Origin of the sequence: Mesorhizobium sp. KR2-14 (assembly GCF_040049255.1) — a bacterium.
Lineage (GTDB): Bacteria > Pseudomonadota > Alphaproteobacteria > Rhizobiales > Rhizobiaceae > Pseudaminobacter.
In genome coordinates this window covers 222,012-262,601 of the sequence record NZ_JBDZDR010000007.1, presented here as the reverse complement: position 1 = coordinate 262,601, position 40,590 = coordinate 222,012, and the positions used below count along the sequence as shown (strand labels likewise).

The following is a 40,590-nucleotide window of genomic DNA, read 5'->3' as shown; positions in this document are numbered from 1 at the left end:
GTCCGCCAAAGTCTCGTTCGGCCCCATCACTGCGAAGACTTTAGTCTCCGCTCCGGGACCAGCAGAACTCTGCCGCCCACGTTTCTCTTTCTTCAATCTTCAATTTTCAAAGAACAGACATCGTCAGACACGATGTCGTGGGCCCGTTTCGCTTTCGGCTCCGGGGCCCGTCGAGGTCGCTATAAGCGGCTCGCTTGATTTCGTCAACCAGGGCGTTTCTTAGAAGCGAACTTCTTCGTCGCCAGCGGCGCGCCGCCCTCGTTGTTGAGGCGTATATAGGCCCCACCCTCGCAGACTGTCAACGACCTTTTTCGCCTTTTTTGAATTTTTTGCGACAATAACCAGACAACCCAACAAAACCCTGCGTAAGGTCGTGTGAAAGGCATTCCCGCCGGTAGGGGCGGCCCCGTTGGAGCCCTATTGCGGCCCAAATCCCCGTGAATGTCTTGCCTTGGGCATGGCGTTTTCATGCCTTCGCGCGCGTGCCTATATAGGGGGCGTCGATCCTGCCGGCCGGCGCGAAAAGGAGCTTTCGTTGACTTCATCAGTCCCGGCAGGCAATTGTCGGGGCTTCACGTGAAAATACCGGCGACGTTCGGGGACAGGAAAAGCCGCCGCTTTCAATGCAGGATGTCGATCAAACCATAGCCGAACTCGGCAACGAGCCGCCGCTGATCGCGGACGGGCGCAGCGGCCCGCCCGATCGGCGCGAGGTTTCCGCACGCTGGCTGTCGGGCACGTTCCTGACCGGCGTCACCTCGAGCGTGCTCATGGGCGTGGCCCTGTTTGCCGCGCTCGACGGCCGCGAGCAGCTGGCAACGCCGCCCGAGATCGCCGAACTGGCCACGATTGCGCAGAAGGATGATGGCGGGCAAAGCGCCAAGACCGGCCGACTCGTACAGTCGCGCCAGATCGCCAGGGCCAAGGACCGGCGGCGAATCGAGGTCTCCATGTCCAGCCGCGTCGGCGATCGCGACGTGGTGCGCACCGTGCCTTTCGTCCAGGTAAAGATGGCCCTGGCCGCGGGCTACAAGACTTCCCGCAGCTATCCGCCCTTCGATCCGCTCGACGTCTTTGCCGAGGACGGCGCCAAACAGACGCCCACCGCCCCGGCTGGCCAGGTCTACGGGGTCAAGGTCGAAAGCGAGATGAGCCTGAAGACGGTGGATTTCCCCATGGATACCGCCGCCTTTGACGAAAGGAGCGACCTTTCCGGCGACGAGGTGGAGCAGGTCGTCAAGGTCACCGGTGCGATTCTGACCGACGGCGACGTCCAGGTCGCCGCGCTGCACTATGTCGATCCGGAGCGATTCGGCGATTCGCTCGCCTCCCAGACGCTGGCCGGCTCCTATGGCGTGCGAATCGTTCCGGAAAACGTCTCCGTCGCCTCCCGGAGCGCAACAGATGATTCGGCGCTGGCTTATGCGGAGGAAATCATCCCCTTCGCGATCGAGCGTGAGGTGGCCGAGGCCCTGGCCGATTCCGGCTATACGGGAGACGATGCCGCCGCAATGGCCGAAGCCATCGGCAAGATGTTCAATGGCAAGACCCTCAAGGCCGGCGCGGTGCTGCGCGTCGGGCTCGAGGTGCGCGGGGACGAAGCCCGAATCGTCCGCACCAGCGTCTACAACCGAACCCAGCACCTGCTGACCATCGCGCTCAACGACCACAACCAATATGTGACCACGGACGAGCCCGAGCCCAACCCGGAGCTTCTGACGGCATTCGACGGTTCGCTTCCTGCGACCGCGCGCGGCAACCTGCCCACCGTCTATGACGGCATCTACCGGGCGGCCTATTCCTATGACATGTCGAGGGACATGACGAAGCAGCTCATCAAGCTGCTGGCCTCGGAGGTCGACTTCCAGTCGCGCCTCAATCCCTCCGACCGGCTCGAGGTGCTGTTCTCCGAGCCCGACGGCGAAGACCAGGAATCGCAGCTCCTCTACGTCTCGGCGATGTTCGGCGGCGCCACCCGCAATTTCTACCGCTTCCAGATGCGCGACGGCAGCATCGACTATTTCGACGGCGAAGGCCGCAGCGCCAAGCAGTTCCTGCTGCGCAACCCGCTGCCCAACGGCGTGTTCCGCTCCGGCTTCGGCGCGCGCCGGCACCCGGTGCTCGGCTATACCCGCATGCACACCGGCGTCGACTGGGCAGCCCCCACCGGAACGCCGATCATCGCCGCGGGCAATGGCGTGGTGGAAAAGGCCGCCTGGGCCGGCGGCTACGGCAAGCAGACCATCATCCGCCACGCCAATGGCTACCAGACCTCATACAACCACCAGAGCGGCTTCGCGTCGGGCATCGTGCCGGGCGCCAAGGTGCGCCAGGGCCAGGTGATCGGCTATCTCGGCTCTACCGGCCTCTCGACCGGGCCGCACCTTCACTATGAACTGATGGTCAACGGCGCCAAGGTCGACCCGATGCGCGTGCGCCTGCCCGTGGGGAAGGTGCTGCAGGGCGACGACCTCGTTTCCTTCAAGCGCGAGCGCGAGCGAATCGACGCCCTGCTGAAGGACGGCGCCGGCGGCTCGCTCAAGGTGGCCAGCAGCGCCAAGGCGAGCGGCTAACGCTCGCACTTTCGGCACGCCGCCTCAGGCGGACAGCGCCCAGATCTCCAACACTGATTCGTCCTCAAGCATCGGCCCGCGAATCGATTCGGATTCGCGGGCCGATATGCGGGACAGTTTGATTCGCGGCCGCAGGCGGTCGCCTGTCCGCGGGCAAGGATCTAATCGACGAACTCGACCGGCACGCCGGGGCTGACCAGCTTGGCAAGCTGCTCTGCGTCCCAGTTGGTTAGGCGCACGCAGCCATGGCTTTCGGTCTTGCCGATCTTGGAGGGTTCGGGCGTGCCGTGAATGCCGTAGGTCGGCTTGTCGAGCGCGATCCAGACCGTGCCGACCGGGCCGTTCGGGCCCGGCGGAATGGTGAGGATCCTGTCATTGTCGCCCTGCTTGAAGTTGAGCTTGGGATTGTAGGTGTAATTGGGGTTGAGCGCGACCCGCGACACGGCATGCGTGCCGGTGGGCGAAGGCGTGTCGGCCGAGCCGATCGTTGCCGGATAAGCAACCACCAGCCTGCCCGATTCGTCATAGGCGCGAACCTGCTTGCGGCTCTTGTCGGCAATGATTTGCGTCACCTTGCCAGCGGGCTTCCGGTTGACATTCGCCACCCGGATGATGGTGCCGGGGCGATTGAAGTTCGCCTCCGGATTGAGCGCCTTCAGATAGGCTTGGTCCATGTGGAAGCGCTCGGCCAGCATTTCGACCACCGAGGTGAAGCTCATATGTTCGAGCTGCGCCTTCTGGCCGTAATCGGCCGGAACCGATGCCACGAAGGGCCCGGCGGCATCCTCCGGCGTGATCGTGTAGTTGATGAACGGATCGCCGCCGCTCGCGGCAAGAGCTGCCCTGATGTCGGCCGTGTCGGTCGACTTCAGGTTGGTGCCGGTGATGTCGCGATAGGCAAGCAGGGCCTTGTCGACATTGCTGCCGAACTTGCCGTCGATGACGCCGGGCGAAGCGCCGGCACGGTCCAGCAGGATCTGAAGCGAGGCGACGTCCTCGCGCGCGGTGAAGCTAGTCGGCGGCTGCAACGCTCCGCCGTCGAACTCCGGCGCCTCGATGATGGTGGTGGTGTCCGACTCCGGCGCGCGTGCGACCGGATCGCCCAGCGGGCTGCGCGTCACCGGCTCGCGCCGGACCACCCGCGGTTCGGGCCCCAGGCCCTCGTCGGGATAGGTCCCGTCGTCCGGATACACATGTTGGGGCGCCGGTGGAAACTCGTCCAGGCCCCAATCGCCATAATTGTCGGGCGGCGGCGCCTGGTAGCGCTCCAGCGGACGCCGGCGCGGGCTCGGATAGGGCTCCGGCTCGGCCGGCTCGACCCTGTAGTAGCCGCCGCGTCGACGCGGCTCGTCCAGGCCGTTGCGCGTCCCCGTCACCCGGCGCGGCGGCTGGATGGCGATGATCTCGCCCGTATAGGCATCGACGATGACCCGGTTGCCATTGCCGTCGAAATAGATTTCCACCTCGCCTGACTGTGCAAGGAGGACGCCACTCTCCGCGTCGCGCGTGATTCGACCCTTCGCGGGTGATTCGCGGGCGTCCACAAACTCTGTTGCCTGCGCGCCGCAAGCCCAAAGCGCGGCCGCAACCGCTGACAGAAGACTGATTCTGCTGACCATATTCGCCAAAAATTCCCCCGACTGCCGCCGCCTGCAGAGGGCAGCGTGCAGCGTCCTGTTCGAGAGCTTCAATCGCAATTGCATTGTCGGCCTAGTGGTTCACACATGAACCGGGCATGAAAATGGCCGCCCTAAGGCGGCCATCCAATGTTCGCGAACTGGTCAGGCGGCCTTTTCCGCCGCCGCGGGCTCGGATGCCTTGACCCGGAAGTTCAGCCTGTCCGACCCAGCGGTGATCTTCACCGTCGAGCCGTCGAGAACCTCGCCCAGCAGGATCTTCTCGGCCAGCGGGTCCTGCAGCTCCTTCTGCATCACCCGCTTCAGCGGCCGTGCGCCATAGGCCGGATCGTAGCCCTTGTTGGCCAGCCACTCGATCGCCTCGTGGTCGAGATCGAGCGTGATCTTGCGATCGGTCAGCAGTGCCTCCAGGCGCTTGAGCTGGATCTTGACGATCTTGTCCATGTCCTGGCGCCGCAGGCGATGGAACAGAATCACCTCATCGACGCGGTTGAGGAATTCCGGCCGGAACGAAGCCTTGACCACCGCCATGACCTCGTCGCGAACCTTGTCGACATCCTCGTGCTCGCCGAGGCCAACCAGATATTCGGCGCCGAGATTCGACGTCATGATGATCAGCGTGTTGCGGAAGTCGACCGTGCGGCCCTGGCCGTCGGTCAGGCGACCGTCGTCCAGCACCTGCAACAGCACGTTGAAGACATCCGGGTGCGCCTTCTCGATCTCGTCGAACAGCACGACCTGGTAGGGCCGGCGCCGCACCGCCTCGGTCAGCGCTCCGCCCTCCTCATAGCCGACATAGCCGGGAGGCGCGCCGATCAGCCGGGCAACCGAGTGCTTCTCCATGAACTCCGACATGTCGATGCGCACCATCGCGGTTTCGTCGTCGAACAGGAAGGCGGCCAGCGCCTTGGTCAGCTCGGTCTTGCCGACGCCGGTCGGGCCGAGGAACATGAACGATCCGATCGGCCGGTTGGGGTCCTGCAGCCCGGCGCGGGCGCGCCGCACCGCCTTCGAGACGGCCTGCACCGCCTCGCCCTGGCCCACCACGCGCTTGGCCAGCTCATCTTCCATCCTGAGCAGCTTTTCGCGCTCGCCTTCCAGCATCTTGTCAACCGGAATGCCGGTCCAGCGGGAAACGATATGCGCGATGTTGTCCGGCGTCACGGTCTCCTGGACCATGCCGCGCTTGTCATCCTCCTGCGCTTCGGCCTCCTTGAGCTTGCGCTCAAGCTCGGGGATCCTGCCATAGGCAAGCTCGCCGGCGCGCTGGAACTCGCCCTTGCGCTGTGCGATCGCCAGTTCGTTGCGGGCGTCGTCGATCTGCTTCTTCAGGTCGGCGGCAAGGCCAAGCTTCTGCTTCTCGGCCTGCCACTTCGCCGTCAGCTCGGCCGATTCTTCCTCCAGCGAAGCCAGCTCGGTCTCGAGCTTCGCCAGCCGGTCCTTCGAGGCCTCGTCCTTCTCGACCCGCAGCGCTTCGCGCTCGATCTTTAGCTGCATGATGCGGCGGTCGACCTCGTCCAGTGCCTCCGGCTTCGAGTCGACCTGCATGCGCAGCCGCGAAGCGGCTTCGTCCACCAGGTCGATTGCCTTGTCGGGCAGGAAGCGGTCGGAAATGTAGCGGTTGGACAGCGTCGCCGCGGCGACCAGCGCCGAATCGGAGATGCGCACCTTGTGGTGCTGTTCGTACTTCTCCTTCAGGCCGCGCAGGATCGAGATCGTGTCTTCCACCGTCGGCTCATCGATGAAGACCGGCTGGAAGCGGCGGGCAAGGGCGGCATCCTTCTCGATATATTTGCGGTACTCGTCCAGCGTGGTGGCGCCTACGCAATGCAGTTCCCCGCGCGCCAGCGCGGGCTTCAAGAGATTCGACGCATCCATCGCGCCGTCGGCCTTGCCAGCGCCGACCAGCGTGTGCATCTCGTCGATGAACAGGATGATGCCGCCGGCAGCCGACGTGACTTCCGAAAGCACCGCCTTCAGGCGCTCCTCGAACTCGCCGCGATATTTCGCGCCGGCAATCAGCGCGCCCATGTCGAGCGCCATCAGCTGCTTGTCCTTCAGCGATTCGGGCACGTCGCCATTGACGATGCGCAGCGCCAGGCCCTCGGCGATGGCCGTCTTGCCTACGCCGGGCTCGCCGATCAGCACGGGGTTGTTCTTGGTGCGCCGCGACAGCACCTGGATGGTGCGGCGGATTTCGTCGTCGCGGCCGATGACCGGGTCGAGCTTGCCCGCGCGCGCATCTGCGGTCAGGTCGCGCGCATATTTCTTCAGCGCGTCATAGCCCTGTTCGGCGCTGGCCGAATCGGCCGTGCGGCCCTTGCGAATCTCGTTGATCGCCTGGTTCAGCGCCTGCGGGGTCACCCCGGCCTTGGCGAGGATTTCGGAAGTCTTGGCAGACTTTTCCATCGCCAGCGCCTGCAAGAGCCGCTCGACCGTGACGAAACTGTCGCCGGCCTTCTGCGCCAGCTCCTCGGCTGTCGAAAAAACCTTTGCCAGCGGCTGGGCCAGATAGAGCTGGCCGTTTCCGCCTTCGACGCGCGGCATCGCTTCAAGCGCGGCCTCGACGCCGAGCTTGACGTCGCGGGCGCTGCCGCCGGCGCGCTCGATCAGCGAGGCGGCAAGGCCCTCGTCGTCGTCGACGAGAACCTTCAAAATGTGTTCGGGAGAAAACTGCTGATGGTTTCTTGAAAGGGCCAGCGTCTGGGCTGACTGAATGAAGCCGCGAACGCGCTCGGAATATTTTTCCAAATTCATGATCGTCTCCATGCGTCACCGGCCCGCTTTGCGGCACCGGATCGGTTTTCGGCGACAGACCCCCTCCATCGAGCCGGGTCCATGTCGAGCCTGATATGGGTATGGCCGGAATTTCCTCAAGATGTCCCTGTGGTGCCGACAAAGAAAAACGGCGCAGACCGAAGTCTGCGCCGTTTTCGTAACACGATGCCAGGCCCTTAGCCGTTTACAGCTGCCAGGACACCATCGCCGTCGGCCGGTTCGGCAGCGGGAGCGACCTGTTCGGAACCGGCCGCGCCGTCTTCTGCCGTCGGGCTCTCGCGGCGCGGGCGGCGGCCGCGACGCGGCGCTGCTGCCTTGTCCTCGGCCTTGGCATCTTCATTTTCCGCCGAAGCCTCGACCTTCTCGGTCGGCTGCTCCTGGTTGCGCATCGGGCGGCGGCCGCGTCCGCGCCCGCGGCCTTCCGTCGTTTCGACCGCCGTCTCCGCGGTCAGCGCGACTTCCGCCGGCGTGCCTTCGATGACGGGCTGCGGACCGGAGCCGTGGATTTCGGCCGAAGCGGCTGCAAGCTCAGGCTCCTGCTCCTGCCCACCGGCCGCGGCGGTCGCGGGCTGCACATTGCCCTGGTTCTCGAACTCTTCGCGATCCTGATCCGAATCGTCGTCGACTTCGTCGCGGCTGTGGTGAACATGCTGGTGCTGCATCTGCCCCTGGGCGGCTGCAATGATGCGGTTGTAGTGCTCGGCATGCTGCAGGTAGTTTTCCGCCATTACGCGGTCGCCGGCGCTCTGGGCGTCGCGAGCCAAGGTTGCGTATTTCTCGGCGATCTGCTGCGCGGAGCCGCGAATCTTCACGTCCGGGCCGTTGCTTTCGTAGTTGCGCGTAAGCGGGTTCGGCCCCTTGCGACCGTTGCCGTTGTTTCCGCCGCCGTTGTTGCGGCCGCGCATACGCCTGTTCTGCTGTTGTGGCCTCATCAGACTCTCTTCATTTTGAAAACATCTCGCGAACGGAGCGCGCCAACGGCCAGCCGTTTAATGTAGTTCCGACGGTGTTCGCCCGCATCATTTGCGTTGGCGTCACGTACCATTCCGTTCCGGTCTCATGTCACTTGCCGGGTGATCCCCGCACGAAGCAGACGCGTTGTCCACGCAAGAAGGCAGTCTGTTTCAAAGGGAACCGAACCGATTACAGCACTGCCTGCTTCGTCTCATCCGGTATTTCGAACCTAGCGGCATTCCCGAGACTTGCCAAGTATTTTTTCGTTCCATGGCAAGGCTTTGATTCAACGACCGAAAACCAACACGCGATCGTTCCCGGCCAGATCAAATGCATCGGCCGTGAGTTGATACCCGGCCGCGCCGAAAATCCCGCTCACATCTGCTTTTTGATCGAAACCGATTTCTAGGGCGACCCTTCCGCCAGCCTCGAGATACGCCGCCGCGCCGGCAGCTATGGTGCGATAGGCGTCGAGACCATCTTCGCCTCCATCCAGCGCCAGTAGCGGGTCGAACCGCTTCACTTCGGGCTGGAGAGCACCAATATCCGTGCTCCTTATATAAGGGGGGTTTGAGACAATTAAATGGAAGCGACCGGAAATTTTTGTGAACCAGTCGCTTTGCAGCGCGGTAAAGCACGCCGCCAATCCCAGCGCTTCGGCGTTCAGGCGCGCGGTGGCAAGCGCATCGACTGAAATGTCGACGCCGACGGCGACGGCTTGCGGCACCTCATTAAGCAGCGCAAGCGGTATGGCTCCGGTGCCGGTGCCCAGGTCCAGGATGCGGCAGGCGCCTTCCCTTTCCGCCATCTCGCGCACGAATGGCAGAACCAGATCGACAAGGGTTTCGGTGTCGGGCCGGGGCTCCAGCGTTTCGGGCGAAAGCATCAGCTTGAGGCCGTAGAACTCGCGAAAGCCGAGAATCCGGTGAACCGGCTCGCCGTTGATCCGACGCTCCAGCGCGGCATCGATGGCCGTAACAGCCGTCGCGTCCAGCTCCCGTTCGGGCGAGCTGATGGCATCGCTGCGGGTGGTGCCGGAGAAATGTTCGACGATCAGCCTTGCGTCGATGTCGGGGGTTGCCACGCCGGCCGCCACAAGCCGCGACCGCGCCGCGCGCAACGTGGGGCCCAGCGCGTGTTCGGCCACGTCAGGCATCGAGGCCCATATCGGCCAGCAGCCTGGATTGATGATCCGAGATCAGCGGCGCGATGATGTCTTCCAGTTCGCCCATCATAACCCGGTCGAGCTTGTAGAGGGTCAGATTGATGCGATGGTCGGTCACCCGCCCTTGCGGGAAATTGTAGGTGCGGATGCGTTCCGAGCGGTCGCCGGAGCCCACCTGCGCCTTGCGCGATTCGGAGCGTTCGGCGTCGGCCTTGGTGCGTTCCATGTCGAACAGCCGCGAACGCAGGATCTGCATGGCCCGCGCCCGGTTCTGGTGCTGCGACTTCTCGGCCTGGACGACCATGATGCCGGTCGGGATATGGGTGATGCGCACCGCCGAATCGGTGGTGTTGACGTGCTGGCCGCCCGAGCCGGAGGCCCGCATCGTGTCGATGCGAATGTCTTCCGACCGGATTTCGATGTCCACCTCCTCGGCCTCGGGCAAAACCGCCACGGTCGCGGCGGAAGTGTGGATGCGTCCGCTGCCTTCGGTTTCAGGCACGCGCTGCACGCGGTGCACGCCGGACTCATATTTCAGCTTGGCGAAGACGCCCTTGCCCGAAACCGTGGCGATGATTTCCTTGAAGCCGCCCACGTCGCCTTCGCTGGTGGAAACGACTTCCATGCGCCAGCCCTGTTCGGCCGCATAGCGCTCGTACATGCGAAACAGGTCGCCCGCAAACAGCGCCGCCTCGTCGCCGCCGGTGCCAGCGCGGATTTCCAGGATCGCGTTCTTGTCGTCGGCCGCATCCTTGGGCAGCAGCAGGATCTGGATGTCCTTCTGCAGGGCCTCGATCCTGTCTTCCACCGCCGGCAGTTCGCCTTCGGCCAGCGCACGCATCTCGGCGTCGGTGGCCTTGTCGTCCAGCATCGCATCCAGGTCGGCCAGTTCCTGCTCCGCGGCGCGCAGTTCCCGGATCTTGGCCACCATCTCCTGGATGTCGGCATATTCCGAGGCCATCTTCACATATGCGTCCGGATCGGGGCCAGCCGCCATCTGCGCCTCGAGCATGTCGAAGCGCTTAACTACCTGGTCCATGCGATCGCGGGGCAGATTGGTCATTGTCATTGATACTCGACGGGATTCACGTCAGGCGCGCCGGCCATCGGCGCTGATATACGCGACCTACATATAGGGACGAAACACCGCAACCGCAGAAATTCTTCATTCGCAGGCCGCCATCGCTCAGGTGTCAAAGAGGAATCGAGCGGTCATCCGCGAAGGTCTGCAACAGCGCCCGCATCGGCAAGCTCACGCTGGGGCCTTCAAGGTTGTCCTCCAGGAACGCCTTCAGCTCGGACACCGGCAGCTCCGCCAGCATCGCCTTGACCGGGCCGATGGAGGCGGGCGACATCGAGATCGAGCGGTAACCGAGCCCGATCAGCGCCATGGCCGAGATCGGCTTTCCGGCCAGTTCCCCGCACAGCGTCACCGGCGTGTGGTTGCGCCGGCCGGCATCTGCAATGTGCTTGAGCACGCGCAGGAAAGGCACCGACAGCGGGTCGAAGCGGTCGGAGAGCTGGGTGTTGCCGCGATCGGCGGCCATCACGAACTGGAACAGATCGTTGGAGCCGACGGACACGAAATCGACCATCTCCATCAGCTCGTCGAGCTGCCACAGCAGCGACGGCACCTCGATCATGGCGCCAAGCTTCAGGCTGGTGGGCAACAGATGCGCGAAGCGCGACAGATGCCGAACCTCGCGGTCGACCATCTCGCGCGCCTGCGCGATCTCGCCCAGTTCCGTCACCATCGGCAGCATGATCCTGAGCTCGCGCCCGCCGGCCGCCTTGAGCAGCGCCCGCACCTGCGAGCGTAGCAGCCCCGGCCGGTCCAGCGTCAGGCGGATCGCTCGCCAACCCAGTGCCGGGTTTTCCTCGTGCACCATGCCCTTGAAGTAGGGAAGCACCTTGTCGCCGCCGATATCGATGGTGCGGAACGTCACCGGCTTGCCCTGCGCGGCATCCAGCACGTCGCGATAGAGAGCTTCCTGCGCCTCCGCGCGCGGCAAGGTCGAAGCCACCATGAATTGCAGTTCGGTGCGGAACAGCCCGATGCCGCCCGCACCCGACTCGGCAAGCTGCGGCAGGTCCACCGCAAGCCCGGCATTGATCAGCAGATCGATATGAACGCCGTCCTTGCTCCGGGAAGGCTTGTTGCGCAGCTCGCGGTAAAGCTCCTGCCGCCTGGCGCGGAAGCGCACCTTCTCGGCATAGACCTTCTCCAGGTCGCCCTGCGGGCGCAGGTGGATGGTCCCGTCCTCGCCATCGACGATGATGGCGTCGCCGTTCTCGGCGAGCGAAACCGCGCCCTTGGCCTGCCCCACCACGGGGATGCCCATGGCGCGGGCCACGATCACCACATGGCTCGTGGCGGTGCCGTCTTCCAGAACCAGCCCGCGCATCTTCTCGCGCGGGTAGTCCAGCAGTTCGGCCGCACCCATGGAGCGGGCAACGATGATCGCATCCTTCGGCAGGGTCGCGGCGATGTCCTCCGGCGCCCGCCCCATCAACTGCCGCAGCAGCCGGTTGGCGAGGTCGTCGAAGTCGCTCATGCGTTCGCGCAGGTAGGGGTCGGTCATGTGCAGCATGCGGGCGCGCATGTCGCTCTGGACCTTTTCCACGGCGGCTTCCGCGGTCAGGCCGTTGCGGATCGCCTCTTCAAGGCGGCGCACCCAGCCGCGATCGTTGGCGAACATGCGATAGGCCTCGAGCACGTCGCGGTGCTCGCCCTCGAACGCCACCTCGCGCCGCGACAGCATGTCATCGATGGACAGCCGCAGCGAACCGAGCGCGGCATCGAGACGGCGCATTTCCTGATCGGAATTCTCGTTGAACAGGTTGGTCACCACGATGCGCGGCTCGTGCAGCACCACGTGGCCAAGCCCGACGCCTTCGTTGAAGGCCAGCCCCTTGAAGCTTGCCGCCCGGCGCAGGTCCAGCTCCAGCCCGCCATGGCGGGTCAGCCGCGCCAGATCGCCCGTCGCGATCATCTCGGCGATCACCATCGCCGTGGTTTCCAGCGCCTCAACCTCATCTTCGCGATAGTGCCGCTTGGTGCGGTTCTGCACCACCAGCACGCCCAGCGTGCGCCCTGCGCGCAGCACCGGCACGCCGAGGAAGGAGTTGTAGATCTCTTCCCCGGTCTCCGGCAGATAGGCGAAGGCCGGATGCTCTTGCGCATTGGAAAGGTTGAGCGGCCGCGCGCTGGCGGCAATCGTGCCGACGAGACCTTCGCCGAGGCGCAGCTGAACGAGGTGGACGGAGCCGGGGTTCAGGCCCTCGGTGGCGTAGAGTTCGAGAACGGAATCGGCGCGCAACACATAAAGGGAGCAGACCTCGGCCACCATGTTCTTGGCGATATCGTGCACGATCCTGTCGAGCCGCTCCTGCGGCTCGAGCGGCTCCGCCATCAGCTCGCGGAGCCGTTTCAAGAGAACGCGCGGACCGGCGGCCGTGTCACGCATCAGGCGTCGTCTCCAAATAGCATCGTCCGGCGTGCATTGTGCCACACGCCGGCTAACGCAAGGACGAAAAATTCGTCTGATCTACTGCTTATCTAGCCCGTAGACCGAATGTAAAGTGCGAACGGCAAGTTCTGTATAAGGACCGTCGATCAGGATCGAAATCTTGATCTCGGAAGTGGTGATCGCACGGATATTGATGCCCTTTTCGGCAAGCGCCTTGAAAGCGGTCGCCGCAACGCCGGCATGGCTGCGCATGCCGATGCCGATCACGGAAACCTTGGACATGCCCTGGTCGTGCTGAACCGCGTCGAAGCCGATTTCGGGGCGGATCTTTTCCAGCACCGCCAGCGCCTTGTCAACATCGCCCGACGGCACGGTGAAGGTCATGTCGGTCGACTTGCCATCCTCGGAGATGTTCTGGACGATCATGTCGACATTGATGTTGGCCTCGGCCAGCGGTCCGAAGATGCCTGCCGCCACGCCCGGCCGGTCGGAAACGCGGCGCAGCGAAATCTGGGCCTCGTCCTTGGCATATGCGATTCCGGTTACGACCTGCTGTTCCACGATTTCATCCTCGTCGCAAATAAGGGTTCCGGGCGGATTGTCGAAATCGCCCATTCCCGGCGCGTCCGGCTCCACAAAGGAAGACCGTACGAAGGTCCGCACCCGGTGCACCATGGCAAGCTCCACCGAACGCACCTGCAGGACCTTGGCCCCGAGGGATGCCATTTCGAGCATCTCCTCGAAGGTGATCCTGCTCATGCGGCGCGCCTTCGGCTCTATGCGCGGATCGGTGGTGTAGACGCCGTCCACGTCGGTATAGATGTCGCAGCGATCGGCCTTCACGGCGGCGGCGATGGCCACCGCGCTGGTGTCGGAGCCGCCGCGCCCGAGCGTCGCGATCCGGTTGTCGGGTCCGATTCCCTGGAAGCCGGCGATGACGGCCACCTGCCCCTGCTTGAAGCGCTCGATCAGGAACGAGCCGTCGATATCGAGAATGCGGGCGGCGCCATGGGCGTTGTCGGTACGGATCGGGATCTGCCAGCCCTGCCAGGAGCGGGCGTTGACGCCGATGTTCTGCAGCGTGATCGCCAGCAGGCCGGCCGTGACCTGCTCGCCGGACGCAACGACGGCGTCATATTCGCGCGCATCGTGCATGGCGGAAGCTTCGCGGGTCCAGGCGACCAACTCATTGGTCTTGCCGGCCATCGCGGAAACGACGACGGCCACTTCATGGCCCGCGTCGACCTCGCGTTTGACGTGGCGCGCCACATTGCGGATGCGGCTGATGTCGGCGACGGAAGTTCCGCCGAATTTCATCACGATACGCGCCATGGAAGCCGGTCGCCCCTTAAACTGTCCCCAGGGCAGTACTGCCACCGGAAAGTCCAAACGAAAGCACCGCGGGAGCCGGGCGCCAAGTCGCGGCCTCCATAGCCAAAAGCTCGCTGTTTCGCAAGACGCGCAATGGGTTCAGGCTCGCAGCCGCTTCGTTAAGCCGCGATGCCGTCATGTCTGTCGTTCGTCGTTCAACCCGCCGGACAGTCCTGCGTCCCCCTCCCCTCGACCAGGAGCGAGACCCCCGCCGACAAAATTGCTGCCTTGACATTCGCCGCCTCACCGCCGACTTCCTTGCAACGAAGGAGACGAGCCATGCCCGAAGCCACGCGATCGACGATCGACACCGCAGAGGTGGAACGCTTTTCGGCCCTCGCCGCTGAATGGTGGAATCCGAACGGAAAATTCCGCCCGCTGCACAAGTTCAACCCGGTGCGACTGGCCTATGTGCGCGACCAGGTGGCCGCGCGCTTCGGCCGTGATTCGCACCAGGCGCGCCCCTTCGAGGGCCTGCGCATCCTCGACATCGGCTGCGGCGGCGGCCTCCTGTGCGAGCCCATGGCGCGCCTTGGCGCCGAGGTGGTCGGCGCCGATGCCTCCGAAACCAACATCGAAGTGGCCAAGCTGCACGCCGCCGAATCCGGCGTGACGGTGGACTACCGCGCCACAACCGCCGAGGCGCTGGCCGATGCCGGCGAGAAGTTCGACGTGGTGCTCAACATGGAAGTGATCGAGCACGTTTCGGACCCGCAGCTCTACATCACCAAATGCGCCGAACTGGTGAAGCCGGATGGCATCATGTTCGTGGCCACCATCAATCGCACGCTGAAGGCGCTGGGGCTGGCAATTTTCGGCGCGGAGTATGTTCTGCGCTGGCTGCCGCGCGGCACCCACCAATATGCCAAGCTGGTGCGGCCCGAGGAACTGGAGCAGTTCCTTGCCAATGCCGGCATGATGATCACCGACCGGACCGGCGTGGCCTACAACCCGCTTGCCGACCGCTGGCAGCGCTCCCGGGACATGGACGTCAACTACATGGTGCTGACGGAAAAGCGGCCGGCCGCCTGAGCGGCCCCCGCCTACGCTTCGGAGGTGCGCGTCTGCGCCTTGGTCGTCATGACCAGCCCGATGGAAATCAGCCCCGCGCCCAGCCAGGTCTCCAACCGGTAGCTTTCGCCGAGGAAGAGCATGCCGGAAATCAGGCCAATGGCGGCGGCGACATAGCCGATCTGGCTAAGATAGACCGGCCCGCCCACCGCCTGCAGGCGGAAGAACACCGCAAACATCGCCGACGAGACGATCACCTGCGCTGCAACCAGCCAGGGCACCTCGGCAAGCGGGCCGAAAGGCAGCCCCCGGGCGCTGGACCCTGCCGCCACCAGCAACATGACTGCCGCCGCGAGATGGCTTCCGGCGGCGAGCTGGATCGGGCCGCTGCCCTCCGGCCAGTCCACCGTGCGGTAGACATTGCCCACTGCCAGGCTGACCGGGATCAGCAACCCAGCCACCACCCAGACCAACTCGGCCGGCTGGTTCGCCTCGCCGCGCGTCAAAGCCACCACGAGCGCGCCGATGAAGCCGACGCCAATGCCCGCGACGCCGAGCACGCTCGGCCGGCGAAGCTTGAGCATCAGCGTGATCGCCAGCGTGAACAGCGGCGACATGGTGAACATGATGCCGGTGAAGCCGACGCCCAGATGCGGGATGGAAGCAAAAAGCAGAAGGTTCGGAATGGCGTAGGACACAGCCGCCACCACGAAGAAATAGCGCAGCATGCGCCGGTCGAGACCAAGGCGCCCACCATTCATCAGCAGCGCCGAGAGCAGCACCGCGCCCGCGCCGAAGGAAATGACGAAAGCCCAGATTGCCGGCGGAACCCCTGCCGCAGCCGCCAGCTTGCCGAACGGCAAGGTGAGACCGAGCAACAAGCCGTTGACGAGCAACAGGCCGATGGCCGAGTTCCACAAAGCTTTCATCGCGCGTCCTTAATCGCTTTCAGCGCGATCTGACCGGAAACGCGGCTGAAACGAATGCGCCAGCCAAAGGAAACAAGGGGGACAACGCGATCATGGCCTTGAGGAATTGATCTTGAGCTTGCGCGCTCTTCGCCGGCGTCGCCAACCTACATACGAGACCACCGCGTCGGCAATCACTGGCGACACACCGAGGTAGAGAAAATTATCCCGGGCTCCAACATCTCGACGCTCTAGCAGCGCATCGTCGGAAAGCGCGGGACGTGCATTCAACGCCGCTCTTGCCCAATTGCCAGCGCCTTCTCCGGTCGGCAACTTTGCCGCGAGTGCGATTTCCCGCCGAACACAAATCCTCTCGATCCGGCCACGCATTTTCTCCTCATAGCCGAAACCCATTTTGAACAGACGGGCATGTGTCGCCACGTGCGCAATCGCCAAGGCCACTCGTTCAATGGTAGTGCTTTCCTGGTTCATGAAGCGCCCATCGAGTCTGCAAGTCCAATCTCGAACGCTGAACTCCACAAAGACACCTGTAAGCAAGATGACACGTATCCGCGCCAAGTCGCGTCGCAGCCGGCGGTAACGGACGGGATCGAACTCGCGGATCAGTGCCAGAGCGCGCTCAACGCTTTCAAGCTCGCCTCCCTTGCCTGAGGCAAAATTGTTGACAAGTTCCAGACCGTCGAAGCTCCGGCGTACGGCAACCTTCAACAAGAGCCAGTCGAAGAATCGATAGATTAACCCGGGCCGGGAGCCGGCGGGCAAGGGAGAGGCGGGCTTCCCCGCCCTCAGTTCCGGTCCTCTGGAAACACCGGGACCGGCATGAAATCCACGCCGTCGTCGGCCAGGCTCTTGGCTTCGTCTAGCGTGGCTTCGCCGTAGATCCCGCGCGCCTCCGTCTCGCCGAAGTGGATCTTGCGCGCCTCGTCCGCGAATTTGTCTCCGACATAGTCGGCGTTCTCGCGAATCTTTTCCGAAAGCGCCTTGAGCTGCGCCAGCGCCTCGCGCTGCTGTGCGCTCATGGCCAGCGCGATCTTCTCCTGCTTGCGGCTAGTGGAGACGGCCGGCGCCATCAGCGCCTTTTCCACCTCGTGCGAGCCGCATATCGGGCAGCTCACAAGCCTGCGCTTTTTCTGTGCCTGGAAGTCGTCATTGCTGCGGAACCACCCTTCGAACTCGTGGGCGCTCTCGCAGGTAAGCGAAAAAGTGATCAAGAGGCTGCTCCCCGCAGCGGTTCTCCCTCGCTCGCCGCCACCGCACTGACGGAGAACTCGCGCGCATTCTTCAGGTTGGGGATCTTGCCGCGCGCAGCGGCCGAAAGCGACGTGTCGATCTCGGCCACGATCACGCCCGGCTCGTCATGGTCGGCCTCGGCAAGGATCTTGCCCCACGGATCGACGATGATCGAATGGCCATAGGTCTCGCGGCCGTCCTCATGCTTGCCGCCCTGGGCGGCAGAGATCATGAAGGCACCGTTTTCGATGGCGCGGGCGCGCTGCAGCACATGCCAGTGCGCCTCGCCGGTCTGGCGCGTGAAGGCAGCCGGGGCCGACAGCACATTGGCGCCGGCCAACGCCCCGGCACGGAAGAGTTGCGGGAAGCGCACGTCGTAGCAGATGCCGAAGGCAAGCCTTGCGAAGGGCAGGTCGGCAACCACTGCTTGCGTGCCCGGCTCATAGGCCGAGGATTCGCGCCAGCTCTCGCCATTGTCGAGATCGACGTCGAACATGTGGATCTTGTCGTAGGTGGCGATGGTCTTGCCCTCGGGCGAAAGCAGCAGCGCGCGGTTGGCAAGCTTGCCGTCTTCGCGCACGATTGCTGTGGAACCCACATGGACGAAAATGCCGAGATCGCGCGCAAGCGATGCCGCGGTTGCCACGATGATGTCCTTGTCCTGCGTGGTAAAGGCCGCCTGCCTTGCTTCCGCATCGCGCACCATTGCGCCGGTCATTTCCGGCGACTGCACATAGGTCGCGCCCTTGCCGGCCGCCTCGCGCACCAGTGCCTCGAAGGTCTCGGCGTTCTTTTGCGGGTCGGTGCCCGTCCGCATCTGGATGGCGGCGGCTTTGAACTTGCTCATGATAATCTCCTCAGCCGAGCGTACCGGTGGCGAGCAGCCCGTCAAGCCGGCCCTGCGCGTCCAGATCATGCAGATCGTCGCAGCCGCCGACGTGGATGCTGCCTACGAAAATCTGCGGGAAGGTAAATCGTCCCGCGCGCTCGATCATCTCCTGCCGAAGCTCCGGCGCGGAGGTGGCGTCGCGCTCTTCATAGGCGACGCCCTTCTTGTCGAGCAGCCGCTTGGCGGCGCTGCAATAGCCGCACAAGGCACGGGTATAGATCGTTACATCGACCATTATCAATGTTCCCAGCGCAAGCTGTCCTGTCCGAGACACCCTCCAACCGAACGAAAATGCGCAAACAAAATCAATCTGCCGGTGCCCGGTCTACCCTCGACGGGTGCTGTCCCTGCGCCGGCTATCCTCCGCTTATATAGTCTCTGCCTCGTCGGGCCGGAAGTCCCCCGGCAGGACGCGCGCGAAGGTCAGCACATCGACGGCACTGGCGCCACCTTTTTTCAACGCCCTTGCCACGGCGCCAACGGTTGCCCCTGTAGTGTAGACGTCGTCCACCACCAGCACCCGCCTTCCGCGCACCTCGACCTCGCGCCCGGACGGCACGCGAAATGCGGCGCGCACATTGGCCTCGCGCTCGGTGCGCCGAAGCCCGACCTGCTGGCGCGTGACCTTTACGCGCGAGAGCGCCAGCGGTTCGAATGGCAGCCCGGTCAATTCGGCCACCACACGGCCAAGCTCCGCAGACTGGTTGAAGCGGCGTTGCAGGAAGCGCCGCCAGTGCAGCGGCACCGGCACCACCACATCCGCATCGGCAATGAGTTCGGCGCCGGCGCGCACCATCCAGCGCGCCATCCAGGGCGCCAGATGCGTGCGGTCGGAATATTTCAGGCCCTGCGCCATTTGCCGTGCGACGCCGGTGTAGGAAACCGCGGCCCGCGCCCGCTCAAACGGCGGCGGGTTGGCGATGGCCTCGGCAGAGAGGAAGCCAGCCCCCATATCATGGGTGAAGGGCGTGCCCATCACCTCGCACCAGGGCTTTTCCAGAAAGCGCAGCTGCGGCCAGCATTGCGCGCAAAGCGAGCCGGGTTGCGAGACGTGGCGGCGGCAGCCGGCGCAGACCGGCGGAAACAGCACGCGCGCCGGCCAATCCAGCGCAGCAAGGGCAAGGCTCTTGAATTGCGGCATCGGATCGGCCACGAGGTTCAGGCTGCGTGCCGCACCATAGGCCGGGCGCAGCCATAACATCAAGGATATCGGCACTTGCAGCCCCTGTTCGACACCAAGCTCCTCATCGCCCGCAAGCGCCGCGCATTGGCGCGTCCCGTTCCCGGCGCCGATTTTCTTCTGACCCGCGCCGCCGAGGAACTTTCCGACCGCCTGGCAACGGTGGAACGCCGGTTCGAAAATGCAGTCGCGGCCTTTTGCGTCACCCCGGCGGCACGCGGTGCAGTACTTGCCAGCGGCAAGGCCGCGAGAGTGCAGCGCATCGAGGCCGACGAGGCTTTCCTCAACGGCGATCCAGGGCTGGTGGCCATGCCCGAAACGCTGCCGCTGGAACCTGAGAGCGTCGATCTCGTCGTGTCCCTCCTGGCGCTACAGGAAGTGAACGACATTCCCGGCATGCTGATCCAGGCGCGCCGCGCGCTCAAACCCGACGGGCTATTCCTGGCAGCCATGGCCGGCGCCGACACGCTGGTGGAGTTGCGCGAAAGCCTGCTGGCGGCCGAAAGCGAGCTTCTTGGCGGGGTCAGCCCACGCGTCAGCCCCTTCGCCGACGTGCGCGACGCCGGCGCGCTCTTGCAGCGCGCGGGCTTCGCACTGCCCGTGGCCGACATCGACACGGTGACGGTTCGCTATGACCATATGTTCGCATTGATCCGGGACCTGCGCGCCATGGGCGAAGCCAACGCCCTCCTTGCCCGTTCGCGTCGGCCGGCAACGCGTGCCCTGTTCGCCCGTGCGGCCGAAATCTATGCTGAGCGCTTTTCCGATCCGGACGGACGGATCCGCGCAACCTTCTCGTTCATCTGGCTGTCGGGATGGGCTCCGGACGCCTCGCAGCAGAAGCCGCTCAAGCCCGGCTCGGCACAGGTTTCACTGGCAAAGATACTTGGCGAAGCCAAGGAGGATTGAGGCCGGCAGGTTGCCCTCAATTGGGGTTGCCGCCCTCGAAGGCTTTCACAAGGCGGCTGTTGGAGTCGCTGAACAGGTATTCCAGCGCATTGCCTGCCTTGCTCACGCCGGCCACGATCGTCAGCGACAGGACCGCGACGATGAGACCGTATTCAACCGCGGTGGCCGCGGACTCGTCCTTCAGGAAACGGCGGGTAAGTGATCGCATCGGTCTTTCACCCCTTTGCCCACAGTCTAACCCTGCCGCGTTAACAAGGGTTAACGGAACAGGCTTAACGGCACGTGAAGGTCCGCCTCAGCAATCGCCGCGCCGCACGCCGTCATTGCGGATGACGCAGATCGCACTTGGCGACGACTGCAGCACGCTGCGGCGGATCGTGTAGCTGCCCCGGTCGATGGAACCGGTGCTGACCATGTCGAGACCGGCCCGGGAGACCTGCGGGCGGGTCCGGGCGTCGAGGAAGGGCACCGCCAGCAGCGCGAAGGCCACTGCCGCCGAACCGAACAGCAAGGCGATCCGCACCGCACCCATGCCGGCGCTCTCGATGCGAGAAGCGCGCGCGCCGCGAACCAGTTCCCACTGCTCCTCGGGTCTCATCCGAACTTCCCCCTGCACCAATGCCGGCCTTGGCCAGCCAGCCATTTCGGCTCAAATTCTCACGATTGGCTGAAGGATTGCTTAACGATCGGAGCGGTCGTGTGCGGCCGGCCGGGCCAGCCAGTTGAAGGCCGCGCCAACCGCCATCAGAACCGCCGTGCCGATGAACACCGCGCGCATGCCGACATGGCCGCCCACGAAGCCGCCGGCGAGCGGACCGATGACCTGGCCGGCATATTGCGCCGACGTCGAGAGGCCGAGCACGTTGCCGGCGACGCGGTCAGGCACGTTGTGGCGGATGACGCTGGCGATGCAGGGCAGCAAGCCGCCCAGCGCCAGCCCCATCAGGAAGCGCAGGCCCACCAGTTGCCAGCCGGCAGTGACAAAAGCCTGCGGCACCAGCAGTACGGCAGACACGGCCAGGCAGCCGATAATGACGGTCCAATGGCCGATGCGGTCAGCCAGCTTGCCCAGCCGCGACGCTGACAGGATGGCGCCAAGCGCGGCCGCCGACATGGCGATGCCGGAAACCATGGTGACCCGGCCGGGATCAGCCACCAGCTGCGCAACATAGACGGTGATGATCGGCTCGATCGACATATTGGCCACCATCAGCAGCAGGCCGGTGGCGAACATGGCGATGATCGGCCGCTTGTCGGGAATAGCTGCCCAGCCGCCCTCCCCCTTGCTTGCCTTTTCGCGTGGCGGCCGCGCCTCCTCGCGAATGAGAAAGGTGGTCGCCAGGAAGGCGACGAAGATCGCCGCGCCGGCCGCAAGGAAGGTCTGGCGGATGCCGATGAGCTGCGGCAGCGCGCCGCCGATCAGCGGCCCGACCAGATTGCCGGCCATCACGCCCGACGACAGCACGCCGAGCGCCCAGCCCGAGCGCTGCCTGGGCGTCTGCGTGGCGACAAGGATGACTGAACCGGAGGCATAGCCGCCTGCGATGCCGGCAAAGAGCCGCAAGGCCACCAGCTGCCAGACATCCTGCGCCATGCCGAGCAGCGACATGGAAACCGCCATGCCGAGGCTGGCTCGGATCAGCATCGACTTGCGCCCGTAGCGGTCACCGAGCCGGCCCCAGAGCGGCGCCGTGAGCGCGGCGGAAAAGAAGGTGGCGCCATAGGCGATGCCCGACCACTGCACGATGGCCGCGTGGTCGGTGACGCCGAGTTGCTCGACATAGAGCGGCAGGAACGGCAGCAGCAGCGTCATCGCCACGATTGTGGTGAAGGAACCGACCAGGCAGACGATCAGGTTCCGCCGCCAATGGACGGATTGCCCGTCCTCGGCCGCCTCGCCCTGCAACGCATTACCGGACAGCCGCGCCACCTATAGCAGGTCGATCAGGAAGGGGATCAGCGGCTCGTCGGCCGGCGGCATCGGGTAGTCGCGCATCTGGCGCGGGCGCACCCACTTCAACACCTGGCCCTCGCGCGGGTGCGGCGTGCCCTCGAACCGCCGGCACACATAGAGCGGCATCAAAAGGTGGAAGTCGTCGTAGCTGTGGCTGGCGAAGGTCAGCGGCGCCAGGCATGCCGCCTTGGTCTCGATGCCGATCTCCTCGCGCATCTCGCGGATCAGCGTTTCCTCCGGCGTCTCGCCGGGCTCGACCTTGCCGCCAGGAAACTCCCATAGGCCGGCGAGCGTCTTGCCCTGCGGGCGCTGCGCCAGAAGCACGCGCCCGTCGGCGTCGACCAGCGCGCAGGCCGCGACCAGGAGAATGCGCTTGCTCATGCCACGGCTCCCGGCGGTCTGCGATAGTGATAGCGATAGACCTCGGTGAAGCCGAGCGACTCGTAGAGATGCCTTGCGGCCTCGTTGGACGCCTCGACCTGCAGCCAGGCCTCCCTCGCGCCGCGCAGGCGCGCCCATTTCAGCGCCGAGCGGATGAGGCGTCGGCCATGGCCCTTGCCGCGCTCGGCGGCCTCGGTGGCAATCTCGAACAGGCCGGCCAGGTCACCGTCATGCACGCAGATCGCGGTGGCTAGCGCGTGGCTGTGGTCTTCCAGCACGAACAGCCCGGCCTCGGGCTTTATCGCGCCAATGATTTCGGACAGGCCAGGCCGCAATTGGGCCGGCAGGTCATGGACCTTCAGCGCGGCGCCGATGAAGCGGCCGATATCCTTCAGCGGAATCTGGTCCATGGCGTCTTCAACGCCGGCCTGATCGAGCGGCAGCCGCATGACCAGCGATTCCGAAAAGACGTCCCAGCCCTCGGCGTCGAGATAGCTCGCCAGCATAGGGCCCGACAGGGGCGACAGCCGGAAGGTAAGCGGCCGCCCATAGGCGCCGAAACGACGGGAAGCGCGAGCGATGCGCTCCTCCAGATTGCCGACATCGCCCGGATCGAGCGGATTGACCGAGTTGAGCCGCTTGGCCGGATGGCCGGCCGTAAGCCGCACCACCCAGGTGCCGTCATAATGCACGGCAGCCGCCGGCCAGGCGCGAAACCCCGCCGCCTCGAAGCGACGGACGCGCGCCAGTTCCGGTATGGGCGTTGTCCCGGCCACCGCCGCCATCAGCTCCTGTAGTCGCCGTTGATGGCGACATATTCCTTGGTGAGGTCGCAGGTCCACACCGTGGCCTTGCCGCGGCCGATGCCGATGTCGGCGCGGATGCGGATCTCGTCGCGCTTCATATAGGCCGAGGTCTGCTCCTCGGAGTAGCTCGGGTCGCGCTCGCCCTCGACGGCAAGGCGGTTGTCGCCGAACCAGATCGACAGGCGGTCGCGGTCGGCCGGCTCGCCGGACTTGCCGACGGCCATGACGACGCGGCCCCAATTGGCGTCCTCGCCGGCCACCGCCGTCTTGACCAGCGGCGAATTGGCGATGGACAGCGCGATGCGCTTGGCCGAGCGTGCCGACTTGGCGCCGGTGACGGTGACTTCCACCTGCTTGCGCGCGCCTTCGCCGTCGCGAACCACCTGCAGCGCGAGGTTCTTGAGTATCTTGTTCAGAGCGCGCTTGAAGGGAGCCAGCCGCGCGTCCTTGATGTCGGAGACCTTGGCCGCGCCGCGCCTGGCCGCCGCACCGGTGGCAAACAGAAGCAGCGTGTCGCTGGTCGAGGTGTCGCTATCGACGGTCACCGAGTTGAAGGTCGGGGCGACGCCCTTGGAAAGCAGTGCCTGCAGCACCGGCGCCTCGATCGGCGCATCGGTGGCGACGAAGGACAGCATTGTGGCCATGTCGGGCGCGATCATGCCCGCGCCCTTGGCGATGCCGTTGATGGTCACGTCGACATCGCCGAGTTTGACGGTTGCGGTGGCGACCTTGGGATAGGTGTCGGTGGTCATGATCGCCTTGGCGGCGTCGGTCCAAAGCTCCGCCTTGGCGTCCTTGACCATGCCGGCCAGCAGATGGCTGAAGCGGTTGGCATCCAGCGGCTCGCCGATGACGCCGGTGGAGGCCTGGAACACCTCGGCCGGCGTGCAGCCCGCAGCCTCCGCCGCGGCCTTGCCGGTCATGCTCGTGGTCTCGCGGCCTCGTCTGCCGGTGAAGGCGTTGGCATTGCCGGAATTGACCACCAGGATGCGCGCCTTGCCGCCGGCAAGATTGTCGCGGCAGAAGTCGACCGGCGCCGACGGGCATTTCGAACGGGTAAACACGCCTGCAACGGCGGTTCCCTCATCGAACACCATCGCGAGGAGGTCGGTGCGGTTCTTGTACTTTATGCCGGCCTCGGCCGTGGCGATGCGCACGCCCTCGATGGACGGCATCTTGGGATATTTTTTGGGCGCGAGGGGGGAAATCGTCTCGGACATGGGACCTCGGAAGGCATAGGGCGCAAACTGTGCCTCGTTTGCCCGATAGCGCGAGGCCACGCAAGGCGTTTTCGCCGGCCAGCTTGCCCGGTAAAGCCCATCTATCCTTGCACGCGGGCCATGATCAGCCCCTGGACTTCCAAAAACGAACAGGGGCGGCAAATGGCTTGCCGCCCCTCGAAGTCTTCTGCCGAACCGCGCTCTCGCTGTCCGGTATGCCGAAAGGCAAAAATTACTTCGCCGCGTCCATCTGGTCGATGGCCTTCTTCAGCTCGGGATCGGTCACATCGATCTTGGCCGCGCCGCGCAGCGACTTGACCAGCTCGAAATACTTGTCGCGCAGCAGAAGCGAGCGCACCTGGCCCTTGACCTGGTCGAATGCCGGCGGCTGCTGGACGCGCTTGTCCTCGACCTTGAAGACGTGCCAGCCGAACTGGCTCTGCACCGGCTCCTTGGTGTAGGTGCCCGGTTCGAGGGCGAATGCGGCCTTCTCGAATTCCGGCACCATCTGGCCGGGGCCGAAATAGCCGAGATCGCCGCCATTGGCGCCCGAACCGGCGTCGGTCGACTTCTCCTTGGCGATGTCCTCGAACTTGGCGCCGGCATCGAGCTGCTTGATGATGGCCTCGGCTTCTTCCTTGGTCTTCACCAGAATGTGACGGGCGTGAACCTCGTTGACCGGCGGCGCATCGGCGATTTCCTTGTCGTAGCGAGCGCGGACCTGATCGTCGGTGATCGCCTTGGCGACCTCCTGGTCGACGACCTGGCTGTGCAGGGCCCGATCCCTGAGGAACTTCATGCGGCGCTGGAACTCGGGGTCCTTGTCGAAGCCCTTGGCCTCGGCCTCGGCTGCCATCAACCGGATCTCGATGATTGCCGACAGCGCTGCGGCCCGGCGCTGTTCGGGGGGAAGCCGCGAAAACTGCTGGTCAAGGTCGCTTTCGGCCAGCGTCAGGTCGGCTTCGGTAATGGGCTGCCCGTTGACAGTCGCCACCACGGCAGCGGGGTCGACGGGCTTGGCCGGAGCTTCCGCCGCGGGCGGGGTTTCCTGCGCAAACGCCTGCTGGGAGGCGGGAACCGCCAGAGCGAGCATCACGCCGAGGCCGGCAAGTGAGGCACGTCGGAAGGAAAGGGGCATCGGAAGTCTCCGGTAGGATTGATGAAACCTTCTGATCAGCACAAATATGGCCGAATTTGGCGCGGGCAACTGCGGCGTTGCCACGTTGACATCGCTTCGGGCCCCTCTTATCTGTCCTTCGACTTGGCGTCCAGAACCGTTTTCCGGGCGCTTTTCGGTGTTACCTGCTCTATATGGACCTTGTGTGGGTTCCGCCGCCACCGGTCGGCACGAATTCGAACTGAAAGGCCTTTTGATGGTCAGTCTCGGCGGCATCGCCCGTAAGATCTTCGGCTCCTCCAACGATCGTCGCGTCAAGGCGACGAGGCCGCGCGTAGCGGCAGTCAATGCTCTTGAAAACGAACTGCAGGCGCTGTCGGACGACGAATTGCGCGCCCGCACCGTGAAGTTCCGTGAGGAACTTGCCAACGGCGCCAATATAGACGACCTGCTGGTGCCCGCCTTCGCCACCGCGCGCGAGGGTGCCCGGCGCGCGCTGGGCCTGCGCCCCTTCGACGTGCAGCTCATCGGCGGCATGGTGCTGCATGACGGCGGCATCGCCGAGATGCGCACCGGCGAGGGCAAGACGCTGGTGGCCACGCTGCCCGTCTATCTCAACGCGCTGACCGGCAAGGGCGTCCACGTCGTCACCGTCAACGACTACCTGGCCAAGCGCGACTCGGAGTGGATGGGCCGCATCTACAAGTTCCTCGGCCTCACCGTCGGCGTCATCGTGCACGGCATGAGCGACGAGGAGCGCCGTGCGGCCTATGCCTGCGACGTCACCTACGCCACCAATAACGAGCTCGGCTTCGACTACCTGCGCGACAACATGAAATACGAGCGCGCGCAGATGGTGCAGCGCCCGCATCATTTCGCCATCGTCGACGAGGTGGACTCCATCCTGATCGACGAGGCGCGCACGCCGCTGATCATCTCGGGCCCGCTCGAAGACCGGTCCGACATGTACAACACCGTCGACGGCTTCATCAAAACGCTGCTCCCGGCCGACTACGAGATCGACGAGAAGCAGAAGACCTCGATCTTCACCGAAGAGGGCACCGAGAAGGTCGAGAACATGCTGCGCGATGCCGGGCTGCTGCGCGGCGAGTCGCTGTATGACATCGAGAACGTGGCCATGGTGCACCACGTGAACAATGCCCTGAAGGCGCACCAGCTGTTCCAGCGCGACAAGGACTACATCGTCAAGGACGGCGAGATCGTCATCATCGATGAGTTCACCGGCCGCATGATGCCCGGGCGCCGCTTCTCGGAGGGCCTGCACCAGGCGCTCGAGGCCAAGGAGCACGTGCAGATCCAGCCCGAGAACCAGACGCTCGCCTCGATCACCTTCCAGAACTACTTCCGCATGTACGAGAAGCTGGCCGGCATGACCGGCACGGCGTCGACCGAAGCGGAAGAATTCGGCAACATCTACGGTCTCGAAGTGACCGAAGTGCCGACCAACCTGCCTGTCCAGCGCATCGACGAGGACGACGAGGTCTACCGGACGGTCGAGGAGAAATACAAGGCGATCGTCAAGGAGATCCGCGAGGCCATCTCGCGCGGCCAGCCGACGCTGGTCGGCACCACTTCGATCGAGAAGTCCGAGCAGCTCGCCGAACGCCTGCGCAAGGAAGGCTTCAAGAACTTCGAGGTCCTTAACGCCCGGCACCACGAGCGCGAGGCGTCCATCGTCGCCCAGGCCGGCAAGCCCGGCGCCATTACCATCGCCACCAACATGGCCGGCCGCGGCACCGACATCCAGCTCGGCGGCAATGCCGAGATGCGCATTGCCGAAGAGCTCGGCGACATGCCGGAAGGCCCCGAGCGCACCGCGCGCGAGCAGGCGATCCGCGACGACATCGCCAGGCTCAAGGAGCAGGCGCTGGCCGCCGGCGGCCTCTATGTGCTTGCCACCGAACGCCATGAAAGCCGCCGCATCGACAACCAGCTTCGCGGCCGCTCCGGCCGTCAGGGCGACCCGGGCCGCTCGAAGTTCTTCCTGTCGCTGCAGGACGACCTGATGCGCATCTTCGGCTCCGAGCGCATGGACGGCATGCTCCAGAAGCTCGGACTGAAGGAAGACGAGGCCATCATCCATCCCTGGATCAACAAGGCTCTCGAAAAGGCGCAGACGAAGGTCGAGGCGCGCAACTTCGACATCCGCAAGAACCTGCTGAAATACGACGACGTGATGAACGACCAGCGCAAGGTCGTCTTCGCCCAGCGCATCGAGCTCATGGACAGCGTGAACCTGTCCGAGACGGTGGCCGAAATGCGCCAGGACGTCATCGAGGACATCGTCGCCAAGCACATCCCCGAAAACGCCTATGCCGAGCAGTGGGACGCGGCAGGCCTCAAGCAGGAGGTTCTGCAGTATCTCAACCTCGACCTGCCGATCGAGGACTGGGTGCAGGAAGAGGGCATCGGCGAAGACGCCATCCGCGAGCGCATCACGGAGCGCGCGGACGCTGCCGCCGCCGACCGCGCCGAACGTTTCGGCCCGGACGTGATGGCCTATGTGGAGCGCTCGGTCGTTCTGCAGACGCTCGATCATCTCTGGCGCGAACATCTGGTCAACCTCGACCATCTGCGCTCGGTGGTGGGCTTCCGTGGCTATGCCCAGCGCGATCCGCTCAACGAGTACAAGTCGGAGGGCTTCGAGCTGTTCCAGGCCATGCTCGGCAACCTGCGCCAGGCAGTGACCGCGCAGCTCATGCGCGTGGAACTGGTGCGCGAGGCGGCCGATGCGCCGCCGCCGCAGGCGCCCGTGGCTCATGGCCACCATGCCGACCCGCTGACCGGCGAGGACGATTTCGGCGATGGCGGCGCCACCCTGGTGCTGGACGACACCCGTGTCGTGCCGGCCGAGGAGCGCGACCCGAAGAACCCGGACACCTGGGGCAAGATCGGCCGCAACGAGCTTTGCCCCTGCGGCTCCGGCAAGAAATACAAGCACTGCCACGGCGCATTTGCCTGAGCGGCGAGCGACCTCAAACGTCTCGCAGAGAGGCCCGACCCTTCAAGGTCGGGCCTTTTTGCTATTGGCGGAGATGACCATAGGTCGCGATGGCCGCCTTTACTCCAAGCCTTGCCATGAATTCTGGTGGGTTGAAGCCGATCTGCTGGTGCATGTCCCGGATGGCAGACCTGGCGCGCTCGACGGCCGCCTCGTTCTCCCATTCGACGAGCGTGACGAGATTACATTCGCCCTCGCCCGAAGACCGCTCCAGCATGAAATCCTGCAGGAAGCCGGGCTGCTTTCGCAGCAGTTCATGCGTCTGGCGCACGCGCTGCAGAAATTCGTCGCGCACCTGCGCGGGAACGGCGAACTGATCCATACGGTAGATGTGGTCGTTTCCTGTATTGCCTTGAAGCATGGTGTCCTCTCCGAGATGGCGACCTCTCCCCACGCAGCAGTTCATGCGGGCGAGGCCTGAGCGGACACAGCTATGCAACCTCAACCGAAGTTGAGGTCAAGGCGAAATTTCCCCGACATCACTCGCCCTGCGGCGCCGAACCGTTTCTTAAAGAGTCTCGCATATGGCTCGGCGATCATGTGGAACTCCGGGGAGCAGTGCGTGCGCTTTTCCGCAGCAAGGACGGCCGAGCATTTTCTGCCGGCGCGGCTGGCGCTGCGCCTGCGGCCGCTGCTCAGCCAGATCGACGCCGTGCTGTTCTCCGCCGACGAACGCGGCGAGGCCGGCCGCATGTCGCTGATCGCCTTTGCCGTCCGCATCATCAGCGCCGTTATCGCCTTCGTCAGCCAGGTGCTTCTGGCGCGCTGGATGGGCGGATTCGAATACGGCATCTTCGTCCTGGTGTGGGTGACGATGATCATCGTTGGCAATCTGGCCTGCCTCGGCTTCCACACCTCCGTCATCCGCTTCATCCCCGAATACCGGGAAAAGGGCCTGCTGGCCGAACTGCGCGGCATGCTCGTCACCAGCCGGATTTTCTCGCTGGTTTCGGCCACGCTGATGGCCGGCCTTGGCGCGCTGGGCATCTGGCTCAGCGCCGACCTGATCGAGAGCTACTACGTCATTCCCTTCCTGCTCGGCGTCCTCTGCATGCCGATGATCGCGCTTTCGGACGTGCTGCAAGGCATTGCGCGAGCGCATTCCTGGGCGCTCTCGGCCCTGTCGCCCACCTATCTCACCCGCCCGATCCTGGTTCTCGTCTTCATGGCCGGCGCCGTGCTGCTCGACTATCCACCCACGGCCACGACGGCGGTGTGCGCTGCGATCCTTGCCACCTACACTACGACGATCGCGCAGCTCGTCAGCGTCACCGGCCGGGTCGACGACAAGGTCGGTCCTGGCCCGCGCAAAACACATCTGCGCGCCTGGTTGATGGTCTCGCTCCCGATCTTCCTGGTCGAGAGCTTCTTCTTCATCCTGACCAATGCCGACGTGCTGATGGTTGGCGTCTACATGGAGCCGCAGGACGTCGGCGTCTATTTCGCCACCGTGAAGACGCTGGCGCTGGTGCATTTCGTCTATTTCGCCGTCAAGGCCGGCGTGGCCCAGCGCTACGCGCAGTTCACCCATGGCGACCCCGACCGCCTGGCAGCTTTTGCGCGCGAAACCGTTTCCTGGACCTTCTGGCCCTCAGTACTGATGGCGCTGGCGGTGCTTGCGCTGGGCAAGCCGATGCTGATGCTGTTCGGGCCCGGGTTCGACGCGGGCTATCCACTGCTGTTCCTGCTGACGCTGGGCGTGGTGGCCCGCGCGGCGGTCGGCCCCTGCGAGAGCCTGCTGACCATGAGCGGCAACCAGAATGTCTGCGCACTGGTCTATGCGCTGACGCTGGCCATCAATGTCGGCCTGAACGTGCTGTTCATCCCGCAGTTCGGCCTATGGGGCGCCGCGATCGCCACCGTGGCGGCCATGGCCTTCGAGGCCAGCGCGCTGTCCTTCACCGTCTGGCGCAAGCTCGGCATCGTGATGGCCATCTTCATGCCGGCCACGCAAGCACGGGGAGCCCTCTGATGGCAGCCGTTCCGCTCATGGAGGAAACCAGCGGGGGCCCGGCCGGCACGATCGTTGCCGGCCTGGCCGGCTTTCCCGACCGCATCGCCGACCCCGCCCATGTGGAGCTTGCGGCAAACAGGCGCCCGCTGCGCCGTCTGGCCATCTACTCGGCTTCGGCCGGCTTCGATCTGGTCGAGGAACTGGACCACCTGAGCACGCGGGCGGTGGAGTCCAACATCTTCTTCAACCCGCGCTTCCTGGCGCCTGCCATGCCCCGCCTGGAAGACCGCGAGGTGCGGCTGGCGGTGATCCGCGACGGCGACGAATATCGCAGCCGGCTGCGGCTGCTGGTGCCCTATTCGGTGGAGCGCCCGAGCATCCCGCTCGGCGTGCCGATCCTGCGCGCCTGGGCGAACCCGTTCGGCCCGCGCGGCACGCCGCTGCTGGACCGCGACGACCCCGAAGGCGTGGTCGAGGATTTTTTCGCCATGCTGGCGCGGCCGCATCTGAAGCTGCCGAAGGTCTTCGTCGTGCCCGACATATTGCTCGACGGGCCGGTCGCCGGGGTGCTGCGACGGGTGGCCGAAACACGCGGCCTGATGATGATAACCGCCAACGCGGCGGAGCGCCCGTTTCTGGAAAGCACTCTGGAGGGCGAAGACTATTTGCGGCAGTCGCTGCGTTCGCACCACTATCGCGAATTTCGGCGCCTGAAGCGGCGCCTGGCGGAGAATGGCAGGCTCGAGCATGTCGTGGCGCGCGGACAGGACGAGATCCGCGATGCTGTCGAAACGTTCCTGACGCTGGAAGCAGCCGGCTGGAAGGGCCGCCGGCGCACCGCCATGGCGATCGACCGTTATCGCGCCGCCTTCGCGCGCGAGGCCATGCATAGGCTGGCCGAGCGCGACCTGTGCCGGATCCACCTGTTGACCCTGAACGGCGAGGCCATCGCCTGCCTCATCGTCTTCGTCGAAGCGGGCGTCGCCTATACCTGGAAGACCGCCTATGACGAATGGTACAGCGCCTATTCGCCGGGCACGCTCCTGATGATCGAGGTGACCAGGCAGCATCTCGACGATCCCAACATCATGGAGACCGATTCCTGCGCAGTGCCGGACCATCCGGTTATGAGCCGGCTGTGGTCGGAGCGGCGCGCTGTCGGCACCGTGCTGATCGGGCTCACCCCCGATGCCGACCGCGCCACGCGCCAGGCGGCCTCGCAGTTGCACCTCTACACCGAGACCCGCAACCTCGCGCGTTTGCTGCGCAACCGTATGCGCAGCCTGCTCAGGCGGGCGGATTGACGCCCATCACAACCCCGCCTCGCGCCTGGCGCGCTGGCGGAATATGCGGCGGATCACCTTGCCGCTGGTGGTCAGCGGCATGGAATCGACGAACTCCACCTCGCGCGGATATTCATGCGCCGAAAGCCGCTCGCGCACCCACAGCCTGATTTCGTCGGCCAGCGCCGCATCGCCGGCAAAACCGTCCTTCAGCACGACATAGGCCTTGACGATCTCGGTGCGTAGCGCGTCGGGCTTGCCCACGGCAGCGGCCAGCGCCACCGCAGGATGGCCTGTCAGACAGTCCTCGACCTCGCCGGGTCCGATGCGGAACCCGGCGGAGGTGATGACGTCGTCGTCACGGCCGAAGAAATGAAAGTAGCCGTCTGCGTCCTCCACGCCCTGGTCGCCAGTCGTCATCCAGTCGCCGATGAATTTTTTCGCGGTGGCATCCGGGTTTTGCCAGTATTCGAGGAACATCACCGGGTCCGGCCGCCGCACCGCGATCTGCCCGATCTCGCCGGCGGGAAGGCGGCGTCCCTCGCGATCGATGATCGCAACCCGATGCCCGGGAACCGGCCTGCCGATCGCGCCGCCGCGGCTCACGCCCATGGATGCGAAAGACGATAGCACGAGATTGCATTCGGTCTGGCCGTAGAATTCGTTCACCGTCAGGCCAAGCTCGGCCCGGGCCCATTCATAGGTCTCGCGCCCCAGCGCCTCGCCGGCCGATCCCACGCTGCGCAGGCCGAGCCGGAAGCGCCTGCCTATGCCGGACATGCCTTTCAGCATCCTGAGCGCGGTGGGCGGGATGAAGGCGTTGCGCACTTGCATCTTCTCGACGAGACCAAGGGCCGCCTCGGGATCGAACTTTTCGAAACGGCTCGCCACCACCGGCACGCCGAAATAGAGCGCCGGCAGCAGCGCGTTGAGCAGGCCGCCGGCCCACGCCCAGTCCGCCGGCGTCCACATCAGGTCGCCCGGCTGGGGCAGGAACTCATAGGCAATCTGCACGCCCGGCAAATGGCCCAGCAGCACGCGATGACCATGCAACGCGCCCTTGGGCGGCCCGGTCGTGCCCGAGGTGAAGATCATCAGCGCCGGATCGTCCGGGGTCGTGTCCTCCGGAACGAACGAGGTCGGCTGGCCGGCAAGCAGACGATGGAAGTCTTGCGCGCCGCGCTCGTCGCCATCGATGGAGACGATGTGCTCCGGCTCTTCGAGGCGAGCGGCAATGCCGGCGAGTTTGGCGCAGCCGGCCGAATTGGTGACGACCAGTTTCACGCCGGCGGTCTGCAGGCGATATTCCAGCGCCTCCGCCCCGAACAGCAGCGCCAGCGGCACCGCGATAGCGCCGAGCTTGTAGATGGCGACGTGTGCGATCGCGGTTTCGAAGCATTGCGGCAGCAGCAGCGCCACACGGTCGCCGCGCGCCACGCCGAGCGCGCGCAGCGCATTGGCGAAGGCGTTCGAACGGGAGGCAAGCTCGCCATAGGTCAGCCGCGCGGCGTCGCCGTCGGCAGAATAGTCCAGCAAGGCCGTCCGGCTGGGATCGCGCGCGGCCCAGCGGTCCGCCACAGCGACGCCGATATTGAAGCGTTCCGGGATGTTCCAGCGGAAATCGCGGTGGAGACTCTCGTAGTCGTCGCGCCGTTCGAGCAAAGCCGGACCCTTGTTGCGCCCGCGGAAGCGGGCAGGAGCAAGGGCTGGAATAAGGCTGCGGGGGGCACGACGTCAACGAGGAAGCGTCCCCCGCGCCGAAACAAAGGCCTGGCGCAGGAAGAGCCTCCTCCCTGAGAAAGGAGGTCTTCCGGCAACCAGGCCTTCGCGCCGGCGCGGGGGACGGGCGCGGGCGGGAACAGGGCCGTTAGCGGCCGGCCCTGCTCCATTGGCGATCAACGAAAGAGGCCGGGCCAGAGCGGCTGCACCTCGTATGAGCAATTGAGATAGGCGTCGAATACTCCGCCCGGACCATAGGCACCGCAGAACCACGGGCCACTGCCGTTTTTATCCCTTTGGACTTGGGCGATTACATGCGGAGGCTTCTCCGGCTTGGGCGGTTTCGGAGGCTTCGGCGGCTTTGGCGGCTTGGGCGGCTTCGGAGGCTTTGGCGGCTTCGGGGGCTTTGGCGGCTTGTGATGGCCGTTGCCATTGCCGTTGTTGTTTCCGTTGCCGGAACCCGAATTGTTGTTGCCGTTGTTGTTGCCGTTGTTGGAACCCGCGTTATTGTTGCCGTTGTTGTTTCCGTTATTGGAACCGGTGTTTCCATTGCCGTTGTCGTTTCCGTTACCGGAACCCGAATTGTTATTGCCGTTGTCGTTGCCGTTGTTGGAGCCGGTATTGTCGTTGCCGTTTCCGTTTCCGTTGTCGGAACCGGTGTTGTTGTTGCCGTTGCCATTTCCATTGTTGGAACCGGCATTGCCGTTGCCATTGTCGTTACCGTTATAACTGCCGACATTGAAATTGCCGTTGTTGTTCCCGTTGTTGGAACCGGTATTTCCATTGCCGTTGTTATTGCCGTTATAACTGCCAACGTTGCCGTTGCCGTTTCCGTTGCCGTTCCCCGCGGAATGGACAACGCCAAGAAGTGGCGAGGACAGATACAGAGCCGACGCCAGGAATAGCGGCGCACTCTGTATCACAACCGGGATCCTTTTCATCTTCGCCTCCTTATTTTTCAGAGGTTTTTATTTTCTTTTACCTGTTGCGATTTCCGTTGTTGTTTCCGTTGTATGACCCTGTGTTACCGTTACCGTTGCCGTTGCCGCCGTTCAGGTTGCCGTTGAACATGCCGACGTTGCGGTTGCCGTTGCCGTTGCCGCTGTTCAGGTTGCCGTTGAAGGCACCGACGTTGCGGTTGCCGTTGCCGTCGCCGCCGTTAAGGTTGCCGTTGAACGAGCCGACGTTGCGGTTGCCGTTGCCGTCGCCGCTGTTGAGGTTGCCGTTGAAGGCACCGACGTTGCCGTTGCCGTTGCCGGTGCCACCGTTCAGGTTGCCGTTGAAGGCGCCAACGTTGTTGTTGCCGCTGGTGGAAGAGGCGTTGAGATTGCCGTTGAAGGCGCCAATGTTGCCGTTGCCGCCGTTGAAGGCGCCGATGCTGCCGGTGCCGGTGTTGCCGTAGCCGTAGCTGTCCGAGAAGCTCACGGAATAGCTGCGATCGCCGGTGTTGACGGTTACTGCCTGGGCAGCCTCGAGAGGCAGCAGGCAGCAAAAGGCAACAGCGATGCCTGCGAACGGTGCTTTCAAGTAGCTCATGTCATTTCTCCCAAACTGATGCGCCCGGCCAATGCCGCAGCGTCGAAAAACTGAACAAATTCAATGGCTGGAGGGGTCGATGCCCAGACGGGCAACAACCCCCGCCAGGGCATGTCTTCAGTTGTTGTTCCCGCTCAGGTTGCCGTTGAACCAGCCGCTGTTGAACAGCCCGTTGATGTTGCCGTTCACGTTGGAGTTGTTGCGGTTACCGTTCAGGTTGCCGTTGAACCAACCACTGTCGAGGATGCCGTTCACGTTGCCATTGATGCTGCCGCGATTGCGGTTGCCGTTCAGATTGCCGTTGAACGAGCCGCTGTTGGCGATGCCGTTCAGATTGCCGTTGATATGGCCGCGGTTGCGGTTGCCGTTCAGGTTGCCGTTGAACCAGCCACTGTTGAGGATGCCGTTCGCGTTGCCATTGATGTTGCCGCGGTTGCGGTTGCCGTTCAGGTTGCCGTTGAACGAGCCGCTGTTGCCGATGCCGTTTGCGTTGCCGTTGACATCGCCGCGGTTGCGGTTGCCGTTCAGGTTGCCGTTGAACGAGCCGCTGTTGGCGATGCCGTTGCCGTTGCCGTTGCCGTCGCCGCGGTTGCGGTTGCCGTTCAGGTTGCCGTTGAACGAGCCGCCATTGGCGATGCCGTTGCCGTTGCCGTTGCCGTCGCCACGGTTGCGGTTGCCGTTCAGGTTGCCGTTGAACGAGCCGCCATTGTCGATGCCGTTGCCGTTGCCGTTGCCATCGCCACGATTGCGGTTGCCGTTCAGATTGCCGTTGAACGAGCCGGCATTGTTGAGGCCGTTGGCGTTGCCGTTGCCGCTGCCGCGGTTGCGGTTGCCGTTCAGGTTGCCGTTGTAGGAACCAGCGTTGCCGATGCCGTTGAGGTTTCCGTTGTCGTTGCCGCGGTTGTTGTTGCCATTCATGTTGCCATTGGCGTTGCCCGCATTGGCGTTGCCGTTCGCATTGCCGTTGTTGTTGCCGCGGTTGTCATTGCCGTTGCCATTGCCGTTGGCGTCGCCGGCGTTGTCGTTGCCGTTGCCGTTGCCGTTGTCGTTGCCGGTATTGCCGTTGCCGTTGCCGTTGCCGTTGTCCGACCCGGTGTTGTTATTGCCGTTGGCGTTGCCGTTGTTGTTGCCGGTATTCCCGTTGCCGTTGCCATTGCCGTTTCCCCCGGCTGCCGCCAGAGCCGTCATGGCGAGAAGTGCTGTCGTGGCGAGGAAGAGCTTCTTCATTTCAGTTTCCCTTCGTTGACAAGATCAATTATCCGATTTCGAAAATGAAAATTGCCACGCGAGACTTCGCTGAACGAAGAAACGCCCGCAATTCGTCAATGCTTGCTTGTCATCCGAAGAATAACAATTCAGGGTTATCACATTTATTTGTAGGGTTACCTGGCAATGCTATAGGTATTTTCCCATAATCCGCGTCGGGAAAAACCTGACAGGTTAACTTGGATTAAATGAATTAGTAGATTATAGTTTAATCTGTCGTCACATCCGGTATTTCGGTGCTAAAAACGGGACAATCCTCAAATTGCCTTGTTTGCACGAATAAGTGACCTGACCGAGACTAGGACATAGACGGGCGGAGGGCGCTCAAAATCCGAACGGTCGTCGGGGATCGAACGTTTCTTCCGCGATCGACCTTCAGCATCGAAGCCATTGGCGCGTCACGCCGCCGAAGGAAAGAGAGTGCCGAAAGTGTCGCAGCCCTTCCACTTTCAAGACCTCGCCCATGTGGTCGCCGCGCGAAATCTCGGCAACCGCCAAAAGGTGCTCGCCAGCCTGACCCTGACCATCGGCTTCACGGTCCTGGTCACCAAGATCATCTGGGTGAGCCTGCTTACGCCCACCTACCGCCACTACAACCAGGAAGACTGGCTGCTGATCTTCACGCTCTCGTTGATCATGCTGCTGGTCTTCGCACTGGTAAGGTCGGCGGGTCGGGTGGCGCAAGCGGAAGCCGAGTGGCTGGCCGTGCACCAGGCGCTGCAGGAAAGCCGCGCCCATTTGCAAGCCGTGGTCAAGAACCTGCCCGTGGGCGTGGCCGTGGCCGAGGCGTCCACCCATCGAATCGTGCTGAGCAACGACCAGTTCCGGCACCTGTGGCGGCTTCCCGATCTGGTGTCCGAAGACGTCGCCGGCAGAGACGACTACCGGGGATATTACCCCGACGGCCGCCCCTATGGACTGCGCGACTGGCCGCTGATCCGCGCGCTCGAGGAGGGCGAGATCACCCATAACGAGGAGATCTGGATCAAGCGCGGGGATGGCACCCGCGGCTGCCTCTCCGCCAATGCCGCCCCGATACGCGACGAGGACGGCCGCATCAGCGCCGCTGTGGTGGCCTTCACCGACATAACCGACCGCAAGGCGGCGGACGCAGATCGGGACCAGCTCACCCGCCGGCTGCTCAAGGCCCAGGAAGAAGAGCGGCTGCGCATTGCCCGCGAGCTTCACGACCAGCTGGGCCAGGACCTGACGGCCCTGTCGCTCGGCCTGAAGAGCCTTGAGCCGGTGCTTCGGGCGCAAGGCAAGCAGGCTCAGCTCAATGAATTGCGCGCCACGGTCGACCAGATGAGCGTCGAGGTGCACAGCACAGCCTCGTCGCTGCGCCCGACCTCGCTCAGCGATCTGGGCTTGCGCCAGGCGCTCAGCTGCCTGGTCAGCTCGTGGGCCAGCCGGCTCGGCATCACGGCCGATGCGCATCTCGAAGTGTTGGACGAACAGCTCAGCGAGGAGGACCAGGTGGTCATCTACCGCGTGGTGCAGGAGGCGCTGACCAATGTTGCCAAGCATTCCGGCGCCAATTCGGTCAGCGTGACGGTGCAGTGGGTCGGGGGCGGGGTGCGCGTCGCCATCGAGGACGATGGCCGCGGCTTCGATCCCGCGAGCGACGCGGCCAAGCGATCGGACGGGCTTGGCCTGTCGGGCATGCGCGAGCGACTTGCGCTTGCAGGCGGCAATCTCAGCGTCGAGACCGCGCCCGGGCGGGGCACCACCGTCTACGCCGCGCTCCCCTCGCCGTCCCCCAATGTGGAGGCCGTGTCATGAACAAGCCGCCCTCTCCCAGACGTGTGTTTCTCGTGGACGATCATCCCGTGGTGCTGGCTGGCGTCAAATCCATGGTGGAGGCGCAGCGCGATCTGAAGGTGGTCGGCTGGGCAAGCGACGCCGAAAGCGCCATCCAGGGTATCAGCGAAACAGATCCGAACATGGCGGTGGTCGACGTGTCCCTGCCCGGAACAAACGGCGTTCTGCTGATCGAGCGGCTGCGACAGGAGTTTCCGCAGGTGGCGGCGCTGGCGCTGACCGTCCATGAGGATTCGGCTTATGTTCACCAGCTGCTGCAGGCCGGCGCGCGCGGCTTCATTCTCAAGCGTTCCGCCGCGGAGGAGCTGATCCATGCCATCCGCTCGGTTCTGGCCGGCGGCATCTATATCGACCCGGTCATGGCCGCCAAGGTGCTCAGCGTGCCCAAGACGAATTCCGCCAGCTCCGAAGCGCTGAGCGAACGCGAGATCGCCGTGGTCAAGCTGGTGGCCAAGGGCTACAGCAACAAGGAAGTTTCGGCGCAGCTTTCGTTGAGCGTCAAGACCATCGAGACCTACCGCGCCAGGGCCGCCGAGAAGCTGGGCCTGCGGACACGGGCCGCACTGGTGCGCTATGCGACACTGGAGGGCTGGATGGTCGAATAGCACCAGCCGGCCGCGCCTTCCGCGCGGCTCCGGGTCGCCACGATCTAGTGCCGGGCTCCATGTTCCACGACCTCGGCGGCCTGCTCGGCCTTCTCGGCCGCGCTTTCGCACAGCTTCCTGAACTTTTCCACTTCCTCAGCTGTCAGATGCTCGATGCCGATGAAGCGGTTGCGCCCCTCGCTGACGCGTATCAACTCGTCCAGCTTGGCCTGGATGGCGGCACCGTCGCGGTTCTGCGTGTTCTGGATCAGAAACACCATCAGGAACGTCACGATCGTGGTTCCGGTGTTGATGATGAGTTGCCAGGTGTCGGAAAAGCCCATGAGTGGCCCGGTGGCCGCCCAAACCAGGATGGTTCCGCAGCACAGGAGGAAGGTGGAGGGCATGCCTGCGGCGCGTGCCACGTTGTTGGCAATGCTTGTGAAGGCTCTTTTCATCGGCGTCTATGAGGCTCCCCGGTGATGTGCCTGCAAGCAACGCCAACTCGGTGCGGATTGTTCCCGGCGGACCCTAGACGCTCGGCGTGGCCGCCTCCATGTCCATCGGCGCGCTGCTCGCCACCCGCAGCGGGCGCAGCGTCGGCCCCGTCGGGTCCCTGGTCAGGTGCAGCACGCGCGTGAAGAAATGACGGTCCTGGTTGCCGCGGCCGATGTTGATGATGGCCGAACCCTGCAGCTTGGTTTCGAGCATCGACAGGAGCCGCTGGCGCGAATCTGCTTCCAGTGCCTCAAGCGCTCCATCGATGACCACCCAGTGCGGCCTGTGCAGGCCCAGACGCGCGAAGGCCAGCATCCGCTGCTCGTCGTCGCTGAGCTCCCGATCCCAGCGCGAAATGCGATCCAGCGAACCGCTGAGACGTTCCAGCCCTACCTCTGTTAGAGCGGCAGCCAGGTCCGCATCCGAAAACGTATCCGAGCGGCGCGGATAGGACAGGACCTCGCGCAGCGAACCGGGCGAGAAATAGGGCCGCAGCGGCACGAAGGTCGGCGGGCCGCCGACCGGAAGGCCGACGCGGCCCTTGCCCCACGGCCAAAGACCGGCCACCGCCCGGAAGAACATGGTCTTGCCAACCCCGCGCTCGCCGCTCAGCAGCACGCGGTCGCCGGGACATATCTCGACATGGGCTTCGGACAGCATCGTGCAGGCACTCGGCGATATCACCTCGACGCGGTCGAAGGTCAGCCGGTCGTCTTCGTTCCTCACGTAATCGATGCGCTTTTCGACCTCATGCTGTTCGTCGGTCTTCAGCAACCCGGCCCGGAACGCCGCGACGCGCAGCAAGGTGGCCCGCCAGTCGGCGATGCCGCCGATATTGTCGATGAACCAGCGCAAGGACGCATGCACCTGGTTGAACGCTCCCACGGCCATCATCAGCCCGCCGAAGCTGATATTGCCGGCGAAATAGATCGGCGAGGCGATGATGATGGGGGCAACGACGGTGATCCAGCCATAGCCGGCGGTGACCCAGGTCAGCCTGGTCAGCGCGTTGAGGATCTTCCACATCGCCTCCAGCACCGCGCCAAGGTCCAGCTCCAGCCGGCGCTTTTCGTCGGCCTCGCCTGCTCCCAGCGAGATGGCGTCGATATGTTCGTTGACGCGCATCAGCGAAAATCTCAGCTCGGCCTCGCGCGCATAGCGTTCGACATTGAGCTTGATCAGCGGGCGCCCGACAAGCCAGCTCAGCCACGAGGCCGTTCCCGAATAGAGAAGGGCCGCCCAGACCATGTAGCCGGGAATGACGAAGCTGTGGCCCATGACGTGGAATACGAAACCCGAAGACAGGCCCCACAGCACGCTCACGAAGATTGCC

The 40,590-nt window shown here is 64.4% G+C and carries 35 protein-coding genes (1 of these 35 cut by a window edge); 9 read left to right on the top strand and 26 right to left on the bottom strand.

What is annotated here, in order from left to right; all coding sequences use genetic code 11:
* The first annotated feature begins 623 nt into the window (after positions 1-623).
* Positions 624-2,573: a M23 family metallopeptidase gene (locus tag ABLE86_RS18475; protein ID WP_348780433.1), complete on the top strand. Its 1,950-nt coding sequence runs from the start codon at positions 624-626 to the stop codon at positions 2,571-2,573.
* Between the two features lie 161 nt (positions 2,574-2,734).
* Here the strand turns inward: ABLE86_RS18475 and ABLE86_RS18470 are convergent, their stop codons facing one another.
* From ABLE86_RS18470 to ABLE86_RS18440, 7 genes are all read right to left on the bottom strand, one after another.
* Entirely contained in the window at positions 2,735-4,036 is a 1,302-nt protein-coding gene (locus ABLE86_RS18470; protein WP_348780432.1) for a L,D-transpeptidase, read from the bottom strand.
* 318 nt (positions 4,037-4,354) lie between these two features.
* Positions 4,355-6,967, bottom strand: coding sequence for an ATP-dependent chaperone ClpB (clpB, locus tag ABLE86_RS18465; protein WP_348780431.1), 2,613 nt, complete (start codon positions 6,965-6,967; stop codon positions 4,355-4,357).
* Positions 6,968-7,164: 197 nt separating this feature from the next.
* On the bottom strand, positions 7,165-7,920 hold the full coding sequence (locus tag ABLE86_RS18460; RefSeq protein WP_348780430.1) for a DUF4167 domain-containing protein: 756 nt from the start codon (positions 7,918-7,920) through the stop codon (positions 7,165-7,167).
* 308 nt (positions 7,921-8,228) lie between these two features.
* Positions 8,229-9,098, bottom strand: coding sequence for a peptide chain release factor N(5)-glutamine methyltransferase (prmC, locus tag ABLE86_RS18455; protein WP_348780429.1), 870 nt, complete (start codon positions 9,096-9,098; stop codon positions 8,229-8,231).
* A complete protein-coding gene (gene prfA / locus ABLE86_RS18450; RefSeq protein ID WP_348780428.1) occupies positions 9,091-10,170 on the bottom strand; it encodes a peptide chain release factor 1 in 1,080 nt (359 codons plus the stop codon). Before prfA ends, prmC begins: the two co-directional genes overlap by 8 nt.
* 130 nt (positions 10,171-10,300) lie before the next feature.
* Positions 10,301-12,574 (bottom strand): phosphoenolpyruvate--protein phosphotransferase, encoded by a 2,274-nt coding sequence (ptsP, locus tag ABLE86_RS18445; protein WP_348780427.1) that lies wholly within the window; start codon positions 12,572-12,574, stop codon positions 10,301-10,303.
* A gap of 81 nt (positions 12,575-12,655) precedes the next feature.
* A complete protein-coding gene (locus tag ABLE86_RS18440) occupies positions 12,656-13,909 on the bottom strand; it encodes an aspartate kinase (RefSeq protein WP_348780426.1) in 1,254 nt (417 codons plus the stop codon).
* Positions 13,910-14,227: 318 nt separating this feature from the next.
* On the opposite strand from ABLE86_RS18440, the gene ubiG reads away from it, so the two are divergent.
* On the top strand, positions 14,228-14,980 hold the full coding sequence (ubiG, locus tag ABLE86_RS18435) for a bifunctional 2-polyprenyl-6-hydroxyphenol methylase/3-demethylubiquinol 3-O-methyltransferase UbiG (protein WP_348780425.1): 753 nt from the start codon (positions 14,228-14,230) through the stop codon (positions 14,978-14,980).
* An 11-nt stretch (positions 14,981-14,991) separates the two neighbouring features.
* Here the strand turns inward: ubiG and ABLE86_RS18430 are convergent, their stop codons facing one another.
* The 6 genes from ABLE86_RS18430 to ABLE86_RS18405 form a co-directional block, all read right to left on the bottom strand.
* A complete protein-coding gene (locus tag ABLE86_RS18430) occupies positions 14,992-15,888 on the bottom strand; it encodes a DMT family transporter (RefSeq protein WP_348780424.1) in 897 nt (298 codons plus the stop codon).
* A gap of 90 nt (positions 15,889-15,978) precedes the next feature.
* Positions 15,979-16,650: a hypothetical protein gene (locus ABLE86_RS18425; protein WP_348780423.1), complete on the bottom strand. Its 672-nt coding sequence runs from the start codon at positions 16,648-16,650 to the stop codon at positions 15,979-15,981.
* Positions 16,651-16,673: 23 nt separating this feature from the next.
* Positions 16,674-17,099 carry a DUF1178 family protein gene (locus ABLE86_RS18420; RefSeq protein WP_348780422.1) on the bottom strand — a complete coding sequence of 142 codons (426 nt, stop codon included), beginning with the start codon at positions 17,097-17,099 and terminating at the stop codon, positions 16,674-16,676.
* Entirely contained in the window at positions 17,096-17,965 is an 870-nt protein-coding gene (locus ABLE86_RS18415) for a carbon-nitrogen hydrolase family protein (RefSeq protein WP_348780421.1), read from the bottom strand. The genes ABLE86_RS18420 and ABLE86_RS18415 overlap by 4 nt, the downstream gene beginning before the upstream one ends.
* A 10-nt stretch (positions 17,966-17,975) precedes the next feature.
* The gene (gene grxC, locus ABLE86_RS18410; RefSeq protein ID WP_348780420.1) at positions 17,976-18,242 is read right to left on the bottom strand and encodes a glutaredoxin 3; all 267 of its coding nucleotides are present in this window, start codon (positions 18,240-18,242) and stop codon (positions 17,976-17,978) included.
* A 132-nt stretch (positions 18,243-18,374) separates the two neighbouring features.
* Complete coding sequence (locus ABLE86_RS18405) at positions 18,375-19,148, bottom strand: ComF family protein (RefSeq protein WP_348780449.1); 774 nt, start codon at positions 19,146-19,148, stop codon at positions 18,375-18,377.
* 75 nt (positions 19,149-19,223) lie between these two features.
* On the opposite strand from ABLE86_RS18405, the gene ABLE86_RS18400 reads away from it, so the two are divergent.
* Positions 19,224-20,096 (top strand): methyltransferase domain-containing protein, encoded by an 873-nt coding sequence (locus ABLE86_RS18400; protein ID WP_348780419.1) that lies wholly within the window; start codon positions 19,224-19,226, stop codon positions 20,094-20,096.
* A gap of 16 nt (positions 20,097-20,112) precedes the next feature.
* Here the strand turns inward: ABLE86_RS18400 and ABLE86_RS18395 are convergent, their stop codons facing one another.
* The 7 genes from ABLE86_RS18395 to ABLE86_RS18365 all read right to left on the bottom strand — a co-directional run bounded on the left by ABLE86_RS18395 (position 20,113) and on the right by ABLE86_RS18365 (position 25,595).
* Entirely contained in the window at positions 20,113-20,304 is a 192-nt protein-coding gene (locus ABLE86_RS18395) for a Flp family type IVb pilin (RefSeq protein WP_348780418.1), read from the bottom strand.
* An 87-nt stretch (positions 20,305-20,391) separates the two neighbouring features.
* On the bottom strand, positions 20,392-20,694 hold the full coding sequence (locus ABLE86_RS18390) for a hypothetical protein (protein ID WP_348780417.1): 303 nt from the start codon (positions 20,692-20,694) through the stop codon (positions 20,392-20,394).
* A gap of 81 nt (positions 20,695-20,775) precedes the next feature.
* Positions 20,776-22,026 carry a multidrug efflux MFS transporter gene (locus ABLE86_RS18385; protein ID WP_348780416.1) on the bottom strand — a complete coding sequence of 417 codons (1,251 nt, stop codon included), beginning with the start codon at positions 22,024-22,026 and terminating at the stop codon, positions 20,776-20,778.
* A complete protein-coding gene (gene mutT, locus ABLE86_RS18380; RefSeq protein WP_348780415.1) occupies positions 22,027-22,431 on the bottom strand; it encodes an 8-oxo-dGTP diphosphatase MutT in 405 nt (134 codons plus the stop codon).
* Positions 22,428-23,216 carry a GNAT family N-acetyltransferase gene (locus ABLE86_RS18375; RefSeq protein ID WP_348780414.1) on the bottom strand — a complete coding sequence of 263 codons (789 nt, stop codon included), beginning with the start codon at positions 23,214-23,216 and terminating at the stop codon, positions 22,428-22,430. The genes mutT and ABLE86_RS18375 overlap by 4 nt, the downstream gene beginning before the upstream one ends.
* Positions 23,216-24,457 carry a bifunctional glutamate N-acetyltransferase/amino-acid acetyltransferase ArgJ gene (gene argJ / locus ABLE86_RS18370; protein WP_348780413.1) on the bottom strand — a complete coding sequence of 414 codons (1,242 nt, stop codon included), beginning with the start codon at positions 24,455-24,457 and terminating at the stop codon, positions 23,216-23,218. Before argJ ends, ABLE86_RS18375 begins: the two co-directional genes overlap by 1 nt.
* Positions 24,458-24,689: 232 nt before the next feature.
* Positions 24,690-25,595 (bottom strand): peptidylprolyl isomerase, encoded by a 906-nt coding sequence (locus tag ABLE86_RS18365; RefSeq protein ID WP_348780412.1) that lies wholly within the window; start codon positions 25,593-25,595, stop codon positions 24,690-24,692.
* A 235-nt stretch (positions 25,596-25,830) separates the two neighbouring features.
* Here ABLE86_RS18365 and secA point away from each other — a divergent pair, with 235 nt between their 5' ends.
* Positions 25,831-28,557: a preprotein translocase subunit SecA gene (gene secA, locus ABLE86_RS18360; protein ID WP_348780411.1), complete on the top strand. Its 2,727-nt coding sequence runs from the start codon at positions 25,831-25,833 to the stop codon at positions 28,555-28,557.
* 61 nt (positions 28,558-28,618) lie between these two features.
* On the opposite strand, the gene ABLE86_RS18355 is transcribed toward secA, so the two are convergent.
* Positions 28,619-28,957 (bottom strand): antibiotic biosynthesis monooxygenase family protein, encoded by a 339-nt coding sequence (locus tag ABLE86_RS18355; RefSeq protein ID WP_348780410.1) that lies wholly within the window; start codon positions 28,955-28,957, stop codon positions 28,619-28,621.
* Between the two features lie 201 nt (positions 28,958-29,158).
* Here ABLE86_RS18355 and ABLE86_RS18350 point away from each other — a divergent pair, with 201 nt between their 5' ends.
* Entirely contained in the window at positions 29,159-30,568 is a 1,410-nt protein-coding gene (locus tag ABLE86_RS18350; RefSeq protein ID WP_348780409.1) for a lipopolysaccharide biosynthesis protein, read from the top strand.
* Positions 30,568-31,854 carry a GNAT family N-acetyltransferase gene (locus ABLE86_RS18345; RefSeq protein WP_348780408.1) on the top strand — a complete coding sequence of 429 codons (1,287 nt, stop codon included), beginning with the start codon at positions 30,568-30,570 and terminating at the stop codon, positions 31,852-31,854. The genes ABLE86_RS18350 and ABLE86_RS18345 overlap by 1 nt, the downstream gene beginning before the upstream one ends.
* Positions 31,855-31,860: 6 nt before the next feature.
* On the opposite strand, the gene ABLE86_RS18340 is transcribed toward ABLE86_RS18345, so the two are convergent.
* Entirely contained in the window at positions 31,861-33,495 is a 1,635-nt protein-coding gene (locus tag ABLE86_RS18340) for an AMP-binding protein (RefSeq protein ID WP_348780407.1), read from the bottom strand.
* Positions 33,496-33,971: 476 nt separating this feature from the next.
* Here ABLE86_RS18340 and ABLE86_RS18335 point away from each other — a divergent pair, with 476 nt between their 5' ends.
* Positions 33,972-34,457 (top strand): hypothetical protein, encoded by a 486-nt coding sequence (locus ABLE86_RS18335; protein WP_348780406.1) that lies wholly within the window; start codon positions 33,972-33,974, stop codon positions 34,455-34,457.
* Positions 34,458-34,530: 73 nt separating this feature from the next.
* On the opposite strand, the gene ABLE86_RS18330 is transcribed toward ABLE86_RS18335, so the two are convergent.
* Together ABLE86_RS18330 and ABLE86_RS18325 are read right to left on the bottom strand one after the other, a co-directional pair.
* A complete protein-coding gene (locus ABLE86_RS18330; protein ID WP_348780405.1) occupies positions 34,531-35,088 on the bottom strand; it encodes a hypothetical protein in 558 nt (185 codons plus the stop codon).
* Between the two features lie 117 nt (positions 35,089-35,205).
* Entirely contained in the window at positions 35,206-36,315 is a 1,110-nt protein-coding gene (locus ABLE86_RS18325; RefSeq protein WP_348780404.1) for a hypothetical protein, read from the bottom strand.
* Positions 36,316-36,774: 459 nt separating this feature from the next.
* Between ABLE86_RS18325 and ABLE86_RS18320 the strand changes: the two genes are divergently transcribed.
* On the top strand, positions 36,775-38,136 hold the full coding sequence (locus ABLE86_RS18320) for an ATP-binding protein (RefSeq protein WP_348780403.1): 1,362 nt from the start codon (positions 36,775-36,777) through the stop codon (positions 38,134-38,136).
* A complete protein-coding gene (locus ABLE86_RS18315; RefSeq protein WP_348780402.1) occupies positions 38,133-38,780 on the top strand; it encodes a response regulator transcription factor in 648 nt (215 codons plus the stop codon). Before ABLE86_RS18320 ends, ABLE86_RS18315 begins: the two co-directional genes overlap by 4 nt.
* 44 nt (positions 38,781-38,824) lie before the next feature.
* Here ABLE86_RS18315 and ABLE86_RS18310 read toward each other — a convergent pair whose 3' ends face one another.
* The gene (locus tag ABLE86_RS18310) at positions 38,825-39,217 is read right to left on the bottom strand and encodes a low affinity iron permease family protein (RefSeq protein WP_348780401.1); all 393 of its coding nucleotides are present in this window, start codon (positions 39,215-39,217) and stop codon (positions 38,825-38,827) included.
* Positions 39,218-39,290: 73 nt separating this feature from the next.
* Positions 39,291-40,590, bottom strand: the 3' portion of a protein-coding gene (locus tag ABLE86_RS18305; protein ID WP_348780400.1) for an ABC transporter ATP-binding protein/permease. 518 nt of this gene lie beyond the right edge of the window; the window shows 1,300 of its 1,818 coding nt (coding positions 519-1,818); the start codon falls outside the window, past its right edge — the gene reads right to left on this strand; the stop codon is at positions 39,291-39,293.

What these genes read in the sequence shown, in the direction of transcription:
- clpB (WP_348780431.1), bottom strand. Translation starts at nt 6,967, where the DNA reads ATGAATTTGGAAAAATATTCCGAGCGCGTTCGCGGCTTCATTCAGTCA.
- ABLE86_RS18475 (WP_348780433.1), top strand. Translation starts at nt 624, where the DNA reads ATGCAGGATGTCGATCAAACCATAGCCGAACTCGGCAACGAGCCGCCG.
- ABLE86_RS18460 (WP_348780430.1), bottom strand. Translation starts at nt 7,920, where the DNA reads ATGAGGCCACAACAGCAGAACAGGCGTATGCGCGGCCGCAACAACGGC.
- ABLE86_RS18315 (WP_348780402.1), top strand. Translation starts at nt 38,133, where the DNA reads ATGAACAAGCCGCCCTCTCCCAGACGTGTGTTTCTCGTGGACGATCAT.
- ABLE86_RS18440 (WP_348780426.1), bottom strand. Translation starts at nt 13,909, where the DNA reads ATGGCGCGTATCGTGATGAAATTCGGCGGAACTTCCGTCGCCGACATC.
- ptsP (WP_348780427.1), bottom strand. Translation starts at nt 12,574, where the DNA reads ATGCGTGACACGGCCGCCGGTCCGCGCGTTCTCTTGAAACGGCTCCGC.
- ubiG (WP_348780425.1), top strand. Translation starts at nt 14,228, where the DNA reads ATGCCCGAAGCCACGCGATCGACGATCGACACCGCAGAGGTGGAACGC.
- ABLE86_RS18415 (WP_348780421.1), bottom strand. Translation starts at nt 17,965, where the DNA reads ATGAGCAAGTTCAAAGCCGCCGCCATCCAGATGCGGACGGGCACCGAC.
- ABLE86_RS18365 (WP_348780412.1), bottom strand. Translation starts at nt 25,595, where the DNA reads ATGCCCCTTTCCTTCCGACGTGCCTCACTTGCCGGCCTCGGCGTGATG.
- prmC (WP_348780429.1), bottom strand. Translation starts at nt 9,098, where the DNA reads ATGCCTGACGTGGCCGAACACGCGCTGGGCCCCACGTTGCGCGCGGCG.
- prfA (WP_348780428.1), bottom strand. Translation starts at nt 10,170, where the DNA reads ATGACCAATCTGCCCCGCGATCGCATGGACCAGGTAGTTAAGCGCTTC.
- ABLE86_RS18375 (WP_348780414.1), bottom strand. Translation starts at nt 23,216, where the DNA reads ATGGCGGCGGTGGCCGGGACAACGCCCATACCGGAACTGGCGCGCGTC.
- ABLE86_RS18395 (WP_348780418.1), bottom strand. Translation starts at nt 20,304, where the DNA reads ATGCGATCACTTACCCGCCGTTTCCTGAAGGACGAGTCCGCGGCCACC.
- ABLE86_RS18310 (WP_348780401.1), bottom strand. Translation starts at nt 39,217, where the DNA reads ATGAAAAGAGCCTTCACAAGCATTGCCAACAACGTGGCACGCGCCGCA.
- mutT (WP_348780415.1), bottom strand. Translation starts at nt 22,431, where the DNA reads ATGAGCAAGCGCATTCTCCTGGTCGCGGCCTGCGCGCTGGTCGACGCC.
- ABLE86_RS18405 (WP_348780449.1), bottom strand. Translation starts at nt 19,148, where the DNA reads ATGCCGCAATTCAAGAGCCTTGCCCTTGCTGCGCTGGATTGGCCGGCG.
- ABLE86_RS18390 (WP_348780417.1), bottom strand. Translation starts at nt 20,694, where the DNA reads ATGAGACCCGAGGAGCAGTGGGAACTGGTTCGCGGCGCGCGCGCTTCT.
- ABLE86_RS18355 (WP_348780410.1), bottom strand. Translation starts at nt 28,957, where the DNA reads ATGCTTCAAGGCAATACAGGAAACGACCACATCTACCGTATGGATCAG.
- secA (WP_348780411.1), top strand. Translation starts at nt 25,831, where the DNA reads ATGGTCAGTCTCGGCGGCATCGCCCGTAAGATCTTCGGCTCCTCCAAC.
- ABLE86_RS18335 (WP_348780406.1), top strand. Translation starts at nt 33,972, where the DNA reads ATGGCCGTTGCCATTGCCGTTGTTGTTTCCGTTGCCGGAACCCGAATT.
- ABLE86_RS18330 (WP_348780405.1), bottom strand. Translation starts at nt 35,088, where the DNA reads ATGAGCTACTTGAAAGCACCGTTCGCAGGCATCGCTGTTGCCTTTTGC.
- ABLE86_RS18325 (WP_348780404.1), bottom strand. Translation starts at nt 36,315, where the DNA reads ATGAAGAAGCTCTTCCTCGCCACGACAGCACTTCTCGCCATGACGGCT.
- ABLE86_RS18345 (WP_348780408.1), top strand. Translation starts at nt 30,568, where the DNA reads ATGGCAGCCGTTCCGCTCATGGAGGAAACCAGCGGGGGCCCGGCCGGC.
- grxC (WP_348780420.1), bottom strand. Translation starts at nt 18,242, where the DNA reads ATGGTCGATGTAACGATCTATACCCGTGCCTTGTGCGGCTATTGCAGC.
- ABLE86_RS18430 (WP_348780424.1), bottom strand. Translation starts at nt 15,888, where the DNA reads ATGAAAGCTTTGTGGAACTCGGCCATCGGCCTGTTGCTCGTCAACGGC.
- argJ (WP_348780413.1), bottom strand. Translation starts at nt 24,457, where the DNA reads ATGTCCGAGACGATTTCCCCCCTCGCGCCCAAAAAATATCCCAAGATG.